This is a genomic window from Pseudomonas sp. SWRI51 (assembly GCF_014268825.1).
In the GTDB taxonomy this organism is placed as follows: Bacteria; Pseudomonadota; Gammaproteobacteria; order Pseudomonadales; family Pseudomonadaceae; genus Aquipseudomonas; species Aquipseudomonas farsensis.
Genome location: NZ_JABWRG010000019.1, coordinates 1 through 55,176, shown reverse-complemented (window position 1 = coordinate 55,176; position 55,176 = coordinate 1). Strand labels below are relative to the sequence as shown.

Below are 55,176 nucleotides of genomic sequence, written 5' to 3'. Positions count from 1 at the left end.
ATAGTCCGGTACTGCCAGGGTGAACTCGGTGCCTTCAAGGTTGCGCGCCAGCCGGTGGACATCGCCATTGGCGACGAACTTGTCATGGAAACCTTGCTGCGCTGGCATCCAGTTGCCGAGAAACGCGTCGACCTTGCCGTCTTTCAGGCCGCCATAAATGATCGGCACCGCCAGGCTGTCGATTTTCACCTGGTAACCCAGGCTTTCGAGCAGCAGGCGGGCGATGGCATTGGTGGTGGCGATGTCGCTCCAGCCGGGGTCGGCCAGCTTCACGGTGCTGCATTGTGCGTCGCTGTCGGCGGCGTGGGCCGTGCCCAGGCTCAGGGCCAGGGCGAGCACGGTGGGGAAGAACTTCTGCATGGCGGCCTCTCTACTCAATCCAGGGGTGCGGGCTGTGGATAACGTGCCTTGCGCTCGAGGTCATCGAGATCGATGTGGTTACGCATGTACTGTTGGCTGGCATCCACCCAGGGTTGGTGGTCCCAGCTTTTCAGCTTGCCGATGGCCAGCGCTTCGGCCACCAGGCGCCGGCGCCGTTGGCTGGCCAATACCTGCTGGCGCAGGGCCGGAATGTCCCAGCGCTGCTTCGCTTCATCGACAAATGCCTGCAGCAGCGCCTGATGGTCGGGGCCGCCGGTGAGGTTCTCCCGCTCGTGCGGGTCAATGCTCAGGTCGAAGAGTAGACACGGGTCGTCCTCGCTGTACACGAACTTGTAGTTGCCGCGCCGGATCATCATCAGTGGGCCGACGGTGCCTTCGGCCATGTATTCGCCGATCACCTCGTCATGCCCGCCCTGCCCTTGCAGATGGCCCAGCAGTGAGCGGCCATCCAGGTGCAGTTGGTTATCCACAGCGCCACCGGCCAGTTCCACCAGGGTTGGCAGCAAATCGCAGGTGGACACGCAGGCGGCAACCCGCGCCGGTTGAAAGCGTTTGGGCGCATGCACCAGCAGCGGCACCCGGGCCGACATTTCGAACCAGTGCATTTTGTACCAGAGCCCGCGTTCGCCGAGCATGTCGCCGTGGTCGCCGGAAAACACCACCACGGTGTCGTCGCTCAGGCCGCATTCTTCGAGGGTTTGCAGCAGTTGCCCGATGTTGTCGTCAATGTAACTGCAGGCGCCGAAGTAGGCGCGCCGGGCATCGCGGATTTTGTCCACAGGCAGCGGCTTGTCCCATAGGTCGTAGACCTTGAGCAGGCGCTGTGAATGCGCATCGAGCTGGTGTTGCGCCATTTCAGCGCGGGGCATGGGGATATCCACACCCTGGTAGCGATCCCAGTAGCGCTTGGGGATGGTGTAGGGGTCGTGGGGGTGGGTCATCGATACGGTCAGGCAGAACGGCCGGCCATCGGCTTCACGCACGTGGTCGTAAAGGTATTGGCGGGCCTTGAACACGACCTCCTCGTCGAAGTCCAGCTGGTTGGTGCGCACACAGGGGCCTGCTTGCAGCACCGAGGACATGTTGTGGTACCAGCTGGGGCGCTGGTCGGGGGCATCCCAGTTCACCGCCCAGCCGTAGTCGGCGGGGTAGATATCGCTGGTCAGCCGTTCTTCGTAGCCGTGCAACTGGTCGGGGCCGCAGAAGTGCATCTTGCCCGACAGCGCCGTGCGGTAGCCGAGGCGGCGCAGGTAATGCGCATAGGTGGGCACGTCGGCAGGAAAGTCGGCAGCATTGTCGTAGGCGCCGATACGGCTGGGCAACTGGCCGCTGACCAAGGTAAAGCGCGATGGCGCGCACAGCGGGCTGTTGCAGTAGGCCGCGTCGAACACCACGGCTTGCTCGGCGAGCCTGGCAAGGTGGGGCATGCGAATCGGCGATGGGCTGTAGATGGGCAGCATGGGCGCGGCCATCTGGTCGGCCATGATGAACAGGATATTGGGTCGCTGCATGGGGCCTTCCATCGTTAGAAGTTATGGTGATCGCTTGCAATCGAGCATGGAGCTGTGGATAAACGCGGTAAAGCCCATGCCGGGCAATGACTGGGATTAGCCAGAGTTATGTTTGATCACCTTGCCGAGTTGCCCCTCGACACCCTGCGCGTTTTCGAAACCGCTGCCCGCCTGCGTGGGTTTACCGCCGCAGCGCTGGAGCTGGGCACCACGCAGCCGGCGGTGAGCCAGCAGGTCAAGCGGTTGGAGGCCCAGTTGGGCACGCGGCTGTTCGACCGCATCTACCGCGGGATCGCCCTCACCGAAGCGGGCCAGTTGCTGTTCGAACAGGTGCACCTGGGGTTGCAGGCCATGGATGACGGGGTGGCCCAAGCCAGTGGCCGTGGGCAACGTGAGGTGTTGCAGGTGGCGACCGACTTTGCCTTCGCGGCGTTCTGGTTGATGCCGCGGCTGCAGCGTTTTCACCAGGCTTATCCACAGGTGGATGTGAGCTTGGTCACTGGCGAGCGCAGCCAGGGCATGTTGCGCCCGGATATCGACGTGGCGGTGTTGTTCGGGGATGGGCGCTTTCACCAGGGCGAAAGCCGCTGGCTGTTCGATGAGGAGGTTTTCCCCGTGTGCAGCCCGCGCTTGATGCCTGGCAACGCCTTGCCTGCCGAGGCTTTGCAGCATTTGCCGTTGCTGCATTTGCGCGGTGAGCAGGCCAGCCGCTGGTTCGACTGGGCTGGAGTGTTTCGCGGCTTTGGGCTGCACAGCGCGCCCCCGGCCGGGCAACTGCGTTTTGATAACTACACCCTGCTGATTCAGGCGGCGATTGCCGGGCAAGGCGTGGCGATTGGCTGGGGGCATCTGGTGGACGGGTTGGTGGAGCAAGGCCTGCTGTGCAGGCCGTTCGAAGGCAGCTTGCGCTCGGCGCGGGGCTATTACGCGGTGCTGCCGCCGCGTAAAAGGCGCGGGGCGTTGATTGCAAGGTTTGTGGATTGGCTGGAGAGCGAGCGAGGCCTGTAGGCGTTGAAATCGCTGATTCGGAAGTCACTCGGTCCATGTAGGAGCGGCCTTGTGGCTTGCCCCGCTACACCACGAAGTTCAGGTGTTCGCCTATGTGCAAGCCCAGCTCCAGCGTATCGACCAGGCCCGCCGCGACCCGCGCCAGGTCGCGCAAGCGCTTGGCCTGGTCGGGCGCCAGCGCTGCCTCATTGTGGCGAAACTGCTCGATGCTCAGGCCCGGCGCATCGTCCGGGGCATTGATCACTGTCCATTGCAGGCCGCTACGTTGCAGCCCGTCGACAATCCGGTCCATGCACTCGCGCTCCAGGCTGCTGTGGCCGCTGGCGCCTTCCAGCACCTGAAAATCGCCCACCAGCAGCAGCCGGCGTATAGTCGTGCGCGCCAACCCTGCCAGCAGGGCTTCGCACAGTTTGCGCTGGGTTGGCAGGTCGCCTGGGGCCAGTGCCGAGAGCAAGGCAATCACCGCCGAGCCACCGGCCATGCTCTGCTCGGCCTGGTCGGCATCAGCCAGCCCGCCTATCTTGTAATGCAGGCCGGGGCGCGCGGTATGGCGGCTGAGGTCGTCAACGATGGCGATCACCTCGTGCTGGCGCGCCAGCAGCTGGACCGTCAGGGCATTGCCCAGGCTGCTCTCGGCACCGAGCAGGACCAGTTTCAACGCTGGGGTTTCGGCATTTTTCACCGCATCACTCCCTTCGCAGGTGGGTGATGGTTGGACCGCATTCAGGAGTTATCGTGCAAAGGATCAAGGGCTATCACGCCCATGTGTACTACGACGCCACAACCCTGGCGCAAGCCCGCGAGCTGTGTGAAGAGGCGACGCGGCTGTTTGGCGTGAGCATGGGGCGCATGCACCAGAAGCCGGTCGGGCCGCACCCGGACTGGAGCTGCCAGCTGGCTTTCGGGCCGGAGGTGGTCGGGGTGGTGCTGCCGTGGCTGGCGCTGTATCGCAAGGGGTTGGTGGTGTTTCTGCACCCGCTGACCGGGGATGAGCTGGCCGATCACCGCGACCATGCGATCTGGATGGGGGCGGTCAGGCCGTTGGATTTATCGATGTTCGGCGGATAGGGGCCGCTGTGTAGCCCTGTTCCGGCCTCATCGCAGGCTGTCGCCAGCTCCCACAGTGAACCTGCCCAGCCTCGATATTGGGCCGGACTCAGACCCTGTGGGAGCTGGCGACAGCCTGCGATGAGGCCAGGAAAGGACTGCACAAAACTCCGGAACCTCCCACAACTTTGTAGGAGCGGCCTTGTGCCGCGAACACCGGCGAAGCCGGTGCCATCCGCGGAGATTAGTGGCTCACTTACGCGCAGCGCGCACCCCTTCTGCCAGCGCCGAGCACAGGCTCAGCACATCGTTGACCGCCTGGTCGGCGTCTTTGGCATGGGCGATCTTGTCGACCAGCGCCGAGCCCACCACCACACCATCGGCCAACCGCGCGATAGCAGCGGCCTGCTCAGGCGTGCGAATACCGAAACCGACGCTCACCGGCAGGTCGGTATGCCGGCGCAGGCGGGCGACCGCCTCGGTGACATGCTCGGTGGTCGCAGAGCCTGCGCCAGTAACGCCGGCCACCGACACGTAGTAGACGAAGCCTGTGCTGCGCTCAAGCACACGCGGCAGGCGCGCATCGTCGGTGGTCGGGGTGGTCAGGCGGATGAAGTCGATCCCCGCGGCCTGGGCCGGGGTAGCCAGCTCGGCATCGTGCTCAGGCGGCAGGTCGACGATGATCAAGCCATCGACACCGGCTTGCTTGGCCTCAGCCACGAACTTATCCACACCGAAACGGTGAATCGGGTTGTAGTAGCCCATCAGCACGATGGGCGTGGCCTGGTTTTCGACACGGAATTCGCGAACCATCTGCAGCGTCTTGGCCAAGGTCTGGCCTGCTTCCAGGGCGCGCAGGGTGGCCAGCTGAATCGCCACGCCGTCGGCCATCGGGTCGGTGAACGGCATGCCCAGTTCGATCACATCGGCGCCAGCGGCCGGCAGGCCTTTGAGCACACGCAGCGAAGCATCGTAGCCAGGGTCGCCGGCAGTGACGAAGGTCACCAGGGCAGCGCGGCCTTCGGCCTTCAGTTCGGCGAAGCGGGTTTCAAGACGGCTCATGCCTGTTTCTCCTGGGCGGCCATGTGGTTCATCACGGTTTGCATGTCCTTGTCGCCGCGACCGGACAGGCAGATCACCATCAGGTGGTCCTTGGGCAGGTTTGGTGCGCGCTTGATGGCCTCGGCCAGGGCGTGGGAGCTTTCCAGCGCCGGGATGATGCCTTCAAGGCGGCAGGTGGCGTGGAACGCATCGAGCGCTTCGTCGTCTGTGATGCTCACGTATTCCACACGCTTCACTTCATGCAGGTAGGCGTGCTCCGGGCCGATGCCGGGGTAGTCCAGGCCTGCGGAAATGGAGTGGGCGTCGGTGATCTGGCCGTCGTTGTCTTGCAGCAGGTAGGTGCGGTTGCCGTGCAGCACGCCAGGTACGCCGCCGTTGAGGCTGGCCGCGTGTTTGTCGGTGTGCACGCCATGGCCACCGGCTTCGACGCCGATGATCTGTACGCTTGGCTCTTGCAGGAACTCGTGGAACAGGCCCATGGCATTGGAGCCGCCGCCCACGCAGGCGACCAGGCTGTCAGGCAGGCGGCCTTCCTTTTCCTGCAGTTGGGCGCGGGTTTCCTTGCCGATGATCGACTGGAAGTCGCGGACCATGGCCGGGTAAGGGTGCGGGCCGGCCACGGTGCCGATCAGGTAGAAGGTGTCTTCGACGTTGGTGACCCAGTCGCGCAGGGCCTCGTTCATGGCGTCTTTCAAGGTGCCGGTGCCGGCAGTGACCGGGACGATCTCGGCGCCCAGCAGCTTCATGCGGAACACGTTGGCCTGCTGGCGCTCGATGTCGGTGGCGCCCATGTAGATCACACAGGGCAGGCCAAAGCGAGCAGCTACTGTGGCGGTGGCCACGCCGTGCATGCCGGCGCCGGTTTCGGCAATCAGGCGTTTTTTGCCCATGCGCCTGGCCAGCAACACCTGGCCGATGCAGTTGTTTACCTTGTGCGCGCCGGTGTGGTTGAGCTCTTCACGTTTGAAGAAGATTTTTGCACCGCCGCAGTGTTCGGTCAGGCGTTCGGCGAAGTACAGCGGGTTGGGGCGGCCAATGTAGTCGCGCTGGAAGTACGCCAGCTCTTCGAGGAACTGCGGGTCGGCCTTGGCCGCTTCGTACTCGCGGGCGAGGTCCAGTACCAGTGGCATCAGGGTTTCGGCAACGTAGCGGCCGCCGAACGAGCCGAACAGGCCGTTGGCATCGGGGCCGGGACGGTATTGGGACTGGGACATGGGGCGCTCCATAGGCGTTTTGGCTGGGGACGGTGCTGGCTGGGGTTGGGCAGCCTGGCACGTGTCGATGGGACTACTCTAACCACAGCAGGCCCGGCTGAAAACCGATAAGATTGCGCCAACATGTCAGGAAATCTCACGCGTTATGGCTCAGGATCTTCCCCCGCTCAACGCCCTGCGTGCCTTCGAGGCCACCGCGCGGCTCAGCAGTGTCAGCCAGGCAGCCGAAGCGCTGCATGTGACCCATGGTGCCGTCAGCCGGCAGATCAAGGTGCTCGAAGAGCATCTGGGCATCGCCTTGTTCGTCAAGGACGGGCGTGGCGTCAAACTCACAGATGCCGGTATCCGGTTGCGCGATGCCAGCGCCGAGGCGTTCGACCGGCTGCGCAGCGTGTGTGCAGAACTGTCCCGTGATGCCGATGAAGCGCCGTTCGTGCTCGGCTGCTCGGGCAGCCTGTTGGCGCGCTGGTTCATCCCACGCCTGGGGCGCCTGAAAGCCGACTTGCCAGAGCTACGCTTGCACCTTTCTGCCGGTGAAGGCGACCTCGACCCTCGGCGCCCCGGCCTGGATGCGCTGCTGGTATACGCCGAGCCGCCGTGGCCGGCAGATATGCAAGTGTATGTGCTTGCCGAAGAGCGTATTGGCCCGGTGATGAGCCCGCACTTCGAGGGCTTCGACCGTTTGAAAGCCGCGCCAGCCGTGGCTTTGCAACGCGAAGCAGTGCTCCACACCACCTCGCGCCCGCAGGCGTGGCCGACTTGGGCCGGGCAACATGGGCTGGATGCGCACGGGTTGAATTACGGGCAGGCCTTCGAGCATCTGTACTACTTGCTTGAGGCGGCAGTGGCGGGTTTAGGGGTGGCCATCGCGCCGCAACCCTTGGTTGCCGATGACCTCAAGGCCGGGCGGCTGGCCGCACCGTGGGGCTTCTCCCCCACCCGTGCGGCACTGGCCTTGTGGGTGCCCCGGCGCGCCGCTGACGGGCGCGCCGAGCAGCTGGCGCAGTGGCTGCGCCAGGCATTGCAGCAGCAGGTGGGTTAGTTGCGGCGGCACATCAGGTAGGCCGCCAGCAGGCCCAGGGCGCCAACAGCCACGCCAGCGGTGGTCCAAGGGTGTTCCTGGGCGTAGTCACGGGTGGCGATGCCGGTTTCGCGGGTGCGGGTTTTGACTTCGGCATAGGCATCACTGAGCAGGCTGCGCGAGTGCTTGAGGGCGTTCTCGGCATTGCCGCGCAGCGCCTTCATGGTCTTGTGCGACTCTTCCGAAGCGTCGTGCTTGAGGTTCTCGAGAGCGCTCAGCAGGTTTTCGATCTCGGCTTCCATGCTTTCCAGCGAGGTCTTGCGCAGCGAGTTGCGGGCCATGGTGAATCTCCTTCGCAGTAATGGGCTGTAAGAAATGCGACTGCGCCGCTTCAGGAAAGTGCGATCGAACTTTCTGTAGCCAACGCCGCTCGCAGGTAAACCCAGCCTGCGCTGCTAGGCTCAACGCACACGACACCTCAGGAGAGCGCCCATGACCGATCATCACACCTACAAGAAGATCGAACTGGTAGGTTCGTCGCCCACCAGCATCGAAGACGCGATCAACAATGCCCTGGCCGAGGCCGGCAAGAGCATCAAGCACCTGGAATGGTTCGAGGTGGTGGAAACCCGCGGGCATATTCGCGACAACAAGGCTGCGCATTTTCAGGTCACCCTGAAGGTCGGCTTCCGCATCGCCAACAGTTGAAACCAAACGGCGCTGGCCAAGGTTGGCGCAATGCGGTATTGAGGTTTGCAGGGCGCAATGCTGCGCCCTTTTCGACTTTTATCTGTACAAGGAATGCGCTAGATGAAGAAGTTGATCGTAGCAACGGGGCTGATGCTGCTGGCCGGTGGGGCAATGGCTGCGGGCAAGCCCTGCGAAGAGCTCAAGGCCGAGATCGCCGCCAAGCTGGATGCCAAGGGTGTCAGCGGATATACCCTGGAGATCGTCAAAAAAGGCGAACCAGCGGGCAAGGTTGTGGGCACCTGTGAAGGTGGAACCAAAGAAATCGCCTACAGCCGAGGCTGATTACTCCGGCACAATCGCGGCAGTTCGGCGCACCGAACCGCCGCGATTGTGCTTGTTCAGGCTTTGAGTGCCTGCGCCAGCAGCTCATAGGACCGCACCCGGTCCGCATGCTCATACAGGTCACAGGTGAAGATCAGCTCGTCTGCGCCGGTCTGCTCCAGCAGCACCTCGACCTTGGCTTTCACCTTCTGCGGGCTGCCAATCATGGCCAGGCCCAGGAAATTACCTACCGCATCGCGCTCATGGGGCAACCACAGGCCATCCATGCTGGCGACCGGTGGGCGCTGCATCAGGCTCTGGCCCCGCATCAGCGCCAGAATGCGCTGGTACACCGAGGTGGCCAGGTATTCGGCCTGCTCATCGGTGTCGGCAACCACCATCGGCACCCCGAGCATCACGTAGGGCTTGTCGAGGGTGGTCGAAGGTTTGAAATGGTCGCGATAGATGCGGATCGCCTCATGCATGTAGCGCGGCGCAAAGTGCGAGGCGAAGGCGTAAGGCATGCCGCGCATGCCGGCCAGTTGGGCGCTGTACAGGCTGGAGCCGAGCAGCCACATCGGCACCTCGGTGTCGTGGCCGGGCACGGCGATGACTTTCTGGTCATCGGTACGCGGGCCGAGGTAGCGCGACAGCTCCTCGACATCGTCCGGGAAGTCGTCGGCGCTGCCAGAGCGTTCGCGGCGCAGGGCATGGGCGGTCATTTGGTCGGAGCCCGGTGCGCGGCCCAGGCCCAGGTCGATGCGGCCAGGGTACAGGCTGGCCAGGGTGCCGAACTGCTCGGCAATCACCAGCGGCGCATGGTTGGGCAGCATTACCCCGCCGGAGCCGACGCGAATGCTCGAGGTGCCGCCGGCCAGGTAGCCGATCAGCACCGAGGTGGCAGAACTTGCGATGCCATCCATGTTGTGGTGTTCGGCTACCCAGAACCGGTTGTAACCGAAGCGTTCGGCGTGTTGTGCCAGGTCCAGCGAGTTGCGCAGCGACTGCGCCGGGCCTTGGTCGGCGCGCACGGGCACCAGGTCGAGGGTGGAAATCTTAAGGTCTCGCAGGTGCGTCATTGGAGCCTCCGCAGGGAAAGGGTGGCCCGAAGGCCCTCTGAACTCAGTATGGGCACATTCAGAGGATTCAATGCCAAAGGGCGGATTGGTCTGAACTTGGCGTAGGCATAGCCCTCAGAACCTTACGTACTCACCCAGGAGGCAACCATGAAAAAGACAGCATCGGCAATCTGGCAAGGCGGCCTGAAAGACGGCAAGGGTCAGATTTCCACCGAGAGCGGCGCCCTCAAGAACAACCCCTACGGTTTCAATACCCGCTTCGAGAACCAGCCCGGCACCAACCCGGAAGAGCTGATTGGCGCAGCCCACGCCGGCTGCTTCTCGATGGCGCTGTCGATGATGCTGGGCGAGGCTGGCCTGACCCCAGAGCGCATCGATACCGAAGCCCAGGTGACCCTGGACAAGCAGGATGACGGCTTTGCCATCACCGCAGTGCACCTGGTGCTCAAGGCCAAGGTGCCGGGTGCCAGCGAAGAGCAGTTAAAGGAAATCGCCAACAAGGCCAAGGCCGGTTGCCCGGTATCCAAGGTGCTGAACGCCGATATCACCCTGGACGCGACCCTGCTGCAGTAGGCGGCGCAACGGCGGCGCTTTGCGGTAGTCTAACCAGCGTCGGCAGCGCCGCCTGCCTTTTCAGGAGCCGTTCCATGATCCGCGTAGCTTTCGCCGTACTGGCCTCGTTGCTGGCCACCTCTGCAATGGCGGCCCCCAAGCCATGCGAAGAACTCAAAGCCGAGATCGAAGCCAAGATCCAGGCGCGCGGGGTTGCGTCCTACACACTGGAAATCGTGCCCAACGCCGAAGCCACCGACCCCAGCATGATTGTCGGCAGCTGTGATAACGGCAGCAAAAAGATCGTTTACCAGAAAAACGATCAGTAACCCGCGCTAGCGGTTACGGAATGCAGAACACCTCGCTCGGCTCATTGACCACTACCTTGCGGCTGGCGTCGTACAGCAACACCTGCGGCTGCATGACCGGCGCGCGGGCCTCGAGGCGGTAGCGTTCGCCGGCCTTGAAGTCGTTGAAGCGTACGGTCAGGTAGCAGATGCGCTCGGTGGGGTCTGTGCTGAAACCACCGGCGTAGATTTCATAGTCGAAGCGCACCACCAGCTCATGCTTGCCGGGCGTTACCTGGAAGTAGCGGCCGTCGTTGAGCCGTTGGCCGTCCAGACGGTCGGCCATCAGCGTGCGGCCTGGGGTGATGGTGTACAGGTCGACCCAGGCCTTGCCGGGGTCCACAGGTGGCAAAGGGCTGGCGCAGGCCCCTAGCGCACTAAGGGCGATCAGCATCATGGGCTGGCGCATGGTCAAACTCCGCTCGCGTTGTACAGGGCTTAAGCATAGCGCCGTTCGCCGGCGTCAGGTGCGCTGGCAGCCTGCCGGTTCGCCTTCGCCGATCAGCTTGCGCTGTTGGTCGTAGAGTTTCACCCAGGGCCGAAAGCCGATGCTGCCGGCGTGCATCTGGTAGCGCTCGCCTGCATTGAAACCTTCGACGTTGACGTTGAGCTGGCAGTCGCGCCACAGCGGCTCCTGCACCGGGCCGATATTGCTGGGTGCCACGGCGAACTGGTAGCGCACGGTCAGCTCGTGGTTGCCGGGTTGGACTTCGAAGTAACGGCTGTCGGCCCAGTCGCGGTCGTCTACCTGCACGGCGTGCAGCGAGGCGCTGTCGGGCGTGGCGAGGTCGACCCACGCCTGGTTCGGGTCCGGGTCGGGCAAGGTGCTGCAGCCGGACAACAGCATCAGTGTGCTTATGGCAAACCGGGTACGCATGGCAAAGCTCCCCCTTGGCGAGATAGTCTTGAGGCTTCGGCCGACCAGCGAGACAGACCGCCTCGATGCATGAATTCTTTGTTTTCAAACGCTGCAGCCGACCGGCTCTCGACCGCGTTTTCACCCGCTTTGTTCCCCTGCTGCTTGGCGCCCTGCTCAGTGGTTGTTCAAGCCTTGGCTATTACGGCCAGCTGGCCGAGGGCCAATGGCAACTGTTACGTGCGCGCCAGCCGGTGCAACAGGTGATCGCGGACCCGGCTACCCCGCCGCAGCTGCGCGAGCACCTGCAGGTGGCGCAAAAGGCGCGGACGTTCGCCAGTGCGCAGCTGAAACTGCCCGACAACGGCAGTTACCGGGTGTACGCCGCGCTGGGCCGGCCTTATGTGGTGTGGAATGTGTTCGCCACGCCCGAGCTTTCGCTACAGCCGGTCACCCATTGCTTCCCGATTGCCGGCTGCGTGGCCTACCGCGGCTACTACCAGCAAGGCGCAGCCCGTGGTGCGGCGGCGCTGATGCGCGAGCAAGGGCTGGATGTGTACGTTGGCGGCGTGGAGGCGTACTCGACGCTGGGCTGGTTCGATGACCCGATTCTGTCGAGCATGCTCGGCTGGGGCGAGGAGCGGCTGGCGACGGTGATCTTCCATGAGCTGGCGCACCAGCGCTTTTATGTGCAGGACGATACCGAGTTCAACGAGTCGTTCGCCTCGTTCGTGGAGCAGGAAGGTACTCGGCAATGGCGCGCGTCCCGTGGGTTGCCGGCGGTCGAAGAAGACGGCGCAGCGCAGCGCGAGCAGTTTATCCGGCTGGTGCTGGCCAGCCGTGAGCGGTTGCAGGCGATTTATAGCGGGCCGCTGAATGATGCGGACAAGCGTGCGGCTAAGCAGGCCGAGTTCGAGCGCTTGCGCCGCGAGTATCGCCAGGTGCGCGACCGCGACTGGGCCGGAGATCGGCGTTTTGATGGCTGGATGTATGGGCCGCTGAACAACGCAAAATTGCTGCCGTTTGGGCTGTATGACCAGTGGGTTCCGGCGTTTTCGCAGCTATTTAGCGAGGTTGGCGGCGATTGGCCGCGTTTTTACCAGCGCGTCGAGGCGTTGGGCCAGCTGCCGGTTGCACAGCGCAAGGCCGAGTTGCAGCGGTTGACCCCATAAACCGAAGTAGCCTGTGTAGGAGCGGCCTTGTGTCGCGAAAGGGGTGCGAAGCGCCCCCGGCGTTCATGCATGAGGCGAAAATCCTGAGGCTGCCTTGCAGCCTTTCGCGACACAAGGCCGCTCCTACACCCGACCGCGTTGTTTTCAGGCCGTGAACGCTTGGTGCAGCTCGGCCAGGGTTTCGAAGTGGAAGGCGGGGGCTTCTGCCACTAGTTCCTCGCGGCTACCGAACCCGTAACCCACCGCCACCGCCTGCACGCCGTTGCTGCGGGCGCCGATCAGATCGTGTTTGCGGTCACCGATCATCAGCGTTTGCGCAGGGTCCAGCCCTTCTTCATCCAGCAGGTGGCGGATCAACTCGACCTTGTTGGTACGGGTGCCGTCCAGCTCGCTGCCGTAGATCACCTTGAAGTGCTTGTCGAACGCGAAATGCCGGGCAATCTCGCGGGCAAATTCCCACGGTTTGGAAGTGGCCACATACAGCGTGCGGCCTTGGCCTTGCAGTGCTTGCAGCAACTCGGGCACACCGTCGAACACGCGGTTTTCGTAAAGCCCGGTGACCTTGAAGCGCTCGCGGTAGAAATTCACCGCCTGCCAGGCCTTGGCCTCGTCGAAGGCGTAGAACTGCATGAACGCTTGCAGCAGCGGCGGGCCGATGAAGTGCTCAAGGCGGCTCAGGTCAGGCTCGTCGATACCGAGCTTGGCCAGCGCGTACTGGATCGAGCGGGTGATCCCCAGGCGCGGGTCGGTCAGGGTGCCGTCGAGGTCGAAGAGGATAGTCTGCTGATGCATGCGGTTCTCGGTGTCTGAAAAGGGGTGCACAAGCAACTACTGGTCGTAGCCTTCGGCCAGGTGCTGGTCTTTGAGCTTGACGTAGTTGCTGGCGCTGTAGGGGAAGAACGCCCGCTCCTGCTCGTTCAACGGGCGCATCTGCTTCACCGGGCTGCCCACATACAGGTAGCCGCTGGCCAGGCGTTTACCGGGTGGCACCAGGCTGCCGGCACCGATGATCACCTCGTCCTCAACGACGGCGCCATCCATGATGGTGCTGCCCATGCCTACCAGAATGCGGTTGCCCAAGGTGCAGCCATGCAGCATGACCTTGTGGCCGATGGTCACCTCGTCACCGATGATCAGCGCGAAGCCGTCCGGGTTGAACGGGCCGGCATGGGTGATGTGCAGCACGCTGCCATCCTGCACGCTGGTGCGCGCGCCGATGCGGATGCGGTTCATGTCGCCGCGCACCACGGTCAGCGGCCAGACCGAGCTGTCCTCGCCGATCTCGACATCGCCGATAACCACTGCCGAACGGTCGACAAAGGCGCGTGGTCCAACTTTTGGCGTGTGTTCCCGGAAAGTCCGGAGGGCCATGATAGTGTTCCTCTGCAATGCCGATAGGCAGGCTGCCTGCTGCGGTCGGCGTCGATTGTAATTAAGATGGTCCCGTGTTTCTCCTGCCAAGGTACCCGAACCGTGAGTGCGAACAACCCACTGCTGCAGTCCTATGATCTGCCGCCCTTCTCGGCCATCCGTGCCGAGCATGTGCTGCCGGCGATCGAGCAGATCCTTGCCGACAACCGCAAGGCCATCGCCGACATCCTTCAGGCCCAGGGCAAGCAACCGACCTGGGCCGGCCTGGTGCTGGCCATGGACGAGCTCAATGACCGCCTGGCGGCGGCCTGGAGCCCGGTCAGCCACCTCAATGCCGTGTGCAACAGCCCCGAGCTGCGCGAAGCCTACGAGTCGTGCTTGCCGGCGCTGAGCGCCTATTCCACCGAGCTTGGCCAGAACCGCGCGCTGTTCGAGGCCTACCAGGCCTTGGCCAACAGCCCGGAGGCTGCGAGCTTCGACGTGGCGCAAAAAACCATCCTCGACCACGCGCTGCGCGATTTCCGCCTGTCGGGTATCGACCTGCCGCCCGAGCAGCAACAACGCTACGCCGAGGTGCAAAGCACCCTCAGCGAGCTGGGCAGCCGCTTCTCCAACCAACTGCTCGACGCCACCCAGGCCTGGACCAAGCACGTCACCGACGAGGCGCAACTGGCTGGCCTGACCGATTCGGCCAAGGCACAGATGGCCGCCGCCGCGCAGGCCAAAGGCCTCGACGGCTGGCTGATCAGCCTTGAGTTCCCCAGCTACTACGCAGTCATGACCTACGCCAGCGACCGCGCGCTGCGCGAAGAGCTGTATGCCGCCTACTGCACCCGTGCTTCCGACCAAGGCCCCAACGCCGGCCAGTTCGACAACGGCCCGGTGATGGCGCAGATCCTCGACCTGCGCCAAGAGCTGGCTACCCTGCTCGGCTACGCCAACTTTGCCGAGCTGAGCCTGGCCACCAAAATGGCCGAGTCCAGCGACCAGGTACTGAGCTTCCTGCGTGACCTGGCCAAGCGCAGCAAGCCCTTCGCCGCTCGAGACCTGGAACAACTCAAGGCCTATGCCGCCGAACAGGGCACCGCAGAGCTGGCCAGCTGGGATGCCGGTTACTTCGGCGAAAAACTGCGCGAGCAGCGCTACAGCGTGTCGCAGGAAGCCCTGCGCGCCTACTTCCCCATCGACAAAGTGTTGTCAGGCCTGTTTGCCATCGTGCAACGCCTGTATGGCATCGAAATCGCCGAGCTGAAGGGCTTCGATGCCTGGCACCCCGACGTGCGCCTGTTCGAAATCAAGGAGCACGGCCAGCATATCGGGCGCTTCTTCTTCGACCTCTACGCGCGCGCCAACAAGCGTGGCGGCGCCTGGATGGACGGGGCCCGTGACCGCCGCCGCACTGCTGATGGCAGCCTGCAAAGCCCGGTGGCAAACCTTGTGTGCAACTTCACCCCAGCATCGCCTGGCAAGCCTGCGCTGCTGACCCATGATGAAGTCACCACGCTGTTCCACGAGTTCGGCCACGGCCTGCACCACCTGCTCACCCGCATCGAGCATGCCGGGGTATCCGGTATCAATGGCGTGGCGTGGGATGCCGTGGAGCTGCCGAGCCAGTTCATGGAAAACTGGTGCTGGGAGCCCGAAGGCCTGGCGTTGATTTCTGGCCACTACGAGACCGGCGCGCCGCTGCCCCAGGACCTGCTGGACAAGATGCTGGCTGCCAAGAACTTCCAGTCCGGCATGATGATGGTGCGCCAGCTGGAGTTCTCGTTGTTCGACTTCGAGCTGCACGCCACCCATGGCGACGGGCGCAGTGCCTTGCAGGTGCTCGAAGGGGTGCGCGACGAGGTGTCGGTCATGCGCCCGCCTGCCTACAACCGCTTCCCCAACAGCTTCGCGCACATTTTTGCGGGCGGCTATGCGGCGGGTTACTACAGCTACAAGTGGGCTGAAGTGCTGTCGGCCGATGCGTTCTCGCGCTTTGAAGAAGAAGGCGTGCTGAACGCCGAGACGGGCCGCGCCTTCCGCGAGGCTATTCTGGCCCGTGGCGGCTCGCGCGAGCCGATGGTGCTGTTCGTCGACTTCCGGGGCCGCGAGCCTTCCATTGATGCACTGCTGCGCCACTGCGGCCTGAGCGAAGGCGCGGCGGCATGAGCGAGGTTGCCGTGAGCAAGAGCAAAAGGCGTTTCATCGCCGGGGCCGTGTGCCCGGCGTGCAGCGAGATGGACAAGCTGATGATGTGGAACGAGGACGGCGTACCGCACCGCGAGTGCGTCGCCTGCGGGTTTACCGACACCCTGAATGAACAGGGTTTGTCGGTGCCCAAGGAGATCGGCACCCGGGTCAACCAGCTGGCGCCCAAACCTGCGCCGGCCAAGGTGCAGACGGTGCAGTTCTTCCCCAATCCGAAGCTGAAGAAGCCGGAGTGACCTAGGGCCAGCATGCAGCGACGCGGTCTGTGTGTAGGAGCGGCCTTGCGCCGCGAAAGGGTCGCGTAGCGGCCCCACGATCTCGGCATCATGCAATATCGCTGGGGCTGCTACGCAGCCCTTTCGCGACACAAGGCCGCTCCGACAAAGAGACCGCGCTGGGCCGCCTGACGGTACTGGCTTTCAACTTGAACCAGGATTACTGTATGTAAATACAGTAATTCGGGTTTTTTCTCATGACGCCTATCCGTGGCCGCGGCACAGCTACCAACCCGCACAACCGCTTCGCCTCCAGCGTTTCAGTGGCTGAGGACGACGGCTGGCATCAGGAAGCCCCGCTCACCCAGGGCACCGAGGTGCGCATCGAAACGGCTAAAACCGTCATCTCGCGCAACACCTCGCCCGACCTGCCCTTCGACCGCTCCATCAACCCCTATCGCGGCTGCGAACATGGTTGCATCTACTGCTACGCCCGCCCCAGCCACGCCTACTGGGACCTCTCCCCCGGCCTGGACTTCGAAACCAAGCTCATCGCCAAGACCAACGCCGCCGAAGTGCTCGCCCAGCAGTTGAGCAAGCCGGGTTACGTCTGTGCACCGATCAACTTGGGCGCCAACACCGACCCCTACCAGCCCATTGAGCGCGAGCAGCAGCTCAGCCGGCGCCTGCTCGAAGTGCTGCTGCGTTTTCGCCACCCGGTCACGGTGGTCACCAAAGGTGCGCTGATCTTGCGCGACCTCGACCTGCTGGCCGAGCTTGCCAGCCACCGTCTGGTTCGGGTGATGATCAGCCTGACCACCCTGGATGACGAACTCAAGCGCGTGCTCGAACCCCGCGCCGCCGCCCCCAAGGCGCGCCTGCGGGCGATCCGCGTGTTGCGCGAGGCCGGGGTGCCGGTGGGCGTGCTGTGTTCGCCCATGATCCCGATGATCAACGACAGCGAGCTTGAGCAACTGCTGCAGGCGGCCAAGGCTGCTGGCGCACAGAGCGCGGCCTACATGATGCTGCGCCTGCCGTTGGAGGTGGCGCCGCTGTTCGAGCAGTGGTTGCACGACCACTACCCACAGCGCGCCGCCCATGTGCTGAGCCTGATCCGCCAGAGCCGGGGCGGCGAGCTGTACGACAGCCGCTTCGGCACCCGCATGCGCGGCGAAGGGGTATTTGCCGAGCTGCTTGAGCAGCGCTTTCGCAAGGCGTCGCGAAGCCTTGGCTTCGAGGGGCGTGAAGCGCTGGCGCTGGACTGTTCGGCGTTTTGCCCGCCGGGGGAACAGATGGCGTTGTTCTGAGGGTGGCCTGTGTAGGAGCGGCCTTGTGCCGCGAAAGGGGTGCGGGAGCACCCCCAGGAGTTATGCACCACTGATATCTCCCGGGGCTGCTACGCAGCCCTTTGGCGGCACAAGGCCGCTCCTACAGAGAACGCGCAGAGACAATAGTGACGCAGCCCTCACGGTCTGGACCCACAGCCGCTCACCCTGTGGCAGTTACCGCCAGTTGGCTGCGAGCACCGGTTGCAAGGCCTGCGCGTGGGCCATATCGAAGTGGGTGAACGCAGGGTCTGCGGGTGCAAAGGCGGCCATGGCCTGGATCAGCGAGTCGGCATTGATACTCGCCAACTGCCGCACCGCCCCCGCACCGCCGTCCGCCAGGCCTTCACCTGGCTGCTGGAACCACAACTGCCCTGACAGCGCGGTTGCTGTTCCGCCCTCCGGGCTATTGGTGGTGTCGACAGGCTGCGCCTGGTCGGGCATGGCGAGGGCACTTCTGCGCTGGCGGTGCATCGGCGGCTCAGGCTGGCCGGTTTCGACCGGCAGGCGCTCGGTGGCAAAGATGAAGTCACCGGCATCGAGTTGAGCCACCTCCAGGGCGTCCAGATACAGCAGCTTCACCGGTTGCTCGGCGCCCCGCAGCACGGTTGTGCTCAGTTCCACACCGTGGATCTGCGCCACGCCGTTGATGGTGCTGCGGTTAAGCTTGGCAATGGCCAGATCCTCAAAACCGGTGACACCGACTTGGCTCAGGTCGATCTTGTCGACCCCATGGCGGAAGCCGCGCAGGGCATTGCTGTAATCCTTCGCATTGAGTTGGTGGCTGATCACGAAGCGGTCCGAGGTCGCGGTATCGTGGCTGTAGACCTTACCGGCCAAGGATGCGGCCAGCTTGCCATCGGCGCCAGGGCCCAGCGACACCCCTTCCCCACCGCCAGCCAGGACCACGACCCCAGCAACGCTACCCGGGTCTATAGGCGCCTGGTTACTGCGGGCGTAGTGCTCCGGCGCGACAAAGCGGTCTTGGAACTGGAAGCTCGCAGCGCTGAGGTTCTGTACTGACTGTTCGCTCAACTGGATGCTCTGGCCGCTGCCTAGCTCGATACGCACATCCGCGCCCTGCTGGCTGAGGTTGAGTTCGGCGAAAGTCTTGGCGCTGAAGCCAACCAGATTGATGCGCTCCCCTTTGGCGGGCTCGAAACGGTGCAGGGTGTCCTGACCGCCATCACGCCGATGAACCACAAACAAGTCGGCGCCACTGCCACCGGTGAGGCTGTTGATGCCGCGGCCACCGTTCAGCAGGGTGTCGGCGTTGCCGGCGACCAAGGTGTCGTTGCCGTCGCCGCTGATCAGGTTGTGCAGGCCGCCCGGGTTGGGCAGGCTCAGCGGCGCCCCGGCAATGCTGGCGATACCGGTATCCAACGCAATCTGCACATCCCCGCTGACCGCTGCCGCGTTGAGGGTGTTGCGCCCGCCGGCTGTGCCGCTGACGGCATCGTCCAACACGCCCCGAGCCGGCTGGTTGTTCAGCGAAGGGCGGTATTCGTCGGTATAGAAATAGCTGTCGTCGGCACTGGCCTTGCTGCCATTCACGCGCAGGGCCCAGTTATTGAGGGTTAGCGGCTGGCCATTGGTTGCGTCCTTGAGTTCCAGCGCCCAGGTACCCGCCGAACTTTCGCCGCGGTGGTGGGTGCTCATGAAGCTGTACTTGAACGCGCCGGAGTGGGGGTTGCCCACATCGGTGTCATCGCTGCCCGGCGCCTTGCCGGTACGGTCCAGCAGCACGCTGCGCACGCCAGCCGGTGACACCACGGCCATGGTGATATCGCCCAGGCGGCCGATATCGGCGTCAAAATCGACCTCCACATGCTCCACCAACACCCCGGCTTGCAGCTGCAGCTCGGCGCGCACACTGCCGCCCGCGGCCAATGTCTGCCCCAGCGGCCCGCTGCTGGCGGCCAGAACGCCTTCATCTTCGCCCGTACTGCGGGCCATCCAGCTTTCGGCCAGGCGCACCGCCGCGCGTGCATCCACTTGGCCAAAGCCATAGTCATGGCTGGCATGCATACCACCGCCGTTCCAGTTGCGTGCGCCGTTGTCGCCCCACTGGGTGGTGCTGTCGTTGATCCAACGGGCCGACAGCGCCAGAATTTGCTGGACGTCGCGGTAACCCAGGTTGGGGTTGGCTTCGAGCATCAGCGCGGCAACGCCTGAGACGATCGGCGCGGCAAAGCTGGTGCCCTGCATGCTGCTGTAGTCGTTGCCGAAGGTCGAGCCGCGGTCGGTTTCAAGCTGGCGGCTGGTCGAAAACACATTGCTGCCCGGCGCCGATACCAGCAGGCTTGCGCCGGGGTTGCTGAAGGGCGCGGAGCCGATGTTCAAGGTCGACAGGTCGCCCTGGGCGTTGATGGCGCCCACCTCGATCGAGAAGCGGTTGTTGTTGGTCAGTGAGCCTTGGGCAGTGCCGCCCTGCTCGCGCTCGTTGCCGCCGGCAGTGACGATTACCGTGCCCAGGCCGCCACGGCCGTTGTGCGCTGCATAGCGCGTGCTGGCCACAAGGGCGGTAGCGGTGTTGACGGCGCTGCCGGTGAGGTTGCTCAAGGCAAAGTCGTTCTTGAAGCCCCAGCTGTGGTTGGCGACGTCATGGTTGAGCATGTGGCCCAGCGCGCTGAGGTCGTTGCCCTTATTGGCCAGGTAGTAACCGCTGAGCGTCGCGCCATGGGCCACGCCGATGCCGCCCTGGTCGTTGCGCGCGGCAACCATCACCCCGGCGACCATGGTGGCGTGGTTGGACGCAAGCGCCGGCAGCACCCCCTTGTCACGCTGGGACTGAAGCCAGGCCGGGTCGACATTGGCGGCCAGGTCCGGGTGCTCGATATCAAAGATTTCCGGCGCCGTGGCAAATTCGCCTCCGGGCTCGAACATGCCGATGCGCACGCCCTTGCCGGTGTAGTCGCGCCACACGGGCAGCACGTTGCTGTCGCTCAGGTACCACTGCTGTGCAGCCTGCGGGTCGCCTGGCATGCCGGGGTCGAGCAGCGCCACACTGGCGCGCATGGGCGCGGCCTGGCCGCTGCTCAGGTCGACCACCGAGGCGGCCGGGTTGCCCTGGGCATCGACGATGGCGTACTTGAACCCCATCATGCCGGTGTAGCCGGCCTCGGGAGTAAACAGCACATCGCCCTGTTCGGTGAGGTTGACCGAGCCACCGCTGGCCTCACCCACGCTGTCGAGGCGCAAACCGCCCTGGCTGCCCAGCAGCAGGTCGTTGGCCACCAGGCTGGCAGCGGTAATCAGGTGGGCGCGGTTGCGATTGAAGGGGGTGCCCTCCCAGTCGCTGTGCAGCACATCTGCCACGGGCATGGCGTTGGGGGTTTGCAGGTCGACGGCCGAAATATTCGAGAAATTCAGCTTCTGGATGTTTTTCAGGCTGGCGGTACCGTCGCGGCCGGCCACCTTGTCAGCCACCTCATGGCCCTCGGCGGTGCGGGTGATGGTGTACTCGCCATGGGTGCCGTGCAGCGTCACCAGGTTCACCCCGCCGTCGCCGTCGATGGTCGCATTGCCGTGGCCCACCTCGATCACATCGTCGCTCGCCCCGCCAAAAATCCGGTCGGCGCCGCCGCCGGCGTGGATGATGCTGCCGCTTTCGGCGCCATAGATGGTGTCGCCGTTGGGGCCTGCATAGATCAACGCCTTGCCGCTGCCGCCGATGATGGTGTTGCGACCGCTGCCGCCCACCAGCACATCGGTGCCGCCCCCGCCGACCAGTATCGAATTGCCCGAGCCGCCCTTGAGAATCACCCCGTTGTGGCCGCCGCTGACCAGCTTGTCGTCACCGTCGCCGCCTTGGGCGACAGTCAGCCCGGCCTGTGCCAGGTTCAGCCTGACGCCTTGCTTGCCGACCACAATGGCCATGTCACGCCCGCCATTGCCGTGGATATTGGCCGGGTCGTCCGAAGCGCTGATCACGAACACATCGTCACCCGCGCCACCGTTATAAGTGTTGCTGCCGGCACCACCGGTCAGCCAACTGCCGGCTGCTTTGGCGATCAGCGTGTCGTCGCCGCTGCCTCCGTGCAGGTTGTCCACGCCAAGTGCCGTGGCATCCAGGGTTTCCCCGACCTCGCTCTGGCTGGCGAACACGCTGGTGGTGGTGGCGTTGGCGCCGTAGGTGGTCGAGGTCACGCGCACCCCGCTGCCCTCGGGGGTGACGGTGTTACTGACCTGCTCGCCAAGAAAGTCCACCGCCAACAGCTCCTGCTGCTGGCCATTGCGGGTAAACGAGCCGGTGGCGATCACCTTGTTGCCATCCCGGGTCTGCGGCTCGCTCGAGGCCGGGCGCACGCTGATCTGGGTGATACCCAGTTCGGCGAGGGTCTTCAATTCGCCGCCATCGACCTTGGCATCGTGGCTGGCGTCGACCCACACCCGCAGCCTGTTCCACACCGGGTCGTTGGCATCGATCACCCCGTCCTGATTGCCATCCTCGCTGCCCAGCGCGGCAAAACCGTCCTTGAAGCGCTTCTCGCCGGCCGCGCCACCCACCCCGGGCTTGCCGCCGTAGTACTCGGAGAACATCTGGCTGACGTTGGCAACCTGCCCACTGCCATCGTCAACCACCAGCATGCCCGTGCTGCGGTCGGCCCAGCCGCTGCGCTTGAGGGTGCCACTGTGGTCGGTGTCGAACAGCACGGCGTCGCGCAGGTCGGTCATGCGCACACCGTTGCCGGTGAGGTCCAGCAGCAAGGGGTCGACATAGGTGTTGATCTTCGCCTTGGTGGTCAGGTTGTTCACCGTCATCACGTTGTTCAGGCTGAAGTCCGGCTTTTGCGCCTCGGGCGCTGCGTAGAACGACGACAGATAACTGTTGGGCCGGGCATTCGGGTCGATCTGCACCTCGCCAGGGCGCACACCCCCCGTGGCCAGGCCGGCCATTTGCGAGGACGTGAAGTCGGTTTCGTTGAGAATGCCGCCGAGGGCGTAGACCGTGTCGGTGGGGGAACGCTTGATATAGCCGTTGCTCACGTCCAGCTGGGCTTGGCTTTCACCCTGGATTTTCTGTTGGGGTGTTGGGGCGGAAGTGACGTCGAGGTTTACCGGGCTGGTGCTCGCCGGCGGGGTTCGGATGTCGTTGGGGTTGAGCCACATGCAGACTTGGCCGTCTTTGGCTTGGTAGTAGTCGCCGTTTCGGGTCACGGTGTCCCGGACAATAGTGGCGCCTCGACTGTATAAAAGTTCTTTGAGCGGCTCGATGTTTCTTTGAGGGAGCAGGTTACCTTCGAAGTCTGTGATTTTGTAGCCTATCGTTTCCAAGGCTTTGAAGGTGAAGTCCACACAACTGTTGGTAAACACTCTGTATCGGGCGGCATCGAAATTCTGCAATTCTGGATGAGTGGAAAAATTCTTTAGATTGTTATATTGATCCTCTGTCAATTGTACGGTTGTTTCGTAAGCAGTTACCCTATAAGCAAGATCATCGTTGGTACTAACGCGCCCTTCACCAAAAGGTTCGCCATAGCGTGATGAAAAACCGTAGCTCTCGGGAGGATTGACCCCGTCACTAATGGAATACCACATGTGTCCCCCGGTTGAGGAAGTTACATCTCCTGCTTTATTGCCGCCCTTATCTTCCTGGTGTTCGTATGGAGCGCCTGCTTCAGCGACTTTAAATGTCACGGTAAATGTTTTTGTGGATGTCATTAGTTGCTCTCTGTGTTGTTTCAGTGTTTAGGATTGTGATAGCTGACTTCAACGTAACTCTCAATTCCGATAAATTCCTTTGAATCTGCAAGCGTTCTAAATTCAGCGGTGTAGTTCCCGGGTGGAAGTGTAAGGGCTCGAATGAGCCGCGCTACTACGTTGACCATTCGTTCTTCGTGCTGAAATACCTGGGCCCAACTTACGCCTTTGCTGGTTATGTCCTGATCCAAGATTTTTTCATTACCTCGATTGATCCTCAGATTTACAGTAATCGGGACTCCATCTCTGTAGGCGCTGCCGAGGATCTCGGTCTGCTTAGCATCTTCTTCAGGAGTTGGGGCTCTGGCAAATAACATTGCGAAGCTATAATCGCCTGTACTTGTTACTTTAAAATGAGTAATTACGGTCTCATTTGCTTTTGAAACATTAAATGGCTTGCGTATTGATACATGTGCAGAGCATGCAATTAAGAGCGTGGACGCCATCATTACGAGTATTGACATATTCTTGACTGAAGAGTGATGTTTGGCTCTATTCATTCTTGTACCCTGTCACTAGCTCTTGCTACCGTTGCATTAAACTTTTTCGAGATTTCTGGCTGTCTAATAGACTAATTCTAGACATGGATTAATCCCTTTTTACGATTGTTTTGTTCACGAATTTCATCACAAACTCGTCAGCTTCTGAGAAACCCAAAGAGCTTTTGAGGTACTGATAATTGATCACTATGCCCCCATACATTCTGCTAGCGACCCAAGTGTGGATGCGATTTCGAATAAACACGCGCGCGCCATCCTCGCCATTAAATGCGAAGAACTCTTCGTTCGGTGTTCGATAGATGTCAGTATTGTTTTCGGTTTTTAAATGAGTATTGTTGTCGATCAGTGGTCCGATTTTATAGCCGGCATCTGCGTAGTAAATGCGGACATCAATTTTAGGACCTCTCCACGAGGAATCCACTGCTTGACCCTGTGGATAGCTCAGGCGAATAGGAATAATTCTTCCGTCTATGTAGGCAATAGTGCTGCATTGGTCGTCCGGTAAGTTTAATTGGTAGGTGGTCTCATTTCGTTTGTCATATAAGGTGCATGCAAAGCTGTGGCTCGCCCATGTAAGAACTGGGGTTAGTACCATGGCAAGAAAAGTTTTCATTGCTCACCTATTTTATAATTCGCCGTAACTGGATGTTTACGGCAAGCTGCGCCTGGTTAATAAAGTTGTATCCGGCCTCCGTTTGTGGGGTCAGTGTTTAGGGTTGTAGTAGCTGAAGGAGACTTGAGTCTCTATGTTCCTAAGCGGCTGCAAATCGTCCAAGGTTCGCACTTCAACTAAATAATCCCCCGGGTCGAGCTCCATGATGCGAATCAGGCGAGCCGCAGTGTTTAACCTCCGTTTTTCATATTCGTAATTTTTGTACCAATACACGCCTACAGATTTTATATTTTGGTCATGCACCAGAGCGTTATCGCGATACACGCGAAGATTAAGGTCGACGGGGACGCCGTCGTTGTGCAAATCTCCTAGCAGAGTGTCCAGTACTTCGTTCTCATCAGGGTTTTTACTTCTGATGAACATGAGGGCAAACCTGTAATCGCCAGTGCTCCTAACTGAGAACTGTGCTCTGGCTATTTGATCCTTACGTGATACATCAATAGGTTTCCAGATCATCACGTGCTTCGAACAGGCCGCTAGTGTCAGGCCAGCCAGAAGTATTAGAAGTTGTAAGGCTGAATTTTTATACTGAAGGCTTATGCCGCTCATATTCATCCCTTTGATCGCTGCTAATTTTTAAGGTTATGGTCAGCGTGATAATTTGGGGGCCCTTATGTCTCGTGTAAACTATCCTGCACATGTTGTTGTAGTGGGCTGAGGCTGTACCAGGTCACTGCTCGTTTGCCTGTTCCGGTTTCTGCACTCATGGCGCTGCGAGGTAACATCGTTGCTGGCTGGCGCTGAATACTTATGCTCTCGGAGAAAGTAGCGCTAGGCATAGCTTATTCCTCGCCTGGGATTGCTTTGTTTACGAATTGCATCACGAAGTCGTCAGCACTTGGGAACTCCATAAGATCTTTTTGATACTGGTAGATAATCAGTATGCCTCTGTACATTCTTCTAGCGAGCCACGTGTGGCCAAGGTTTCTAACAAATACGCGCACGCCGTCCTTGCCGTTGAAAGCGAAGATGTCGTCTTGTGGTTCTCGATAGATGTCAATGTTGTTTTCGGTTCGTAGATAGGTGCTTTTATCGATTGATGCTTCGATGTTGTAAGTAGCATCTACGTAGTAAATGCGGAGGCTAATTTTTGGACCGCTCCAGGAGTAGCCTACTGCTTGACCTTGGGGATAGCTCAGACGAATAGGAATAATCCTTCCGTCCATGTACGTAATGGCACGGCATTGATCATCCGGTAAGTTTAATTGGTAAGTGGTCTTATTCCGCTCGTCGTTTAAAGTGCATGCAAAGCTGCTGCTCGCCCATGCAAGTGCTGAGGCCATTAATAGGTTAAGAAAGACTTTCATTGCTCACCTGCTCCTCAAGTTGGCCCCATCGATTATTTAGGGGCGGGATTCCCTCACCGCTCCCGCAAACTCTCCTGCACATGCTGTTGCAGCGGGCTCAGGAAGTAGCCGATCACTGTGCGTTGGCTTGTCCTGATTTCGGCACTCACGGCCATGCCGGGCATCAGCGGGACGGGCTGGCCGTTGACCTGCAAGTGATCACTGGCCAGGCGGATGCGGCTGCTGTACACCAGCCCACGGCGTGGGTCTTCGATGGCATCGCGTGACACGCTCATTACCTCGCCCTGCACGGTGCCGTAGCGGGTGTAGGTAAAGGTCTCGACCTTGATCGTCACCCGCTGCCCGGGGTGCACAAAGCCGACGTCCTTGTTCTGCAGCAGGGCCTCGACCTCCACGGGCTGGCCGGCGGGCACGATCACCATCAGCGCCTGGGCGGGGGTGACCACGCCGCCGACGGTATGCACGGCCAGCTGCTGGACGGTGCCGTCGACCGGGGCCAGGAGGCGCGTGCGGGCTTGCTGGTAGCGGGCCTTGGCCAGCGCCTGTTGCAGGCTGGCGACTTTCTGCCCGGCGGTTTGTTGCAGGTCGAGCAGGCTGCGCCGGGCCTGGGCCACCACGCCTTCGCGGCGGCGCCGGGCTTCGGCCTGGGCGGCGCTGGCTTGGCGCACGCTGGCTTGCTGCACCTTTAGCTGGCGCTCCATGTCGAGGCGGGCCTGATGCTTGTCGAGGTACTCGTGGCGGGCGACGTACTGCTCACCCAGCAGGTTCTGGTAGTCCTCGGCCAGTTGGGTGACGATCGGCAGGCTTTTGCGCAGGCTGGCGACTTGCGCCTGGGCGGCCTCGATTTCGGCAGCGCGGCGCTGGATCTCGGCGTCGGCCTGGTCGAGGTTGTTGCGAAACTCCTGGTACTGGCCGTGCAGCCAGCGTTCGGCGTCTTGTACCTGGCTTGCATCGGCGTCTTCGAGGCCGCCGTGCAGCCCCAGCGGGGCCTGGCCGCTGGCGATCGCCTGGAGCATGGCGCTGCTGCGCGCCACATCGATGCGCGCAGCCAGCAGTTCGCTTTCGCCCCGGCGCACATCGGCGCCCGCAGTGGTGGGGTCGAGTTCCAGCAGCAGCTCGCCGGCGCGCACGGGTTGCCCGTCGCTGACGTGAATGGCCTTGACCACCGCCGCTTCGCTGGGCTGGATCAGTTTGGTACGCCCGCTCGGCACCACCTTGCCGCTGGCCACCGCGACCACGTCGACCCGGCCAACGCAGGCCCACAGCAGGGCAATGGCGGCAAAGACCATGATGCTCCACAGAAACACCCGCGGTGCCGGGTGCGGCGGGGTTTCCTGCAGCTCCAGGGCGGCGGGCAGAAACTCGCTTTCATCGGCGCTACGTACGGGCGCGTCGAGGGCTTTGCGCTGGCGCCAGGCCTGCTGCCAGGTGTTGCGATAGCGCTGCCAAAGGGTATCAGGGCGGGTCATGGCTGCGCCTCGCTGGAGGGCGCCGGGGTGGCGCCGTGTTGCAAGCTGTACAGGCGGGCGTAGTGCCCGGTGGGTTGGGCGAGCAGTTCGGTATGGCTGCCCTGCTCGACGATCTGCCCGCGCTCCACCACCACGATGCGGTGGGCCTCACGCACGGCAGACAGGCGGTGGGCAATGATCAGCACCGTGCGGCCTTGGCAGATAGAGCGCATGTTCTGCTGGATGACCCGTTCGGACTCGTAGTCCAGCGCGCTGGTGGCTTCGTCGAAAATCAGGATGCGCGGGTTGCCGATCAGCGCCCGGGCGATGGCAATGCGCTGGCGCTGGCCGCCGGAGAGGGACGCGCCGTGTTCGCCGACCAGGGTGTCGTAGCCTTCGCCGAGCTCCACGATGAAGTCGTGGGCGCCGGCCAGTTGTGCCGCCTGCATGACGGTTTCGAGCGGCGTGCCGGGGTCGCTGAGGGCGATGTTTTCGCGGATGCTGCGGTTGAACAGCATGTTGTCCTGCTGCACCACGCCGATCTGCCGGCGCAGCGAGGCGGCGTCGGCCAGTGCCAGGTCCATGCCGTCCACCAGCACCCGCCCGCGCTCGGGCACGTACAGCCGTTGCAGCAGGCGGGTCAGGGTGCTCTTGCCGGAGCCGGAGCGGCCGACAATGCCGATTACCTCGCCCGCTGTTATGCACAGGCTGACCCCGCGCAGCACTTCAGAGCCGTCGGCGCGGTAGCGAAAATGCACCTGGTCGAATTCGATGGCGCCGTGCAGGGGCGGTAGCGCGCTGCGGGCCGAAGCGGACAGTTCAGTGCGGGTGTTGAGGATGTCGCCCAGGCGCTGCACCGACACGCCGGTCTGCTGGAAGCTGGTCCACAACTGCGCCAGGCGCATGATCGGCTGGGCGGCGCGCCCGGCGAGCATGTTGAAGGCAATCAGCTCGCCGACACTGAGCTGGCCGTCGATGACCAGCCGAGCGCCGAGCCACAAGGTGGCTACGGTGACCAGCTTGCCGATCAGGCCGACGCTTTCATTGGCCACGGTGGACAGGGTCTGGGTTTTGAACCCGGCGGCGACGTAGGCTGCCAGCTGGTTGTCCCAGCGCCGCAGCACCTGTGGCTCGACGGCCATCGACTTGAGCGTGTCGATGCCATTCACGGCCTCCACCAGAAACGCCTGGTTTTCGGCGCCGCGGTTGAAACTGTCCTGCAGGCGCTTGCGCAGTACCGGGGTAATCAGCAGCGAAACCAAGGCATACAGGGGCAGCGAGGCGACCACCACCAAGGTCAGCCAGCCGCTGTAGCAAAACATCACCACGATGAACACCACCGAGAACAGCACATCCATCACCAGGGTGATGGCGTTGCCGGTGAGGAAGTTGCGGATGTTTTCCAGCTCGCGCACGCGGGCCACCGAGTCGCCCACCCGGCGCGCCTGGAAGTAGGCCAGCGGCAGGTGGATCAGGTGGTGGAACAGGCGTGACCCCAGCTCGACGTCGATGCGGCTGGCGGTATGGGCGAAGACAAAGCTGCGCAGGCCACTGAGGGCGGTTTCGAACAGCATGATGCCGAGCATGCCGACGGCAATCACATCCAGCGTGGTCAGGCTTTGGTGCACCAGCACCTTGTCCATCACCACCTGGAACAGCAACGGCGTGAGCAGGGCGAATACCTGCAGCACGAAGGACACCAAGGCCACTTCGCCCAGCAATTTGCGGTGCTTGATGATGGCTGGGATGAACCAGGAGAAGTCGAAGCGCGACGGCTCGCCAGGCAGCGGCGCTTCGCTGCGTACCAGCAGTAGCTCGCCGGTCCAGCGCAGCGCCAGTGCGGCCAGGTCGATGACCTGCGGCCCTTCGCAACGCGGGTCCTGGATCAGTGCTTTGCCGCTGTCCAGGCGGGCGATGATGAAGTAGCCGCCGTCACGGTCGTGGGCAATGGCGGGCAGTGGCGTGTGGCCCAGGCGCTGTGCGTGGGTACTGACATGTCGGGCCTTGAGGCCGAGCTTGCGGGCCGCGAGCAGCAGTTGCGGGGTGCCGAAAGGTTGCTGGCCTTCGGCGAACTCGTGGGCCAGTTGTTCGCCACAAGCGGCCAGATTGTAAAAGCGGGCAAGCATGAGCATGCAGACCAGCCCGGTATCTGAAGTGGCAGTGCTTGGTTCATTCATGGGGCATCCGTGCAGGCCGGGGCCGGCCTCTAAATAGGCGGGAGGGTTGGAGCGTGGTGCCAGCGCCGAGGGCTAGCCGGTTGCGGGCGGTTGCGTTCGGCTGCCGGGGGGAAGGAAGTCGCGGTCGGGGTCGTAGTCGCCGCTCAGATGACGGGCGAGATGGATCAGGTCTTCCGGGGCCAGGCTGCCTGCGGCCTGCTTGAGCTTGAGTGAGTCGACGATGTAGTCGTAGCGGGCGTCGTTGTACTCGCGCACCGCCCGGTACAGCTGGCGTTCGGCATTGAGCACGTCGGCGGTGTTGCGCGAACCGAGCGCCAGGCCCATCTGGTTGGCCTTCAGCGAGGCGTGGCTTGAGCGAATACTCTGCTGGCGGGCGGCGACCTGCTGCACATGGGCGCTGACGGCGCGGTGCAGGTTGCGGGTTTGCAGCACCACTTCACGGCGGCGGTTTTCGTGTTCGTCTTCGCTCTGTGCCAGGCGCTGGCTGGCTTCACGCACTTGCGAGCGGGCCAGGCCGCCGCTAAACAGCGGGATGTTCAGCTCCAGGCCCAGAGTGGCCTGGGCCATGCGGCCGCGGTAGCCGTTGCTGCCGAAGTCGGTGGGGTTGCTGTAGCCGAAGCGGTCGTTGTCGCCCTGACGGTAGCTGGCGATGGCATCCAGGGTGGGCGCATGGCCGGCCTGGCGCTGGCGACGGGTGTGTGCTGCAACCTCGACGGCGTGGCTGCTGGCCAGCAGCGAGAGGTTGCCCTGCACGGCCTGGTTGACCCAGGTGGTGGCATCGGCCGGTGTCGGCGGCTGCACCGGCAGCGGGTGGGCAAAGCCTGCGATGCGCGAATAGCCCTGCTGGGTGAGGCGGTTGAGGGCTTCGAAGGCATCGGCGACGTTACGTTGCGCCACGTTGTGATTGGCGCTGGCAGTGTCGTAGGCAGCCTGGGCGTCCAGCACGTCGGTGAGGTTGGCAGCGCCGTTGGCAAGCCGGCCCTGCGCCTGTTGCTGTTGGCGCTTGAGCGCACGGGCCTCTGCGGTGGCGGCCGCCAGCGCATCGAGTGCGCGAAGTGTGGCGAAGTAGGCCTGCGCCGCTTGCAGGATCAGCGCCTGTTCCTTGGCCGCCAGCTCCAGGCTGGCCTGGGCTGCCCCGGCTTGGGCGGCTTTGAGGGCGTGCCAGCGGTCCAGGCGCAGCAGCGGTTGGTTGAGGCTGGCCTGGTAGACGCTGCCGCCGCGGGTGCGGGCAAACGCGGGTTCGTCGCGCTGCAGGCGGGTGGTTTCGAAGCTGGCGCCGGCGCTGAGGCTGGGCAGCAGGCCGGCCCGTGCTTGCGGCACGCGCTCCTGCAACGCCTGGAATTGGTGGCGGGCGGCGCTCAGGTGGGCATCCTGCCCGGCCGCCTGGTGATAGACAGCCAGCAGGTCCGCACGCGAGGGGTCGGCGAGCAACAGCGGGCTGTGGATCAGGCCGGCGGCAACAAAGGCATGGAGCGCAAGGGCGTGGAGGGACATGGCGATCTATCCGACTTCCAAGACAAGGGAAATCCATCCTACTTTGCTGAAATATCCCCGATAAATCGGAAGAATACCCCGCACGTTGTCGGAAGATTCGCCTAGTGAAGGTCGCATTGTTCCCATCCCGGATCGGAAACCTTCCCTCTGCCAACCTAGGTCGCAATGCCGCTCATGCAAGCAACAAAATCATTATGGGGTATTGGCAACTGATGCTTTTTTGCTATTATCCAATTCCCGCCTGATTTATCTGGAACGCCCGTTCTAGAGCCTCCGCAATTAAGTTTCAATTAAGTTTTCTCCGCTAGCGTAGGAAATCAGTCCACCGCGGCTGTGATTAATTACCTGTGCGTGTCATCTAAAACCTCGCATAGCCATAATCTTTCCCCGGTAACATGGAACGTACCCACAAACCGTCAAGAGGATGAATCATGCCTGTCAAGGACCCCTCCAAGGCCGTCCCGGTTGCACCCGCAGAAAGTGCCGATGCTGCCATGAAGCATATCGTCGACGGCTTCCTGCGGTTCCACACCGAAGTCTTCCCTGAGCAGCAAGAACTGTTCAAGAAGCTGGCCACCGCGCAGAAGCCGCGCGCCATGTTCATTACCTGCGCCGATTCGCGCATCGTCCCCGAACTCATCACGCAAAGCTCGCCTGGCGACCTGTTCGTTACCCGTAACGTCGGTAACGTGGTCCCGCCTTACGGCCAGATGAACGGCGGCGTTTCCAGCGCCATCGAGTACGCGGTCATGGCACTGGGCGTGCACCACATCATCATCTGTGGCCACTCCGACTGTGGCGCCATGCGTGCGGTGCTCAACCCGCGTTCGCTGGACAAGATGCCGACCGTTTCCGCCTGGCTGCGCCACGCTGAAGTGGCCCGTACCGTGGTCGAGGACAATTGCTCCTGCGCCGACGAGCACGAGAGCATGGGCCTGCTGACCAAGGAAAACGTCATCGCCCAGTTGCACCACTTGCGCACCCACCCGTCGGTGGCCTCGCGCCTGGCCGCAGGCCAACTGCACATCCATGGCTGGATCTACGATATCGAAACCAGCCAGATCGAAGCCTACGATGCCGCCAGCGACCGCTTCCTGCCGCTGACCGAAGGCGACACGATCCCCTGCGCTACTCCGAGAGGCCGCTACTAAGCGACCCCGTCACGCTGAAAAGACCTTGATAGCCGGCTGCACCCAACGGGTGCGGCGCGGCCTTCGGCTGCCTTGAATTTCCCTGACTGCCTTGCCGGCAAACCCGCTGGCGGCCCGCGTGTGCGCGTGTTTCAGGGTTCCCCGTGCTAACGGCCAGTGGATTGGCCGTCAATCAAAAATGGAGCGTCATGGTGAACAAGACACAGATCAAAGCGGCACTGCCGCGCGAATTACTGGCATCGGTTGTGGTGTTTCTGGTCGCCCTGCCCTTGTGCATGGGCATTGCCATCGCGTCCGGCATGCCGCCGGCCAAGGGGCTGATTACGGGCATCATCGGGGGTGTGGTGGTGGGCTTTATTGCCGGTTCGCCGCTACAGGTCAGCGGCCCGGCCGCCGGCCTTGCGGTGCTGGTGTTCGAGTTGGTGCGCCAGTACGGCATGGCCATGCTCGGGCCGATCCTGCTGCTGGCCGGCTTGCTGCAGTTGCTGGCCGGGCGCTTTCGCCTGGGCTGCTGGTTCCGCGTCACGGCGCCGGCGGTGGTGTACGGCATGTTGGCAGGTATTGGCGTACTGATCGTGCTGTCCCAGGTGCATGTGATGTTCGATACCGCGCCGCAGCCGTCGGGCGTGGACAACCTGCTGGGCTTCCCGGCCACGCTGGCGGCGGCGCTGCCGCTGGAAAACGCCGGGGCCGGCTGGCAGGCCGGGCTGCTGGGGCTGGGTACCATCGCCATCATGTGGGCGTGGGAGCGCTTTCGCCCGCAGCGGCTGAGGTTCTTGCCCGGCGCCCTGCTGGGCGTGGCGGCGATGACTGCCATCAGCCTGTGGCTGGCGCTGCCGGTCAACCGCGTGCAGGTGCCGGCTGACTTGTCCGAAGCCATCGACTGGCTGCGCCCGGACGACCTGCTCAAGCTGGCTGACCCCACCTTGCTGGTGGCAGCCTTCGCCCTGGCGTTCATCGCCAGCGCCGAAACCTTGCTTTCGGCGGCGGCGGTAGACCGCATGCACAGCGGCCAGCGCTCGGACTTCGACCGTGAGCTGTCGGCCCAGGGCATCGGCAACATGCTTTGCGGTGTGCTCGGTGCGCTGCCGATGACCGGGGTGATCGTGCGTAGCTCGGCCAACGTGCAGGCCGGCGCACAGACCCGCGCCTCGGCGATTCTGCATGGTGTGTGGTTGCTGGCGTTCGTGGTGGTGCTGAGCAGTGTGCTGCAGCAGATTCCAGTAGCGAGCCTGGCGGGTGTGCTGGTGTACACCGGTATCAAGCTGGTGGACTTCAAGGCGTTTCGTGGCCTGGGCCGCTACGGCCGTATGCCGATGTTCACCTATGCCGCTACGGCGCTGGCGATCATCTTCACTGACCTGCTGACCGGCGTGTTGCTGGGCTTTGCTTTGACGCTGCTGAAGCTGGCGTTCAAGGCGGCGCGCCTGAAAATCAACCTGGTGGCGTTGGGTAAACCGGGGCATATGGAACTGCGTCTTGCCGGTTCGGCGACCTTCCTCAAGGTGCCGGCGCTGACCCAGGTGCTGGACACTGTGCCGCCTGGCACCACGCTGCACGTACCCCTGGGCAACCTCAGCTATATCGACCATTCCTGCCTTGAGCTGCTCGAAGACTGGGGCCGCAGTGGCGCGGCCAATGGCTCGCGGCTGGTGCTTGAGCAGCATCGCCTGAAACGGCGGGTCGAGGGGCGTTTGCGCACTACCGCGGGCGTCGGGGCCTGACGGGGGCTGGTTGGGCCCAGTCCTGTGGGAAATGACAGTTAGTTGTGGCGAGCGGGCTTGTCCCGCGTTGGGCTGCGCAGCAGCCCTGAGGATTACCCTTGAGTTTTGAGGGGCTGCTACGCAGCCCAACGCGGGACAAGCCCGCTCGCCACAAGGAGATATGTCTGGCGAGAACACGCTCGTACAAAACCATAGAATCTCCCACAGGGACCGCGCACAGTCGCAATTTCGAGAGTTGGCCCAGATTCCTGTGGGAGCTGGCGATAGCCTGCGATGAGGCCGGGACAGGCCTGCACAATCCCTGCGCAGATGATTCTGCGAGTGGCAGGCTTGCGCTATTGCGGGTCAAGCCCGCTATCGCCCTCGGCGCTGATCCTGATGATTTCAAGCATCTGGTCCCCCACCGGCCTGCGCCACAGCACCTCATCCCCGGGCCCTGCGCCTAGCAGCGCACGCCCCAGTGGCGAGCCCCAGTTGATCAGCCCGCGCTGGGCATCGGCCTGGTCTTCGCCCACCAGTTGCACCTCATGCTCCCGGCCGTCCTCATCGACAAAACGCACCCGGCTGCCAATCTGCACCTGCTGCGTGGAGGTCGCTGCTGGCACCACTTGGGCGCTCTGCACCCGTGCGTTGAAGTAGCGTAGGTCTCGCTCGGCGTCAGCCAGGCGCTGTTTATCCGCCCGATCACCCAACCCCTGCAGCTCGCTGCGCAAGTTGTTAAGTGCCGCCACCCGTTGTTGTAGCTCGGCAAGGCCGTTGGCGGTCATGTAGTTTGGCTGGTCGCTGATGCGCCGCTCCACCGGCTGGCTGGCCTGGGCGGCGGCGTGGTCTTCGTTGACGAATGCTCGGCTCATGGTTGGGCCTCCTTGTGCAAGAGACCATGGTCGCAGTAGCAGGGTTTCAACGGTTATCCGGTTGCGACCTCAGTTATGGCGAAATGCCCGGGCAGCGCCTTGGTCTTTTTCCCGTTGCCAATCGCGGTCGCGTTGGTCCCAGTAGCGCTCGCGGTACTGGCGGGTGTCTTCGCTGCTTTGCATGGCATGGCACTGGCGAAAGCCGTCGTCCCAGCCGCTTTCGTACTGACGCTCATGCAGGTAGCGCGGCACGTTCTTGCGAAATTCCCCAACTATCAGCCCGGCCGCCTGGCGACCGCTGCTGCAGCCGTCGTCGAAGCCGTCGGCATAGGCGGGCGGATAGCCTTGGCCGAGCATCTGCTCGTGCTGGGTTTGGCAGCCGGCCAGCAGCGCTGCAATGCATAACACCCACAAGTACCGCGACATGACCACATGACCTCCAGTAGATACCGGCAAGTCTAGAGCGGTAAATGTGGGCGCGATGTCAAAACGCTGTCGAAGGATCCGTAGACAGCCCCTCGGCTAGTAGTGATACCACTTCAACTCCAGCATCACCTCGTTCTGCGCCGTGGCCAGGTGGCTGAACTGCCGCGACGCGCTCAGGCGCAGGCCGAGGTTCTGGCTGATTTCCCACTGCTGGTTCAGGCTCACGCTGCGGCGTACCTCGCCGTTGGTGAAGAAATCGCCCTTGGCCTCCAGGGTCATGTTGCCAAGCGGGTTGCGCCACAGCAGCCCGCTGTTGAAGCCGGCTGCCGGGGAGATGAACTCGGCAAAATCATTGTGATGCTCGACCCGCACCGTGCCCAGGGCAAAGCCCAGCAGTTCGTCGTTCAGTTGCCAGGTGCCACCGGCACCGCCGTTGACATGGCTGACCAGCACCTCGTCGTCATGCTTGCCCGGCACCCGTTCAAGGCCGCCAGCCACCTGCCACGACCACGGCTTGAGCAGTGCATTGCGCGGGGTCAGTGAGCGGATGGTGGCCAGGTCCAGGCGCTGGACCTGCCAGTCGTTGCCCTCGTACTGGCGCAACTTCAGTTGCAAGATCTCGATCTGCGCGCCCAGCGGGAAGCCGTACATGTTGTCGTTGAGGTCGTGGTAAGCCATGCGCAGGCCATATTCGGCAAACGCGCGGTCCTCGCGGGTGCCCACCCCCAGCTGCCAGGTGCGCGACTGGTGGCCGTCTTCCGGCAGGCCGGGGCGCTCGATTTCAAGTGGCGGTGGCGGGTTGCGGTTCATCGCCCGCAGCAGCTCGAAGCTGCGCGCAGCCTGGCCTGGGTCGCGCTCCTGGCCATTGGCGCGGTAGCGCTCCAGGCGGTAGGCGGCGTCCTGAACCAGCGCCTGGCGGTCGCGAGGCAGGGCTGTGAAGGCCGGGCTTTGCAGTTGCGTGGTGTCGGCGCTCACTGCCAGCACCTGCTGCTTTTCGGCAGGCTCAAGCGCTTCGGCGCGGGCCAGCAACTCGCGTTCGCGGGACGGGCGGTAGCGCACGTCGGACACCAGTCCCGACTGGCGCACCGCCTTGACCGTGTCGGTCGGGATGGCCGTCAGCGGGAACTGCGAGGTGAGGTCCAGCCCGGGGCGGGCCACCTGCAGCAGTTCGAGCAGGCGGTACGAGCAGTTTTCGTCGAAGAAGAAATAGTCGAACTGGATCTGCTTGAGTTCCCACACATGCTCGACCATGCGCCCGGTCTCTTGCGGCGTAAGGTCCAGCTGGTACTCCCACAGGTCCCGGTTTTCCAGGCTGCGGTATTCGGAGAGCTTGTCCTGGTAGGGCATCATCGCAAACAGGCCGGGGTAACCGCCCATCAGGCCCTTCCAGGCATACAGAATGCTGTTGTCGCTGCCTTCGATATAGGCACCGAAATTGATCGCGTAACTCAGCAGCGTGGTGTCGTCACGCCGGGTGTTGGACTGGTCGATACGCAGCAGCGTGTGGCCGAACATCGACGACGGGCTGTTCAGGTAGGCCGCCGGGAATATCAATGCCGCGCTGTGCGGGTCGATCGACGTGTACCAGGTGTTGAATTCCTTGCAGTCGGGCGTTGGCAGGTCGGTCAGCGCAAGCTGCTCGCGCAACCAGCGGGTGCGTGCCGGATAAACACATTGGGCGTGTTTGTCGCCAAGGCTTGCCGGCGCATACAGCGCATCGACCGTTGCCTTGAGCTCCTGGTCCGGGTGGTGGGCACCGTCGGCGGCCAGGAAGAAGCGCTTGTCGTCGACATAGCTGCGCCAGCCGCCGAGCTTGGCGGTTTCGTAATGGCCCAGGGCAATCCAGTAGGGCGTGGCAGCGAGCTGTTGCAGGCGGCCGGGGTCGGGTTGTGGTGCTGCGTGCAACGGTGCGCTGGCAAGCAGCGCCAAGGGTGCGAGGCGTTTGAGCATGTCGGGCAACTACATCCTGATGATGCCGAAAGATAACGCGCCAGAACCCGCCCCGGTAGCGGGGCGGGAGACGCGGGACTCAAGCCTCGGTGGCGTACTTGGCCAGTTGCGGGTCGCTCTTGAGCACGGCCAGGGTGTTGCTGTGGACAGTTTCGGCAGTCACATCAGCGCTGCTGAAGATCTGTTGGAAGTGCTCATGGGTGACAGCGGCGAAGTGCGCGCGGTCCTCAGGTGCCACGCCCAGTACCACGGCGTAGGTGGTCAGGGCTTCGCCATCGCCCTTGGCCATGTCTTCGGAAAGCTCGTTCATCATGCCGTTCATGGCGAACCAGGAGCGGCCGCCATAGGTCAGCGACGCTTTGGTCGAGCAACCGTTGGTGCCCGAGGTCATGCCGAAGGTTGCGTTACCGGAGGTGCCGTTGGTGGTGGAGGCCAGGAAGTGCGCAGGTGTGCCGCGCTGGCCTTCGAACAGCATGTTGCCCCAGCCGCAGTTCGGGCCGCCTGGCGCTTCCGCCATGGCGTTGATCGAGACAGCGGCGAACAGAGTACCCAGAAGAATCCGTTTCATAGCGTTGTTCTCATTCTAGTGACTACCAAAGGGTCAGTTCTGGCAACAGGGCTGCCAGGACAGGGAAGTTTTCCACCCCCCCGCGCAGCTTGGAGTTTAGGCACGATCCAAAGGTTGCGTTGTTTATTGCGAAAAATTGCAAAGCCCAGGCTGCGACATAAAGTCCTGTACAGCCTTGCAAGCTGCGCGCTGGCGGCGCCAGAATGCCTGCATCCGCCCCGCCGAAGTAAGGAAACCCCATGCCCGATCCTGTCGCCTCGCGCCTGCGTCTTGCGCCCGAAGCCCTGACCCGGCGTTTCTGCGCTGAACAGTTTGCCTTCTCCAATACCGACGATCTGGAGCCGTTTCGTGGTGTGCTGGGCCAGGAACGTGCCGTTGAGGCCCTGCAATTCGGGGTGGCCATGCCGCGCCCTGGTTACAACGTGTATGTCATGGGCGAGCCCGGCACGGGCCGCTTCTCGTTCGTAAAGCGCTACCTGAAGGCCGAAGGCAAGCGCCAGGCCACCCCGCCAGACTGGCTGTACGTCAACAATTTCGAAGAATCCCGCGAGCCGCGGGCGCTGGAGCTGCCTTCGGGCACCGCCAACGAATTCATCAGCGACATGAACGGGCTGATCGACAACCTGCTGGCAACCTTCCCGGCGGTGTTCGAGCACCCGTCCTACCAGCAGAAAAAAGGCGCCATCGACCGCGCCTTCAACCAGCGCTATGACCGCGCCCTGGACGTCATCGAACGCGCTTCGCTGGAAAAGGACGTGGCCCTGTACCGCGACAGCAGCAACGTCGCCTTCACCCCCATGGCTGACGGCAAGGCGCTGGATGAGGCCGAGTTTGCGCAGTTGCCTGAGGAACTGCGCGAGCGCTTCCACGAGGACATTTCCGAGCTCGAGGAGCGCCTCAACGACGAGCTTTCCAGCCTGCCGCAGTGGAAGCGTGAGTCGAACAACCAGCTGCGCCAGTTGAACGAAGAGACCATCACCTTGGCGCTGCAGCCGCTGCTGGCGCCATTATCGGAAAAGTACGCCGAAAACGCCGCTGTTTGCGCCTATCTGCAGTCAGTTCAGCTCAACCTGCTGCGCACCGTGGTCGAGCAACTGGTCGAAGACAGCAAGACCGACGCCGTGGCCCGCAAGATGCTCGAGGAGCAATATGCGCCAAGCCTTGTGGTCGGCCACCCCGGCAATGGCGGCGCACCCGTGGTGTTCGAGCCGCACCCTACCTACGACAACCTGTTTGGCCGTATCGAATACAGCACCGACCAAGGCGCGCTGTACACCTGCTACCGCCAGTTGCGCCCCGGCGCCTTGCACCGCGCCAATGGCGGCTTCCTGATCCTGGAAGCAGAAAAGATGCTCGGCGAGCCGTTCGTCTGGGATGCGCTCAAGCGCGCCCTGCAGTCGCGCAAGCTGAAAATGGAGTCGCCGCTGGGCGAGCTGGGCCGGGTCGCCACCGTGAGCCTCACCCCGCAGGTGATCCCGCTCAGCGTCAAGCTAGTCATCATTGGCTCGCGCCAGCTCTACTACGCGCTGCAAGACCACGATTCGGACTTCCAGGAGATGTTCCGGGTGTTGGTCGATTTTGACGAAGACATGCCCATGGTCGATGAGAACCTTGAGCAGTTCGCCCAGCTATTGCGCACCCGCACCAACGAAGAGGGCATGGCGCCGTTGACCAGTGACGCAGTGGCGCGCCTGGCCACCTACAGCGCCCGCCTGGCAGAGAACCAGTCGCGCCTGTCGGCGCGTATCGGCGACCTGTTCCAGTTGGTCAGCGAGGCCGATTTCATCCGCCAACTGGCCAACGAGGCAATGACTGACGCCGGGCACATCGAGCGGGCGCTCAAGGCCAAGGCCACGCGCACTGGCCGTGTCTCGCAGCGAGTGCTCGACGACATGCTGGCCGGGATCATTCTGATCGACACCGAGGGCGCGGCCATCGGCAAGTGCAACGGCCTGACCGTGCTGGAAGTGGGCGATTCGGCGTTCGGCATGCCGGCGCGGATTTCGGCCACGGTCTACCCGGGCGGCAGCGGCATTGTCGATATCGAGCGCGAGGTCAATCTGGGCCAGCCGATTCACTCCAAGGGGGTGATGATTCTGACCGGCTACCTGGGCAGCCGTTACGCCCAGGAATTCCCCCTGGCGATCTCGGCCAGCATCGCCCTGGAGCAGTCCTACGGCTACGTCGATGGCGACAGTGCCTCGCTGGGCGAGGCCTGCACCTTGATCTCGGCGCTGTCACGCACCCCGCTCAAGCAGTGCTTTGCCATCACCGGCTCGATCAACCAGTTTGGTGAAGTGCAGGCGGTCGGCGGGGTCAACGAGAAGATCGAAGGCTTCTTCCGCCTCTGCGAGGCCCGCGGCCTGACGGGCGAGCAAGGGGTGATCATCCCGCGCGCCAACGTGGCCACCCTGATGCTCGATGAGCGTGTGCTGCAGGCTGTCGAGGCCGGGCGCTTCCATGTGTATGCGGTGAGCCAGGCCGACGAGGCGCTGAGCCTGTTGGTGGGTGAGGAGGCCGGCGCGCTGGACGACAAGGGTGAGTTCGCCGAGGGCAGCGTCAACGCCCGTGTGGTTGAGCGCTTGCGGGAAATTTCCGAAATGATCAGCGAGGAAGAGATCAAGGAAGCCGAGAAAGAGCGGCTTGAGGAGATGGTCGCCCAGGCCAAACCGGCGTAAGTCAATAAACTGGCGCTGGAGGCACATTGCTACCGTTCGGCGCCGGTTTTCTAACTCTCCCCACCCATCGGCTAGAGTTGAACCAAGGGACAGCATCAGGGTTCAGGATGGAAACAGCCCGGAGCGGTTCGGGCTGAACAGGGCTTTATGGAGGGGACGCGGTCATGCGCAACCTCAGCCTTACTCGCCAGTGCCTCGGCCTGGTGACACGTATTGAATGCAGTATCCGCCCGCTTGCCGGTGACAACGGTATGTGGACGCTGCTGTTCGCGGCCGGCATGGCCGGTGAGCAACCTTCGGCCATCAAGGCGCAGGGGCCATTCCATGGCCCGATGGTGGCCGAGTCGGTGATGAACGCCATCGTCGACAGCTTGACCTTGCATGGCTACCAAGTGGCGCAAGACCCGCAGATCTGGTGCTTGCACCTGCAGGCGCAGCTACGGCGCATCAACGGCGAGCGCTGCCGTCACCTAGGCGACTACCAATTTCACCCCGAAACCTGAGTGTGGCTGCGGGCCTCATCGCAGGCTGGCGCCAGCTCCCACAGATACCGTGCTCAACCGCAACACTGCTGGTTGGACCCAATCCTGTGGGAAATGATAGACAGTTGTGGCGAGCGGGCTTGTCCCGCGTTGGGCTGCGCAGCAGTCCTGAGGTTTACCCTTGGGCTTTCAGGGGCTGCTGCGCAGCCCAGCGCGGGGCAAGCCCGCTCGCCACAAGGAGATGTGTCTGGCGAGAACAGGCTTGTACAAAACCATAGAATCTCCCACAGAGACCGCGTCAGCTGCAATATTGGTGTCTGGCTCAATTCCAGTGGCAGCTGGCGACAGCCTGCGATGAGGCCTTTGAAGTGAAGCACGCTGTGCCAATCCACCACAGGCTTTTGCTGTAACAGGCGGCTGGCTATACTCGCGCTCGATTTTTCAGCCACTTATCGAGCCCCCCTGTCCATGGAACGTCTTCTCGAAAACGCGATGTATGCCTCACGCTGGCTGCTCGCCCCGATCTACTTTGGCCTGTCGCTCGGCCTGCTGGCATTGGCCCTGAAGTTCTTTCAGGAAATCTACCATGTGCTGCCCAACGTCTTCGCCCTCAGCGAGGCGGACCTGGTGCTTGTGATCCTGTCGCTCATCGACATGTCGCTGGTCGGCGGCCTGCTGGTCATGGTGATGTTCTCCGGCTACGAGAACTTCGTCTCACAGCTCGACATCGATGAACACAAGGAAAAGCTCAGCTGGCTGGGCAAGATGGATTCGTCTTCGCTGAAGATGAAAGTGGCCGCGTCCATCGTGGCGATTTCCTCGATCCACCTGCTGCGCGTATTCATGGATGCGCAGAACATCTCCACCGATTACCTGATGTGGTACGTGATCATCCACATGACGTTCGTGATCTCGGCATTTGTAATGGGTTACCTGGACAAGATCTCCAAGCACGGCGCTGCTTGATCCAATCTCTGGCGCTGAAGCTGATTCACGGCACCGCTGTGTGCTAGGCTTCATGCCCTTTTTCTAATAGGGCGGCTTTGCGTTCGCCCTACTGCGGAGTGCGAAATGTCCGAACTCAACCTGACTACCGACGAATCCCGCGTCAGCTACGGCATCGGCCGCCAGCTGGGTGGCCAGCTGCGTGACAACCCGCCACCGGGCGTCAACCTGCAAGCCATCGTTGCCGGCCTGACCGACGCCTTCAACGGCGCCGATAGCCGCGTCAGCGAAGAAGACCTGTCGGCCAGCTTCAAAGTCATCCGCGACATCATGCAAGCCGAAGCCGCTGCCAAGGCCGAAGCTGCTGCGGGAGCCGGCAAGGAATTTTTGGCTGAAAACGCCAAGCGTGACGGCATCACCACCCTGGCCTCGGGCCTGCAGTTCGAAGTGCTGACCGCAGGCGACGGCGCCAAGCCATCGCGCGAAGACAACGTGCGCACCCACTACCACGGCACCCTGATCGACGGCACCGTGTTCGACAGCTCCTACGAGCGTGGTCAGCCGGCTGAATTCCCGGTCGGTGGCGTGATCCCAGGCTGGACCGAAGCCCTGCAACTGATGAACGCTGGCAGCAAGTGGCGCCTGTACGTGCCGAGCGAGCTGGCCTACGGCGCTCAAGGCGTTGGCAGCATCCCGCCGCACAGCGTCCTGGTGTTCGACGTCGAGCTGCTCGACGTTCTGTAATGCCTGATCGCGGGGCGGGCCCGTTGCCACCGGTTGTTTACGACCTGCTGGCAGCGAGCCTCCCCTGCGATGCTGTTCAGTTCCAATCGGTTCCCCCAGGGCGCAATGCCCGCGCATAGCAGAACAGAAACAGGTTCCTCACCAGCTCCTTGAGCACCGAAGGCTCACTCGAATTCAAACCGGTCATGTCCAAGTCGCCTTGGTCACGCAGCTCATCAAGCGCGTCTTTTTCGAGCACGGCGCACACTTCGCCAGTTTCGCGATGCAGGATGCGCAGGTAAGGGTGGGGGCGATCAAGCCAGGCGTCGATCAGGTAGGTCATGGCTGTTCTCCTTGGATATCAATTCCAATGAGAATAATTCTTATTATCAAAATAGCAAGTGACTATTGGAAGAATTCTTCCGAATGGTACAGGCGACCCTGTTGCAGGGTCTGTCGGGGCTGCGCGGACGGCAGCCCCAGACGGGCGTCAGACCTTGCGCACGAACTCGGACTTGAGCTTCATGGCGCCGATGCCGTCGATCTTGCAGTCGATGTCGTGGTCGCCGTCGCACAGGCGGATGTTCTTGACCTTGGTGCCGACCTTGACCACCAGCGACGAGCCCTTGACCTTCAGGTCCTTGATCACGGTGACGGTGTCGCCGTCCTGCAGCACGTTGCCCACCGAATCCTTTTTCACCACGTCGTCACTGGCGTCCTGTGCATCGCCTGCGGCCGACCACTCGTGGGCGCATTCCGGGCAAACCAGCTGGGTGCCGTCTTCGTAGGTGAATTGGGAGTTGCATTTGGGACAGTGCGGCAGAGTGCTCACTTCGCTTCCTTAAGGGGACAGGTCAATAAAGGCGCACATTGTATAGGGTTTAGTGTCGGGATGCACAAATGCGTCGCGGTGGTTCGCCACTCCAGGCAAGCCCGCCGCCACAAATGCCCTGGGGCTAGTGGGGGGGCTTGCTCGGAGCGGCGAACCACCGCGATGAGGGTGACGCGAGGAATCAGTGGGTACGGGCGACCGCGAACTCGCTGAGCTCTACCAGGGCATCCCGGTACTCGCTGGCCGGCAGTACTTCAAGGCACTGGATGGCGCGGGCGACGTAGTCGCGGGCCATTTTGGCGGTGTAGTCCAGCGCCCCCGAGGCTTCGACGGCAATGCGGATTTGCTCGAGGTCTTCCAGGCCGCCTTTCTGGATGGCCTGGCGAACCAGCGCGGCTTGTTCCGGCGTGCCTTCGCGCATGGTGTAGATCAGCGGCAAGGTCGGCTTGCCCTCGGCCAGGTCGTCACCGACGTTCTTGCCCAGGGTTTCGGAGTCGCCCTTGTAGTCGAGCAGGTCGTCGACCAGCTGGAATGCAACGCCCAGGTGGTCGCCGAAGGTGCGCAGCGCCTCGCGCTGTTGCTCGTTGGCGCCGGCCAGCGCTGCCGCGCTGTGGGTCGAAGCCTCGAAGAGCATGGCGGTCTTGCCGCGGATGACCTCCATGTAGACCTCTTCGCTGGTGCTGGCGTCGCGTACCCGCGACAGCTGCAGCACTTCGCCCTCGGCGATCACCCGGGTGGCCTTGGAAAGGATCTGCATGACCGCCATCGAGCCCAGCTCGACCATCATTTCGAACGAGCGCGAATAAAGGAAGTCGCCCACCAGCACGCTTGGGGCGTTGCCCCACAGTGCGTTGGCGGTGGAGCGGCCACGGCGCATGCCGGACATGTCGACCACATCGTCGTGCAGCAAGGTGGCGGTGTGCAGGAACTCGATGGTCGCTGCCAGCAGCCGCAGGTCGTCGCCTTCGCGGCCAAGGGCCTTGCCGCACAGCAGCACCAGCAGTGGGCGCAGGCGCTTGCCGCCGGCAGAGGTGATATAGTCGCCGATCTTCGATACCAGCGGCACGCGCGAGGTCAGCTGCTTCTTGATGATCTCGTCGACGGCGCTGAAATCGTCAGCTACCGCGCGGTAGAAGGATTGGGGTTGCATCGGCTGCTCCATTAAGGTTGCGCGGCATGCTAGGTCGCGGGTATCGGCGTGTCAAGGCGCGGTGCCGGTGGTGCTTGGGCGCCACTTGCAAGGCATTGGCCGGTTGCGTACAATCGCGCACCCTAACTTCCTGGGCAGCACCTGCCTTACGCAATTGCACCGGGCCGTTCCAGCCTCGTGCAGCCATGCCAGCCAATACTCATCATATAAAGCGCTGGGTGAGCAGGATTATCGGAGAAATACCATGTCTTACGCAGTAATTGTTACCGGCGGCAAGCAGTACAAAGTCGCTGAAGGTGAATTCCTCAAGATCGAAAAACTGGAAGTCGCCACTGGCGAATCCGTAACCTTCGATCGCGTTCTGCTGGTTGCCAACGGTGAAGAAGTCACCATCGGCGCACCCGTCGTCGCCGGCGCTAAAGTCGTTGCTGAAGTCGTTTCGCAAGGCCGTCACGACAAAGTCCGCATCATCAAGTTCCGTCGTCGTAAGCACCACATGAAGCGTATGGGCCACCGCCAGTGGTTCACCGAGATCAAAATCACCGGTATCCAGGGTTAATCCCCCAGGTCCCCTGAATTTATTTGGAGAATTGAACCATGGCTCACAAGAAGGCTGGTGGTAGTACCCGTAACGGTCGCGACTCAGAATCGAAACGCCTTGGCGTGAAGATGTATGGCAGCCAGGTTGTCAAACCAGGCAACATCATCGTCCGTCAGCGCGGCACCGAATTCCACGCAGGCTACGGCGTTGGCATGGGCAAGGATCACACCCTGTTCGCCAAGATCGAAGGCGTGATCAAGTTCGAGAAGAAAGGCGAGTTCATGCGCCGTTACGTGAGCATCGTCGCCGCTTAATCGCGACGCCGCTCCAGAAGCCCCGTCACGCGACGGGGCTTTTTCGTTTGTGGTGAGCCTCTTGCAAAGCTGTTTGTCTGGGCTGCCGGCGTTGGTTTCTGATGGTACGGGGCCGCCGCGCTCATTTTTGCAAGAGCCTCATGTTTTCTGGTTTTCAACTCGTCATTTGGCGAGAGGCGGTTTTGAATGAAGTTTGTAGACGAAGTATCGATCCGGGTAAAAGCCGGTGATGGCGGTAACGGTTGCATGAGCTTCCGCCGCGAAAAATTCATCGAGAACGGTGGCCCCAACGGCGGTGACGGTGGTGACGGCGGCTCGGTGTACATGGTTGCCGACGAGAACCTCAACACCCTCGTCGATTACCGTTACACCCGTCACCACGAAGCCCAGCGCGGCGCCAACGGTGGCAGCACCGATTGCACCGGTAAAAAGGGCGAGGACCTGTTCCTGCGCGTGCCGGTCGGTACCACCGTGATCGACGCCTCCACCCAAGAGGTCATCGGTGACCTGATCACCCCGGGCCAGAAGCTGATGGTCGCCCAAGGCGGCTGGCACGGCCTGGGCAACACCCGTTTCAAGTCCAGCACCAACCGTGCGCCGCGCCAGACCACGCCGGGCAAGCCGGGTGATCAGCGCGACCTGAAAATGGAAATGAAAGTGCTGGCCGACGTCGGCCTGCTGGGCCTGCCCAATGCCGGCAAGAGCACGTTCATCCGTTCGGTTTCTGCTGCCAAGCCAAAGGTTGCCGACTACCCGTTCACCACCCTGGTGCCAAACCTGGGTGTGGTCAGTGTCGACCGCTGGAAGAGCTTCGTCATCGCCGACATCCCCGGCCTGATCGAAGGTGCCTCCGAAGGCGCAGGCCTGGGTATCCGCTTCCTCAAGCACCTGGCCCGTACCCGCGTGCTGTTGCACCTGGTCGACCTGGCACCGCTTGATGACAGCAGCCCGGCCGATGCTGCCGAGGTGATCATCAACGAGCTGGCGCAGTTCAGCCCGGCGCTGGTCGACCGTGAGCGCTGGCTGGTGCTGAACAAGGCCGACATGCTGATGGACGACGAGCGTGACGAGCGGGTCAAGGATGTGGTCGAGCGCCTGAACTGGGAAGGCCCGGTCTACGTGATCTCGGCCATCGCCAAGCAGGGCACCGAGCAGCTCAGCCGTGACCTGATGCGTTACCTTGAAGACCGCGCCGACCGCCTGGCCAACGACCCGGCCTACGCCGCGGAGCTGGCTGACCTCGACCAGCGCATCGAAGACGAAGCCCGTGCCCAGCTGCAGGCCCTGGACGATGCGCGCACCCTGCGCCGTACCGGCGTCAAGAGCGTGCACGACATCGGCGATGACGACGACTGGGATGATTTCGAGGACGACGAAGACGGCCCGGAAATCATTTACGTGCGCGACTGATCGGTTGCAGTACACTAATCGCCGCTCCCAGGAGCGGCGTTTTTGTATCTACGGTATCTACAGATTCGACACAGGTTGGAAGACAAGATGCGAAGCAAGGTGACGGGCGCCAAGCGCTGGGTCGTGAAGATCGGCAGCGCGCTGCTGACGGCTGATGGCAAGGGCCTCGACCGTGGCGCGATGGCGGTGTGGGTCGAGCAGATGGTGGCCCTGCGTGAAGCAGGCGTCGAACTGGTGCTGGTGTCCTCCGGGGCCGTGGCCGCTGGCATGAGCCAGCTGGGCTGGACCACCCGACCGAGCGCGATGAACGAGCTGCAGGCTGCCGCCGCCCTGGGCCAGATGCGCCTGGTGCAGGCGTGGGAGTCGAGCTTCGGCGAGCACGGCAAGCACACCGCGCAAATCCTGCTGACCCACGACGACCTTTCTGACCGCAAGCGCTACCTCAACGCGCGCAGCACCCTGCGCACGCTGGTCGACTTGGGCGTGGTGCCGGTGATCAACGAGAACGACACCGTGGTCACCGACGAGATCCGCTTTGGTGACAACGACACCCTGGCGGCGCTGGTGGCCAACCTGGTCGAAGCTGACCTGCTGGTGATTCTCACCGACCGCGACGGCATGTTCGACGCCGACCCGCGCAACAACCCCGAAGCCCAGCTTATCTATGAAGCCCGTGCCGACGACCCGGCGCTGGACGGCGTTGCCGGCAGCACTGGCGGTGCGCTGGGCCGTGGCGGCATGCAGACCAAGCTGCGTGCGGCGCGCCTGGCTGCGCGTTCCGGTGCCCATACCATCATTATTGGCGGGCGCATCGAGCGCGTGCTCGACCGCCTCAAGGCCGGCGAGCGCCTGGGCACGTTGCTGTCGCCTGAGCGCGGCATGCTCGCCGCCCGTAAACAATGGCTGGCCGGCCATCTGCAAACCCGTGGCACGCTGGTGCTCGACGCCGGTGCCGTGCAGGCCCTGCGCCAGGCCAACAAGAGCTTGCTGCCGGTCGGCGTAAAGACCGTGCAGGGCAGTTTCCGCCGTGGCGAGATGGTGGTGTGTGTCGGCCCGGACGGCCTTGAAGTCGCCCGTGGCTTGGCCAACTACAGCGCGCTGGAAGCACAGAAGATCATTGGCCAGCCGTCCGATGCCATCGAAAGCCTGCTTGGCTACAGCGCGGAACCTGAGCTGGTGCACCGCGACAACCTGGTACTGGTGTGAAGGAGTTGAGCGTGCTGAAAAAACTGATCGCCGTCGCCGCCCTGGCGCTGCCGATGCTGGCGGGTGCCGAGGAAATCGGCCAAGTGTCCACTGTGTTCAAGTTTGTCGGGCCTAACGACCGCATCGTGGTCGAGGCGTTCGATGACCCCAAGGTCGATGGCGTGACTTGCTACCTGTCGCGGGCCAAGACCGGTGGGCTCAAGGGTGGGCTGGGGTTGGCCGAAGACCGTGCCGAAGCGTCGATTGCCTGCCGCCAGGTGGGGCCGATCAACTTCAAGGGTGACTTGAAGGATGGCGAGGAGGTGTTCAAGGAGCGCACTTCGCTGGTGTTCAAGACCATGCAAGTGGTGCGTTTTCTCGACAAGAAGCGCAATACGCTGGTGTACCTGGTATACAGCGACCGCCTGATCGAAGGCAGCCCGCAGAACGCGGTGACGGCGATTCCGATCGTGCCTTGGGCGCAGTAATACCCCAGCCGAAATGATCGCGGTGGTTCGGCATTCCGAGCAAGCCCGCTCCCACGCCCCGGTAATCAGAGGCGTGGGAGCGGGCTTGCCCCGCGATGTTTTGCGTTGCGCGCAACCCTTGTAGGAGCGGCCTTGTGCCGCGATGGGCCGCAAAGCGGCCCTGCTGCTACCTCAGACCAGTTCTTCGGCCTGATCCTCACGCACAATCGCCTTCACTTCATCCAGCCGGCTGATGTACTTCCAGTCCGCCTCGTCGATGTAGATGCCATTCGGCCCGCTGCCACCTTCAAGGTCAATCGCCACACGCGCCGACACCTGCGGCTTGACGCTCGCCAGAATCGGCACGAAGCCCAATTGCTGGCTGGTTTCAAGCAATGCCGCCTGGTTGCGTTCGTCGATGTCCGCCGCCTCGTCCAGGTAGAACGGCAGGCGAATGCGCCCGGCCAGGTCGCGGTCCATCAGGTGCAGCAACAGGTACATGTTGGTCAGCGCCTTGATGGTCATGGTGGTGCCGTTGGACGCGGCGCCGTCGATGTCGGCATGGATCACCGGCTGGCTGTTGATCTTGGTGATCTCGAATGCCAGTTCGAACAAATCCTTCAAACCCAACTGGTTGTGGTTGGCCGCCACCAGCCGCGCCAGGTATTCCTTGGCTTCTTCGTTCTTGTTGTCCTGGTCGGCGCTTTGCGTCAGGTCGAACACCGACAGCGTCTCGCCTTCTTCGTACTGGCCGGCGCTGTGGATGATCTGGTCGATGTGCTTGAGCGCTTCCTTGTTCGGTGCCAGCACCACGCGGAAGCTCTCCAGGTTCGAGACCTGGCGCTTGTTGATCTCGCGGTTGAACAGCGCCAGCTGGTGTTCAAGGCTGTCGTAGTCGCTGCGGATGTTGCGCAAGGTCCGGGCAATGTCGGTCACCGCCGCACGGCGCGCCTTGGCCAGGGTCAGCGCTTCTTCGGTACGGTGCGAGTAGGCGTTGATCAGCAGCGACAGGCGCCGCTCCATGTCGTCTTCGCTGTCGAACTTGGCCACGCCCTTCAGGCGCACCTGGGCGTACAGCGCCTCGATCTGGTTATCCACGCGCTGCAGCGCCTGCCAGCTGTCCTGGTAGTCGTTGAGCAGGGGCAGCAGGTTGTCCATGGAATCGTCGATCGCCTCCATGAACGGCGTGCCGAACGGCAGGTCTGCCGGCAGCAGCTGGCGGCGGCGCAGGGCGTCGTCGAGGGTGCGCTGCTTGGCTTCGAGGTCGGCGATCTGGCGGCCGACCAGTTGCAGCTTGGCCGACAGTTGCTGAACCCGCTCGGTGAACGCATCGCTTGAGCGCTTGAGCTCGTCCTGGGCGGCTTCGAGCTGGGCCAGCTGTTCGAGTTTTTCCGGCTCCTCGGCGCTCAGCGTTTCGCTGCGGCGGTAGTCTTCCAGCGCCTTCTGCGCATCCAGCACCTGCTGGTACAGGGCTTCGGTCTGCGCCTTGCTGGCGGTGCGGTCGAGGGCGACCGACTGTTGGGTCTTGAGCTGCTTGAGCTCTTTTTCCAGGCGTTCTTTCTGGTCGCGCAGGGCTGCGCGGTCGGCCAGGGCCTGAAGCGCCGGCGGGTCGATGTGCGAGATGTCGATGGACAGCCCCGGCACTTCGAAGCGCTCGCCCTTGAAGCGGTCCAGCACGCCTTCGAGGGTTTTCACCCACAGGTCGCTCTCGTCCAGCTCGATGCCACGCTCGCCCAGCGGCAGGCTGAACAGCGCGCCGTTGAACAGGCGCATCAGGCGGTCGACGTCCTGCTGCGAGAACTCTTCGCGCAGGCGGGCGTAGCTGTTGTTGTCGGCGTGGTCGAGTTGCTGCTTGACCGCCTTCAGGCGTTTTTCGAGGTCGCGCACCCGCTCGTCGAGGTCTTCGGCGGAGAATTGGCGCGATTGCGCCAAGGCGCCGGCCAGTTCGTCGTGGGCGTCCTTGGCGGCCAGCAGTTGCTGCTCCAGTACCTTGGCATTCTCAACCAGTGCGAAGCGGTGCTTGAGCACGGCCAGTTCGCCCAGCCAACGCTGCACGCCCGTGATCTCGCGCTCCAGGCGCATCAGCTCCTGGGTGCCGCCGCGCTGGTCGTTCTGCAGGCGGTCTTGTTCGGCGCGGTAGTGCTCGGCCTGGATCACCAGCTCTTCCTTGCGCGCCATGCCGTATTCCTGCCAGGTGCCCAGCAGGTTGTCGAGCACCGGCGAGATGCGGTGCAGCTTGCCGCGCAGGATCTCGCGCTGCGCCACGCCACCGGCCAGGGCCTCGACCAGCGGGCCGGCGGCGACCAGGGCGTTGTAGTCCTGCTCCATGCGGCGCACGTCGCGGAAGGCTTCCTCGCAGGCGGCGATATAGTCGACGCTGCCCGAACGCAGGCTGTGCTCGAAGGCATCGAGGAACAGCTGCTTGAGCTTGGCGGCGGTGATTTCGCGCATGTGCAGCAGGTTGATGAACAGCGCGCGGAAGGTTTTCAGGCTCTGCTCGCTGGTCGAACGCAGCGGGATCAGGGTCAGGTCGAGCGGCACCGAAGTGTGCCCGCCGACCAGCAGCCGGCGCAGTTCGTCGGGCTTGAGTTCGTACGCTTTCAGGCCGTTGCGCTCAAGGTTGGTGAACAGCTCCTTCTGGCGCAGGCAGGTGTCGTCTTTCTGGTAGTGGGCCAGGTCCAGCTCGCCCTGGTAGGCAAAGAACTGGTGGCCGAAACCGCCACCGGGGCCACGCCCGACCACGCCGATCACGTGCGGGCCGTGGGGCAGGTTGAGTTCGCAGAGGATGTAGCTGGTGTCGGTGGCGAAATAGAAGCGGCGCGACTGCTCAAGGCTGTACTTGCCGAAGCTCATGTCCGACATGCGCGCCAGAATCGGGAACTGCAGCGCGTTGATCGACGCCGATTTACCCAGGTTGTTGGCGCCGTAGACCGACAGCGGGTGCTCCAGCGGGAACAGGCCAAGGCTGTAGCCTGCGGTGTTGAGCAGTGCGAAGCGGCGGATGCCGTAGCGTTCCTGGCTCATGCGTCAATCTCCTGTTCTTCGCGGATGGCGCGGGCCAGCGCGTCCTCTTCGCTTTCTTCACCCTCGAACGGGGTGAGGTCGAGCGGGTCGTCGGTACGGTTGAGTTGCTCGGGCGATTCTTCTTCGACCAGCACAGGCACCGGCAGCGGCAGGTCGCTGTGCAGGGTGGCGGCCAGGTCGCGGTCCTGCTGCACCGACAGGCACACGTCGAGGAAGCGGTGCATCGGCGGCAGGAAGCGGTAGATGCCGCCTTCTTCGGCGGCGAAGCCCAGCTGGGTCATGCGGCGCAGGATCTTTTCTTCGAGCTCGTCGACGGCCTGCACTTCGGCCTGCAGGAACAGGTCGCGGTATTTGTCCAGCAGCGAAGGCAGCTCGTCGCGGCCAATGCTGCCGCCGTCGAGCACGGCCATCGGGTCGCGGCCCTGGTCAGCCAGGTGCTCGACCAGGATGAAGGTGAACAGCGACAGGCGCTGGGCGGTCTTGTTGACCTGCGCGGCGGCCTGATCGGGGACGAAATAGTAGAAACCACGGGTGTCGCAGACCAGCTCGAAACCGAGGGCCTTGAACAGCGTGCGGTACTGGTCCTGGAAGTTCGACAGTTGCGCGTACATTTCAGGGTCGCGGCGGCTGACGTGGAAGCCCTTGAACAGTTCGCGGAAGATCGGCGCGAGCTGGGACAGTTCGGAAAGATCAAGATGCATTGGCTGGGCTCGCGGTGGATTCAGTGGCAGCGGCTGTAGGTTCGCGGCTGGATGTCAGGGCGAAGGAGCGCAGGCTGACCAGGTGTTCGCGGGTGGCATATTCCAGCCGTTCGAGGCGCTGGCGGCTGAAGCGTTTTTCGCGCGACAGGCGCGAGAACCAGTACAGCAGCTCGTCGGTGGCGCCTTCGGGTTCCTGCTCCAGCAGCCAGACCATCAGGTCGGGCAGCGGCAGAGCATCGGCGCAGCGCTCGAGCATTTCCTTGACCGTGCGCGGTGCACGCGGCACCGGGCCCTTGTGGGTCTTGTGCGCCTTGGGGAAGCGCGCAGGCTTGGGCTCGAAACGCGCCAGGGCATAGACGTAGGCCTCGACCTGGCTGGCGCTGCCGAGGAAGGTGCTTTGCGGGCGGGTGAACATCGGCATGGCCGCCTGTGGCACGGCGTCGATGCCTTTTTTGCGGATCACCGACAACGCCAGCGCGGCACCGCGGGTCACGGCGTTGTGCCGGCGCGCTTCTTCACGCAGCGGCAGCAGCAGTTCGCGGGCGTGGCGCAGGGTCAGCTGGGCGCTGGTCTGCATTTCCAGAATACGCGCGTGGGTACGCAGCAACATGTCGTCATCGACCAGGTGCCCCAGCCGCGCCTGCTCGCCCAGCAGGCGCAGCAGCACGGTTTCTACCTTGCGCACGCCCTGCTCGAAGGCGCCGTCGGCGTTGACCAGCTGGATCATCGGCTCGACGTACTCGTCCCAGGTGGCCAGCACTTCGGCGTAGCGCTGGCGCAGGGGGATCTGCCGGTTGCTGGTCTTGGCCCGCTCGGCCACGGCCACCAGCGCCTGCTCGTCGTTGTCGAGCTTTTTGAGTACGTCACGCACGCGCATGTCGAGCAGGCGCAGTTGCCGCGCCAGGTCGTCGCTGTCGCGGTTGTCGAAGGCGTCCTGGATATGCCCGGCCAGGCGTTCGAGGTGGCGCAGGTAGGCTTCGATCTCAAGGCACAGGCCCAGGCGGTGCTCGCGGCGCAGGTAGGCCAGAAAATCGTGGATCTGCGCGTTGAGTTCGAAACGGTTCGGGCTTTTTGCTACCGGGACCAGGATGTCCAGGCGGATCCACACGTCGAGCAGTTGGGTGATGTCCTGCGCGGTGCTTTCCACCTGCTGGCGGGCCAGTTGCTGGCGCAGTTCGACCAGGCTCAGGGTGCCTTGGTCGAAGCGCTCGCACAGCGGCTCGATCAAGGCCCAGTGTTCGGCTAGGGCGCGAAGGACGCGCTTGGGTTCGATCATTGGCGGGTCGACTCGTTGCCAAATAAAAGCGGCGATTGTACTGCATCCGGGGGGGAGGATTTCACCCCTTGGTCTGCAATGAGGGAATGCCTGAGCCTTTGTGGGGTTTTTTCTGGTTGGGCTGCCCATGTGCCCTGGGAGCGGGCCTGGTCGGAACGCCGAACCACCGCGACAGGCCCGACAATCTGATGCGGCGCCACACCGCCAATGACGTTAGAATGCGCGCCTGACTTCACCCGCCCGGAAATCCGCCCTTGCTGATCGAGTCCCGCCGCCGCGCTTACCTGTCCGCCATGCAAGTGGTGCACTGGCTGCCGCGCGCCGAGCTGCCGTTCGCCGCGCCCTCGCGCCCAGAACTGCTGTTGCCGGTGGCACCGCTGCACGAGCCCGATTTCGAGGTGCGCCCGGCGGCGCCTAGTGCCACGCCCAGCGCCGCCCCGGCAGCGCCCCAGGCGCGCAGCGAGCGGCCGAAAATCGAAATTCCGCGCCCAGGTAGCGCGCCGAAGGTCGCCGCCAAGCCGGTCGAAGCCGAGCCTGAGGTAGCGCCCTCGCGCCCAGCGCCGGTGCCGCCTCCGCGTTTTTCGCTGCAACTGCTGCGCGCCGGTAGCTGCCTGCTGCTGGTCGAGCTTGCCACTGGCCAGCCCTTCCAGAGCCGCGACCCGTCCTACCTGTTGCTCAAGGACCTGCTGCGCGCCGCCGGCCTGCCGGACGCGCCGCAGATCATCGGCGAGCCGGTGCGCTGGCCGCTGCTGGTGCGCGGCAACATGGACCAAGGCCCGGACGCTGCACGCGACTTCGTGCAGGGGTTTATTGCCGCCCGTGTCGAAGAAGCGCCGTGCAGCTGCCTGTGGCTGATCGGCCTGCCTGCCGTGCGCTTTGCCGGCGAGGCCGATGCCGAGGCGTACTACCAGACCCTCAAGGTCGACCTGCTCGGTGACGCATGGGCGTTGCCGGGCCTTGAACTGTTGATGGACGAGCCGCAGCGTAAAGCGCACGTCTGGAAAGCCATGCGCCAGCTGATGGCGCGCTGGAAGAGCGTTGAATGAGTGACTCGATCAGTTTCCGCCCGGCAACCGAGGCGGACCTCGATGCCCTGCTGAAAATCGAATATGCCGCATTCAGCCACCCTTGGACCCGCGGCATCTTCACCGATGCGCTGAAGTCCTATGAAGTGTGGTTGATGTTCGACGGCCAGCAACAGGTGGGCCATGGCGTGATCAATGTGATCATCGACGAGGCGCACCTGCTCAATATCACCGTCAAGCCGGAGAACCAGGGGCGCGGGCTGGGCCTGCGCCTGCTTGAGCATCTGATGGCGCGGGCCTATCAGCTCAATGGCCGCGAGTGCTTTCTGGAGCTGCGTGCGAGCAATCAGTCGGCCTACCGGTTGTACGAGCGCTACGGCTTCAACGAAATCGGCAGGCGCCGCGATTACTACCCGCTGGCGGGCGGGCGTGAAGATGCACTGGTCATGGCCTGCACGCTGCTCGAAGACTGACAGCCTGCTTTTTGCCAGCTAGTCGGGCACTGCGCGTTTAAGGGCATGCTCGGCCAGCGCCCGGCTCATCTGCGCATTGTGCGCGGCGTTGACCAGCATGCCCACGCCGGGCTCGCCGGCCATGGCGCAGCAGTATTCATCGATGGTGTCTTCTATGCCGCGGATCAGTTCGATGGCATGCACCAGTGCGTCTTCGCCGGACATGTCGTGGTTGATGGTGAAGAAGTTGCGGCTGGTTTTTGCTGCGGGTGGGTTGGCGGCCTGATCGGTCATGGTGCTTCTCCTGTCACCTCGGTGGGCGAGCGGGCAACGTTAGCCTTGATAGCAGAGCACAACAACGCAGAAGCGGCTGTGACCGGTGTAGGCCAATTCCTAGGACGGGGCTTTCTGAAATACTTGGTTTCAGGTTTGCCCATAGCGAATTCTTCCGCGGGCCGTGGGAGGTTCTATGGTTTTGTACAACCCTGACCTAGCCTCATCGCAGGCCCTGCCCAACCGCAACATTGTTGGTTGGACCCAATCCTGTGGGAAACGATAGAGAGTTGTGGCGAGCGGGCTTGTCCCGCGTTGGGCTGCGCAGCAGCCCCTTGGGTTTTCAGGGCTGCTGCGC

General features: G+C 63.0%; 54 protein-coding genes (1 of these 54 only partly in view). 24 read left to right on the top strand and 30 right to left on the bottom strand.

What is annotated here, in order from left to right:
- Together choX and betC are read right to left on the bottom strand one after the other, a co-directional pair.
- Positions 1 to 360 carry the 5' portion of a choline ABC transporter substrate-binding protein gene (choX, locus tag HU720_RS09120; protein ID WP_186519337.1) on the bottom strand. 564 nt of this gene lie to the left of the window's left edge, so only the first 360 of its 924 coding nucleotides appear in the window; its start codon is at positions 358 to 360; the stop codon falls past the left edge of the window.
- 14 nt (positions 361 to 374) lie between these two features.
- Positions 375 to 1,892, bottom strand: coding sequence for a choline-sulfatase (gene betC / locus HU720_RS09115; protein ID WP_186519335.1), 1,518 nt, complete (start codon positions 1,890 to 1,892; stop codon positions 375 to 377).
- Positions 1,893 to 2,000: 108 nt separating this feature from the next.
- Between betC and HU720_RS09110 the strand changes: the two genes are divergently transcribed.
- Positions 2,001 to 2,900, top strand: coding sequence for a LysR family transcriptional regulator (locus HU720_RS09110; protein ID WP_186519333.1), 900 nt, complete (start codon positions 2,001 to 2,003; stop codon positions 2,898 to 2,900).
- A 64-nt stretch (positions 2,901 to 2,964) separates the two neighbouring features.
- Here HU720_RS09110 and HU720_RS09105 read toward each other — a convergent pair whose 3' ends face one another.
- Positions 2,965 to 3,582, bottom strand: a complete 618-nt coding sequence (locus HU720_RS09105) for an NAD(P)H-binding protein (protein ID WP_186519331.1) — start codon at positions 3,580 to 3,582, stop codon at positions 2,965 to 2,967.
- A gap of 53 nt (positions 3,583 to 3,635) precedes the next feature.
- Between HU720_RS09105 and HU720_RS09100 the strand changes: the two genes are divergently transcribed.
- Positions 3,636 to 3,968: a DOPA 4,5-dioxygenase family protein gene (locus HU720_RS09100; protein WP_186519329.1), complete on the top strand. Its 333-nt coding sequence runs from the start codon at positions 3,636 to 3,638 to the stop codon at positions 3,966 to 3,968.
- A gap of 231 nt (positions 3,969 to 4,199) precedes the next feature.
- Here HU720_RS09100 and trpA read toward each other — a convergent pair whose 3' ends face one another.
- The gene (trpA, locus tag HU720_RS09095) at positions 4,200 to 5,009 is read right to left on the bottom strand and encodes a tryptophan synthase subunit alpha (protein WP_186519327.1); all 810 of its coding nucleotides are present in this window, start codon (positions 5,007 to 5,009) and stop codon (positions 4,200 to 4,202) included.
- Positions 5,006 to 6,223: a tryptophan synthase subunit beta gene (gene trpB, locus HU720_RS09090; protein ID WP_186519325.1), complete on the bottom strand. Its 1,218-nt coding sequence runs from the start codon at positions 6,221 to 6,223 to the stop codon at positions 5,006 to 5,008. The genes trpA and trpB overlap by 4 nt, the downstream gene beginning before the upstream one ends.
- A 145-nt stretch (positions 6,224 to 6,368) precedes the next feature.
- Between trpB and HU720_RS09085 the strand changes: the two genes are divergently transcribed.
- The gene (locus tag HU720_RS09085) at positions 6,369 to 7,265 is read left to right on the top strand and encodes a LysR family transcriptional regulator (protein WP_186519323.1); all 897 of its coding nucleotides are present in this window, start codon (positions 6,369 to 6,371) and stop codon (positions 7,263 to 7,265) included.
- On the opposite strand, the gene HU720_RS09080 is transcribed toward HU720_RS09085, so the two are convergent.
- Positions 7,262 to 7,585, bottom strand: coding sequence for a DUF883 family protein (locus HU720_RS09080; RefSeq protein ID WP_186519321.1), 324 nt, complete (start codon positions 7,583 to 7,585; stop codon positions 7,262 to 7,264). The two genes, HU720_RS09085 and HU720_RS09080, sit on opposite strands and share 4 nt — an antisense overlap.
- A gap of 151 nt (positions 7,586 to 7,736) precedes the next feature.
- Here HU720_RS09080 and HU720_RS09075 point away from each other — a divergent pair, with 151 nt between their 5' ends.
- Together HU720_RS09075 and HU720_RS09070 are read left to right on the top strand one after the other, a co-directional pair.
- Positions 7,737 to 7,952 (top strand): dodecin, encoded by a 216-nt coding sequence (locus HU720_RS09075; protein ID WP_186519319.1) that lies wholly within the window; start codon positions 7,737 to 7,739, stop codon positions 7,950 to 7,952.
- A gap of 102 nt (positions 7,953 to 8,054) precedes the next feature.
- Positions 8,055 to 8,276, top strand: a complete 222-nt coding sequence (locus HU720_RS09070) for a DUF1161 domain-containing protein (RefSeq protein ID WP_186519317.1) — start codon at positions 8,055 to 8,057, stop codon at positions 8,274 to 8,276.
- A 56-nt stretch (positions 8,277 to 8,332) separates the two neighbouring features.
- Here the strand turns inward: HU720_RS09070 and HU720_RS09065 are convergent, their stop codons facing one another.
- On the bottom strand, positions 8,333 to 9,334 hold the full coding sequence (locus HU720_RS09065; RefSeq protein ID WP_186519315.1) for an LLM class flavin-dependent oxidoreductase: 1,002 nt from the start codon (positions 9,332 to 9,334) through the stop codon (positions 8,333 to 8,335).
- Between the two features lie 147 nt (positions 9,335 to 9,481).
- Here HU720_RS09065 and HU720_RS09060 point away from each other — a divergent pair, with 147 nt between their 5' ends.
- Together HU720_RS09060 and HU720_RS09055 are read left to right on the top strand one after the other, a co-directional pair.
- Complete coding sequence (locus tag HU720_RS09060) at positions 9,482 to 9,907, top strand: OsmC family protein (RefSeq protein ID WP_186519313.1); 426 nt, start codon at positions 9,482 to 9,484, stop codon at positions 9,905 to 9,907.
- A gap of 74 nt (positions 9,908 to 9,981) precedes the next feature.
- On the top strand, positions 9,982 to 10,215 hold the full coding sequence (locus HU720_RS09055) for a DUF1161 domain-containing protein (protein WP_186519310.1): 234 nt from the start codon (positions 9,982 to 9,984) through the stop codon (positions 10,213 to 10,215).
- Positions 10,216 to 10,228: 13 nt separating this feature from the next.
- On the opposite strand, the gene HU720_RS09050 is transcribed toward HU720_RS09055, so the two are convergent.
- Positions 10,229 to 10,642: a hypothetical protein gene (locus HU720_RS09050; RefSeq protein WP_186519308.1), complete on the bottom strand. Its 414-nt coding sequence runs from the start codon at positions 10,640 to 10,642 to the stop codon at positions 10,229 to 10,231.
- Positions 10,643 to 10,696: 54 nt separating this feature from the next.
- On the bottom strand, positions 10,697 to 11,110 hold the full coding sequence (locus HU720_RS09045) for a hypothetical protein (protein ID WP_186519306.1): 414 nt from the start codon (positions 11,108 to 11,110) through the stop codon (positions 10,697 to 10,699).
- Between the two features lie 65 nt (positions 11,111 to 11,175).
- Here HU720_RS09045 and HU720_RS09040 point away from each other — a divergent pair, with 65 nt between their 5' ends.
- Positions 11,176 to 12,261 (top strand): aminopeptidase, encoded by a 1,086-nt coding sequence (locus HU720_RS09040; protein WP_186519304.1) that lies wholly within the window; start codon positions 11,176 to 11,178, stop codon positions 12,259 to 12,261.
- Positions 12,262 to 12,405: 144 nt separating this feature from the next.
- On the opposite strand, the gene HU720_RS09035 is transcribed toward HU720_RS09040, so the two are convergent.
- Entirely contained in the window at positions 12,406 to 13,053 is a 648-nt protein-coding gene (locus tag HU720_RS09035) for an HAD family hydrolase (protein ID WP_186519302.1), read from the bottom strand.
- A gap of 36 nt (positions 13,054 to 13,089) precedes the next feature.
- Entirely contained in the window at positions 13,090 to 13,632 is a 543-nt protein-coding gene (locus tag HU720_RS09030) for a gamma carbonic anhydrase family protein (protein WP_186519300.1), read from the bottom strand.
- A gap of 102 nt (positions 13,633 to 13,734) precedes the next feature.
- On the opposite strand from HU720_RS09030, the gene prlC reads away from it, so the two are divergent.
- The 3 genes from prlC (at position 13,735) to HU720_RS09015 (ending at position 17,347) form a co-directional block, all read left to right on the top strand.
- Positions 13,735 to 15,786, top strand: coding sequence for an oligopeptidase A (gene prlC / locus HU720_RS09025; protein ID WP_346656569.1), 2,052 nt, complete (start codon positions 13,735 to 13,737; stop codon positions 15,784 to 15,786).
- Positions 15,783 to 16,061, top strand: coding sequence for a YheV family putative zinc ribbon protein (locus HU720_RS09020; RefSeq protein ID WP_186519296.1), 279 nt, complete (start codon positions 15,783 to 15,785; stop codon positions 16,059 to 16,061). Before prlC ends, HU720_RS09020 begins: the two co-directional genes overlap by 4 nt.
- Positions 16,062 to 16,297: 236 nt before the next feature.
- Positions 16,298 to 17,347, top strand: coding sequence for a PA0069 family radical SAM protein (locus HU720_RS09015; protein WP_186519294.1), 1,050 nt, complete (start codon positions 16,298 to 16,300; stop codon positions 17,345 to 17,347).
- A gap of 195 nt (positions 17,348 to 17,542) precedes the next feature.
- Here HU720_RS09015 and HU720_RS09010 read toward each other — a convergent pair whose 3' ends face one another.
- The 8 genes from HU720_RS09010 to HU720_RS08975 all read right to left on the bottom strand — a co-directional run bounded on the left by HU720_RS09010 (position 17,543) and on the right by HU720_RS08975 (position 30,667).
- Positions 17,543 to 22,525 carry a S8 family serine peptidase gene (locus tag HU720_RS09010; RefSeq protein WP_346656568.1) on the bottom strand — a complete coding sequence of 1,661 codons (4,983 nt, stop codon included), beginning with the start codon at positions 22,523 to 22,525 and terminating at the stop codon, positions 17,543 to 17,545.
- A gap of 524 nt (positions 22,526 to 23,049) precedes the next feature.
- Positions 23,050 to 23,568, bottom strand: a complete 519-nt coding sequence (locus tag HU720_RS09005; RefSeq protein ID WP_186519289.1) for a DUF5625 family protein — start codon at positions 23,566 to 23,568, stop codon at positions 23,050 to 23,052.
- Positions 23,569 to 23,656: 88 nt separating this feature from the next.
- Positions 23,657 to 24,181, bottom strand: coding sequence for a hypothetical protein (locus tag HU720_RS09000; RefSeq protein WP_186519287.1), 525 nt, complete (start codon positions 24,179 to 24,181; stop codon positions 23,657 to 23,659).
- A gap of 90 nt (positions 24,182 to 24,271) precedes the next feature.
- Entirely contained in the window at positions 24,272 to 24,697 is a 426-nt protein-coding gene (locus HU720_RS08995) for a DUF5625 family protein (RefSeq protein WP_238337663.1), read from the bottom strand.
- A gap of 326 nt (positions 24,698 to 25,023) precedes the next feature.
- Positions 25,024 to 25,548, bottom strand: a complete 525-nt coding sequence (locus HU720_RS08990) for a hypothetical protein (RefSeq protein ID WP_186519283.1) — start codon at positions 25,546 to 25,548, stop codon at positions 25,024 to 25,026.
- Positions 25,549 to 25,601: 53 nt separating this feature from the next.
- Positions 25,602 to 27,017 carry an HlyD family type I secretion periplasmic adaptor subunit gene (locus HU720_RS08985; RefSeq protein WP_186519281.1) on the bottom strand — a complete coding sequence of 472 codons (1,416 nt, stop codon included), beginning with the start codon at positions 27,015 to 27,017 and terminating at the stop codon, positions 25,602 to 25,604.
- Positions 27,014 to 29,173, bottom strand: coding sequence for a type I secretion system permease/ATPase (locus tag HU720_RS08980; RefSeq protein ID WP_186519279.1), 2,160 nt, complete (start codon positions 29,171 to 29,173; stop codon positions 27,014 to 27,016). Before HU720_RS08980 ends, HU720_RS08985 begins: the two co-directional genes overlap by 4 nt.
- Positions 29,174 to 29,245: 72 nt before the next feature.
- The gene (locus HU720_RS08975; protein WP_186519277.1) at positions 29,246 to 30,667 is read right to left on the bottom strand and encodes a TolC family outer membrane protein; all 1,422 of its coding nucleotides are present in this window, start codon (positions 30,665 to 30,667) and stop codon (positions 29,246 to 29,248) included.
- 431 nt (positions 30,668 to 31,098) lie between these two features.
- Between HU720_RS08975 and HU720_RS08970 the strand changes: the two genes are divergently transcribed.
- Both HU720_RS08970 and HU720_RS08965 read left to right on the top strand, forming a co-directional pair.
- Complete coding sequence (locus HU720_RS08970) at positions 31,099 to 31,818, top strand: carbonic anhydrase (protein ID WP_186519275.1); 720 nt, start codon at positions 31,099 to 31,101, stop codon at positions 31,816 to 31,818.
- A gap of 188 nt (positions 31,819 to 32,006) precedes the next feature.
- Positions 32,007 to 33,542: a SulP family inorganic anion transporter gene (locus tag HU720_RS08965; RefSeq protein WP_186519273.1), complete on the top strand. Its 1,536-nt coding sequence runs from the start codon at positions 32,007 to 32,009 to the stop codon at positions 33,540 to 33,542.
- 335 nt (positions 33,543 to 33,877) lie between these two features.
- On the opposite strand, the gene HU720_RS08960 is transcribed toward HU720_RS08965, so the two are convergent.
- The 4 genes from HU720_RS08960 to HU720_RS08945 form a co-directional block, all read right to left on the bottom strand.
- A complete protein-coding gene (locus HU720_RS08960) occupies positions 33,878 to 34,396 on the bottom strand; it encodes a GreA/GreB family elongation factor (RefSeq protein WP_186519271.1) in 519 nt (172 codons plus the stop codon).
- Positions 34,397 to 34,465: 69 nt separating this feature from the next.
- Positions 34,466 to 34,822 (bottom strand): hypothetical protein, encoded by a 357-nt coding sequence (locus tag HU720_RS08955; protein WP_186519269.1) that lies wholly within the window; start codon positions 34,820 to 34,822, stop codon positions 34,466 to 34,468.
- Between the two features lie 96 nt (positions 34,823 to 34,918).
- A complete protein-coding gene (locus HU720_RS08950) occupies positions 34,919 to 36,772 on the bottom strand; it encodes a DUF4105 domain-containing protein (protein ID WP_186519267.1) in 1,854 nt (617 codons plus the stop codon).
- A gap of 79 nt (positions 36,773 to 36,851) precedes the next feature.
- Complete coding sequence (locus tag HU720_RS08945) at positions 36,852 to 37,340, bottom strand: DUF3015 domain-containing protein (protein WP_186519265.1); 489 nt, start codon at positions 37,338 to 37,340, stop codon at positions 36,852 to 36,854.
- A 239-nt stretch (positions 37,341 to 37,579) separates the two neighbouring features.
- On the opposite strand from HU720_RS08945, the gene HU720_RS08940 reads away from it, so the two are divergent.
- The 4 genes from HU720_RS08940 to HU720_RS08925 all read left to right on the top strand — a co-directional run bounded on the left by HU720_RS08940 (position 37,580) and on the right by HU720_RS08925 (position 42,189).
- On the top strand, positions 37,580 to 40,018 hold the full coding sequence (locus HU720_RS08940) for an ATP-binding protein (RefSeq protein ID WP_186519263.1): 2,439 nt from the start codon (positions 37,580 to 37,582) through the stop codon (positions 40,016 to 40,018).
- A gap of 164 nt (positions 40,019 to 40,182) precedes the next feature.
- Positions 40,183 to 40,521, top strand: a complete 339-nt coding sequence (locus HU720_RS08935) for a hypothetical protein (protein WP_186519261.1) — start codon at positions 40,183 to 40,185, stop codon at positions 40,519 to 40,521.
- Positions 40,522 to 40,968: 447 nt separating this feature from the next.
- Positions 40,969 to 41,466, top strand: coding sequence for a TIGR00645 family protein (locus HU720_RS08930; RefSeq protein WP_186519259.1), 498 nt, complete (start codon positions 40,969 to 40,971; stop codon positions 41,464 to 41,466).
- A gap of 105 nt (positions 41,467 to 41,571) precedes the next feature.
- Positions 41,572 to 42,189, top strand: coding sequence for an FKBP-type peptidyl-prolyl cis-trans isomerase (locus HU720_RS08925; protein ID WP_186519258.1), 618 nt, complete (start codon positions 41,572 to 41,574; stop codon positions 42,187 to 42,189).
- 76 nt (positions 42,190 to 42,265) lie between these two features.
- On the opposite strand, the gene HU720_RS08920 is transcribed toward HU720_RS08925, so the two are convergent.
- From HU720_RS08920 to HU720_RS08910, 3 genes are all read right to left on the bottom strand, one after another.
- Positions 42,266 to 42,511, bottom strand: coding sequence for a hypothetical protein (locus tag HU720_RS08920; protein ID WP_186519256.1), 246 nt, complete (start codon positions 42,509 to 42,511; stop codon positions 42,266 to 42,268).
- A 147-nt stretch (positions 42,512 to 42,658) separates the two neighbouring features.
- Positions 42,659 to 43,000, bottom strand: a complete 342-nt coding sequence (locus HU720_RS08915; RefSeq protein ID WP_186519254.1) for a zinc ribbon domain-containing protein YjdM — start codon at positions 42,998 to 43,000, stop codon at positions 42,659 to 42,661.
- 181 nt (positions 43,001 to 43,181) lie between these two features.
- Positions 43,182 to 44,150 carry a polyprenyl synthetase family protein gene (locus tag HU720_RS08910; RefSeq protein ID WP_186519252.1) on the bottom strand — a complete coding sequence of 323 codons (969 nt, stop codon included), beginning with the start codon at positions 44,148 to 44,150 and terminating at the stop codon, positions 43,182 to 43,184.
- A gap of 244 nt (positions 44,151 to 44,394) precedes the next feature.
- On the opposite strand from HU720_RS08910, the gene rplU reads away from it, so the two are divergent.
- The 5 genes from rplU to HU720_RS08885 all read left to right on the top strand — a co-directional run bounded on the left by rplU (position 44,395) and on the right by HU720_RS08885 (position 48,088).
- Positions 44,395 to 44,709, top strand: coding sequence for a 50S ribosomal protein L21 (gene rplU, locus HU720_RS08905; RefSeq protein ID WP_186519250.1), 315 nt, complete (start codon positions 44,395 to 44,397; stop codon positions 44,707 to 44,709).
- Between the two features lie 38 nt (positions 44,710 to 44,747).
- A complete protein-coding gene (rpmA, locus tag HU720_RS08900) occupies positions 44,748 to 45,005 on the top strand; it encodes a 50S ribosomal protein L27 (protein ID WP_186519248.1) in 258 nt (85 codons plus the stop codon).
- Positions 45,006 to 45,191: 186 nt separating this feature from the next.
- Positions 45,192 to 46,415, top strand: a complete 1,224-nt coding sequence (gene cgtA / locus HU720_RS08895; RefSeq protein ID WP_186519246.1) for an Obg family GTPase CgtA — start codon at positions 45,192 to 45,194, stop codon at positions 46,413 to 46,415.
- An 87-nt stretch (positions 46,416 to 46,502) separates the two neighbouring features.
- Positions 46,503 to 47,621 carry a glutamate 5-kinase gene (gene proB, locus HU720_RS08890; RefSeq protein WP_186519244.1) on the top strand — a complete coding sequence of 373 codons (1,119 nt, stop codon included), beginning with the start codon at positions 46,503 to 46,505 and terminating at the stop codon, positions 47,619 to 47,621.
- Between the two features lie 53 nt (positions 47,622 to 47,674).
- Complete coding sequence (locus tag HU720_RS08885) at positions 47,675 to 48,088, top strand: CreA family protein (protein ID WP_186519340.1); 414 nt, start codon at positions 47,675 to 47,677, stop codon at positions 48,086 to 48,088.
- 171 nt (positions 48,089 to 48,259) lie between these two features.
- Here HU720_RS08885 and mksF read toward each other — a convergent pair whose 3' ends face one another.
- The 3 genes from mksF to mksB are packed head-to-tail and all read right to left on the bottom strand — an operon-like array spanning position 48,260 to position 53,068.
- Positions 48,260 to 51,091: an Mks condensin complex protein MksF gene (gene mksF, locus HU720_RS08880; RefSeq protein WP_186519242.1), complete on the bottom strand. Its 2,832-nt coding sequence runs from the start codon at positions 51,089 to 51,091 to the stop codon at positions 48,260 to 48,262.
- Positions 51,088 to 51,792 (bottom strand): Mks condensin complex protein MksE, encoded by a 705-nt coding sequence (gene mksE / locus HU720_RS08875; protein ID WP_186519240.1) that lies wholly within the window; start codon positions 51,790 to 51,792, stop codon positions 51,088 to 51,090. The genes mksF and mksE overlap by 4 nt, the downstream gene beginning before the upstream one ends.
- Positions 51,782 to 53,068: an Mks condensin complex protein MksB gene (gene mksB, locus HU720_RS08870; RefSeq protein WP_186519238.1), complete on the bottom strand. Its 1,287-nt coding sequence runs from the start codon at positions 53,066 to 53,068 to the stop codon at positions 51,782 to 51,784. The genes mksE and mksB overlap by 11 nt, the downstream gene beginning before the upstream one ends.
- A 254-nt stretch (positions 53,069 to 53,322) precedes the next feature.
- On the opposite strand from mksB, the gene HU720_RS08865 reads away from it, so the two are divergent.
- Positions 53,323 to 54,114: an energy transducer TonB gene (locus HU720_RS08865; protein WP_186519236.1), complete on the top strand. Its 792-nt coding sequence runs from the start codon at positions 53,323 to 53,325 to the stop codon at positions 54,112 to 54,114.
- Positions 54,111 to 54,566, top strand: a complete 456-nt coding sequence (gene rimI, locus HU720_RS08860; protein ID WP_186519234.1) for a ribosomal protein S18-alanine N-acetyltransferase — start codon at positions 54,111 to 54,113, stop codon at positions 54,564 to 54,566. The genes HU720_RS08865 and rimI overlap by 4 nt, the downstream gene beginning before the upstream one ends.
- An 18-nt stretch (positions 54,567 to 54,584) precedes the next feature.
- Here rimI and HU720_RS08855 read toward each other — a convergent pair whose 3' ends face one another.
- Positions 54,585 to 54,839: a hypothetical protein gene (locus HU720_RS08855; RefSeq protein WP_186519232.1), complete on the bottom strand. Its 255-nt coding sequence runs from the start codon at positions 54,837 to 54,839 to the stop codon at positions 54,585 to 54,587.
- Positions 54,840 to 55,176: the final 337 nt, after the last annotated feature.

Excerpts from the sequence above, each read along its gene's own strand:
- rplU (WP_186519250.1), top strand. The coding sequence starts at position 44,395 with ATGTCTTACGCAGTAATTGTTACCGGCGGCAAGCAGTACAAAGTCGCT.
- mksB (WP_186519238.1), bottom strand. The coding sequence starts at position 53,068 with ATGATCGAACCCAAGCGCGTCCTTCGCGCCCTAGCCGAACACTGGGCC.
- HU720_RS09015 (WP_186519294.1), top strand. The coding sequence starts at position 16,298 with ATGACGCCTATCCGTGGCCGCGGCACAGCTACCAACCCGCACAACCGC.
- HU720_RS08990 (WP_186519283.1), bottom strand. The coding sequence starts at position 25,548 with ATGAAAGTCTTTCTTAACCTATTAATGGCCTCAGCACTTGCATGGGCG.
- HU720_RS09040 (WP_186519304.1), top strand. The coding sequence starts at position 11,176 with ATGCATGAATTCTTTGTTTTCAAACGCTGCAGCCGACCGGCTCTCGAC.
- mksE (WP_186519240.1), bottom strand. The coding sequence starts at position 51,792 with ATGCATCTTGATCTTTCCGAACTGTCCCAGCTCGCGCCGATCTTCCGC.
- HU720_RS09000 (WP_186519287.1), bottom strand. The coding sequence starts at position 24,181 with ATGAAAACTTTTCTTGCCATGGTACTAACCCCAGTTCTTACATGGGCG.
- HU720_RS09085 (WP_186519323.1), top strand. The coding sequence starts at position 6,369 with ATGGCTCAGGATCTTCCCCCGCTCAACGCCCTGCGTGCCTTCGAGGCC.
- HU720_RS08945 (WP_186519265.1), bottom strand. The coding sequence starts at position 37,340 with ATGAAACGGATTCTTCTGGGTACTCTGTTCGCCGCTGTCTCGATCAAC.
- HU720_RS09055 (WP_186519310.1), top strand. The coding sequence starts at position 9,982 with ATGATCCGCGTAGCTTTCGCCGTACTGGCCTCGTTGCTGGCCACCTCT.
- HU720_RS09070 (WP_186519317.1), top strand. The coding sequence starts at position 8,055 with ATGAAGAAGTTGATCGTAGCAACGGGGCTGATGCTGCTGGCCGGTGGG.
- trpB (WP_186519325.1), bottom strand. The coding sequence starts at position 6,223 with ATGTCCCAGTCCCAATACCGTCCCGGCCCCGATGCCAACGGCCTGTTC.
- HU720_RS08855 (WP_186519232.1), bottom strand. The coding sequence starts at position 54,839 with ATGACCGATCAGGCCGCCAACCCACCCGCAGCAAAAACCAGCCGCAAC.
- HU720_RS08925 (WP_186519258.1), top strand. The coding sequence starts at position 41,572 with ATGTCCGAACTCAACCTGACTACCGACGAATCCCGCGTCAGCTACGGC.
- HU720_RS09110 (WP_186519333.1), top strand. The coding sequence starts at position 2,001 with ATGTTTGATCACCTTGCCGAGTTGCCCCTCGACACCCTGCGCGTTTTC.
- HU720_RS08975 (WP_186519277.1), bottom strand. The coding sequence starts at position 30,667 with ATGTCCCTCCACGCCCTTGCGCTCCATGCCTTTGTTGCCGCCGGCCTG.
- HU720_RS08930 (WP_186519259.1), top strand. The coding sequence starts at position 40,969 with ATGGAACGTCTTCTCGAAAACGCGATGTATGCCTCACGCTGGCTGCTC.
- HU720_RS08885 (WP_186519340.1), top strand. The coding sequence starts at position 47,675 with ATGCTGGCGGGTGCCGAGGAAATCGGCCAAGTGTCCACTGTGTTCAAG.
- HU720_RS09050 (WP_186519308.1), bottom strand. The coding sequence starts at position 10,642 with ATGCGCCAGCCCATGATGCTGATCGCCCTTAGTGCGCTAGGGGCCTGC.
- HU720_RS08970 (WP_186519275.1), top strand. The coding sequence starts at position 31,099 with ATGCCTGTCAAGGACCCCTCCAAGGCCGTCCCGGTTGCACCCGCAGAA.
- HU720_RS09080 (WP_186519321.1), bottom strand. The coding sequence starts at position 7,585 with ATGGCCCGCAACTCGCTGCGCAAGACCTCGCTGGAAAGCATGGAAGCC.
- HU720_RS08955 (WP_186519269.1), bottom strand. The coding sequence starts at position 34,822 with ATGTCGCGGTACTTGTGGGTGTTATGCATTGCAGCGCTGCTGGCCGGC.
- HU720_RS09045 (WP_186519306.1), bottom strand. The coding sequence starts at position 11,110 with ATGCGTACCCGGTTTGCCATAAGCACACTGATGCTGTTGTCCGGCTGC.
- HU720_RS08960 (WP_186519271.1), bottom strand. The coding sequence starts at position 34,396 with ATGAGCCGAGCATTCGTCAACGAAGACCACGCCGCCGCCCAGGCCAGC.
- trpA (WP_186519327.1), bottom strand. The coding sequence starts at position 5,009 with ATGAGCCGTCTTGAAACCCGCTTCGCCGAACTGAAGGCCGAAGGCCGC.
- HU720_RS09065 (WP_186519315.1), bottom strand. The coding sequence starts at position 9,334 with ATGACGCACCTGCGAGACCTTAAGATTTCCACCCTCGACCTGGTGCCC.
- HU720_RS08965 (WP_186519273.1), top strand. The coding sequence starts at position 32,007 with ATGGTGAACAAGACACAGATCAAAGCGGCACTGCCGCGCGAATTACTG.
- HU720_RS08920 (WP_186519256.1), bottom strand. The coding sequence starts at position 42,511 with ATGACCTACCTGATCGACGCCTGGCTTGATCGCCCCCACCCTTACCTG.
- HU720_RS09060 (WP_186519313.1), top strand. The coding sequence starts at position 9,482 with ATGAAAAAGACAGCATCGGCAATCTGGCAAGGCGGCCTGAAAGACGGC.
- HU720_RS09075 (WP_186519319.1), top strand. The coding sequence starts at position 7,737 with ATGACCGATCATCACACCTACAAGAAGATCGAACTGGTAGGTTCGTCG.
- HU720_RS09030 (WP_186519300.1), bottom strand. The coding sequence starts at position 13,632 with ATGGCCCTCCGGACTTTCCGGGAACACACGCCAAAAGTTGGACCACGC.
- rimI (WP_186519234.1), top strand. The coding sequence starts at position 54,111 with ATGAGTGACTCGATCAGTTTCCGCCCGGCAACCGAGGCGGACCTCGAT.
- cgtA (WP_186519246.1), top strand. The coding sequence starts at position 45,192 with ATGAAGTTTGTAGACGAAGTATCGATCCGGGTAAAAGCCGGTGATGGC.
- HU720_RS08950 (WP_186519267.1), bottom strand. The coding sequence starts at position 36,772 with ATGCTCAAACGCCTCGCACCCTTGGCGCTGCTTGCCAGCGCACCGTTG.
- rpmA (WP_186519248.1), top strand. The coding sequence starts at position 44,748 with ATGGCTCACAAGAAGGCTGGTGGTAGTACCCGTAACGGTCGCGACTCA.
- HU720_RS09020 (WP_186519296.1), top strand. The coding sequence starts at position 15,783 with ATGAGCGAGGTTGCCGTGAGCAAGAGCAAAAGGCGTTTCATCGCCGGG.
- HU720_RS08910 (WP_186519252.1), bottom strand. The coding sequence starts at position 44,150 with ATGCAACCCCAATCCTTCTACCGCGCGGTAGCTGACGATTTCAGCGCC.
- HU720_RS08995 (WP_238337663.1), bottom strand. The coding sequence starts at position 24,697 with ATGATCTGGAAACCTATTGATGTATCACGTAAGGATCAAATAGCCAGA.
- proB (WP_186519244.1), top strand. The coding sequence starts at position 46,503 with ATGCGAAGCAAGGTGACGGGCGCCAAGCGCTGGGTCGTGAAGATCGGC.
- HU720_RS09035 (WP_186519302.1), bottom strand. The coding sequence starts at position 13,053 with ATGCATCAGCAGACTATCCTCTTCGACCTCGACGGCACCCTGACCGAC.
- HU720_RS08935 (WP_186519261.1), top strand. The coding sequence starts at position 40,183 with ATGCGCAACCTCAGCCTTACTCGCCAGTGCCTCGGCCTGGTGACACGT.
- HU720_RS08985 (WP_186519281.1), bottom strand. The coding sequence starts at position 27,017 with ATGACCCGCCCTGATACCCTTTGGCAGCGCTATCGCAACACCTGGCAG.
- HU720_RS08940 (WP_186519263.1), top strand. The coding sequence starts at position 37,580 with ATGCCCGATCCTGTCGCCTCGCGCCTGCGTCTTGCGCCCGAAGCCCTG.
- HU720_RS08980 (WP_186519279.1), bottom strand. The coding sequence starts at position 29,173 with ATGAATGAACCAAGCACTGCCACTTCAGATACCGGGCTGGTCTGCATG.
- mksF (WP_186519242.1), bottom strand. The coding sequence starts at position 51,091 with ATGAGCCAGGAACGCTACGGCATCCGCCGCTTCGCACTGCTCAACACC.
- betC (WP_186519335.1), bottom strand. The coding sequence starts at position 1,892 with ATGCAGCGACCCAATATCCTGTTCATCATGGCCGACCAGATGGCCGCG.
- HU720_RS09005 (WP_186519289.1), bottom strand. The coding sequence starts at position 23,568 with ATGAATAGAGCCAAACATCACTCTTCAGTCAAGAATATGTCAATACTC.